This window comes from Azohydromonas sediminis (assembly GCF_003574675.1).
Classification (GTDB): Bacteria; Pseudomonadota; Gammaproteobacteria; order Burkholderiales; family Burkholderiaceae_C; genus Calidifontimicrobium; species Calidifontimicrobium sediminis.
Genome location: NZ_QOAZ01000018.1, coordinates 1 through 55,006, shown reverse-complemented (window position 1 = coordinate 55,006; position 55,006 = coordinate 1). Strand labels below are relative to the sequence as shown.

Genomic DNA, 55,006 nt, shown 5'->3' with positions numbered 1-55,006 from the left:
GCGCGTCGACGAACACGACGCGCTTGGGCACCTTGAACGGCGCCAGGTGCTCGGCGCAGTGCGCGAGCACCGCCGCCTCGTCGAGCGACTGGCCGGACTTGACGACGACGATGGCGACGACGGCCTCGACCCAGCGCGGGTGCGGCGCGCCGATCACCGCGACCTCGCTGACCGGCGCGAGCTTGTAGATCGCCTCCTCGACCTCGCGGCTGGCGACGTTCTCGCCGCCGGTCTTGATCATGTCCTTCTTGCGGTCGACGATCGTGATGTAGCCCTCGTCGTCGATCGTCGCGAGGTCGCCCGAGTGGAACCAGCCGCCTTCGAACGCGGCGGCGGTGCGCTCGTCGTCGTGGAAGTAGCCGAGCAGCAGCTGCGGGCTGCGGTGCACCACCTCACCGACCGTGCGGCCGTCGCGCGGCACGTCACGCATCGCATCGTCGACGACGCGCGTCTCGACGTTGAGGACCGCTCGCCCGCACGAGCCGGGCTTGCGCAGCTGGTCGTCGGGGCCGAGCATCGTCGCCAGCGGCGCGATCTCGGTCTGGCCGTACAGGTTCCACAGCCGCAGGCCCGGCAGCCGCCGCAGGATCTCCTTCATGACCTCGACCGGCATGATCGACGCGCCGTAGTAGCCCTTGGCGAGGCTCGACAGGTCGGTGGCGTCGAACGCCGGCGAGCGCAGCAGGCCGATCCACACCGTCGGCGGCGCGAAGAACGACGTGATGCGGTGGCGCTCGATCAGTGACAGCAGGTGGTCGGGCACCGGCTTGCCGGTGATGACGTTGCTCGCGCCGACATAGACCGCGGGGCCGAAGAACACGTCGAGCTGCGCGCAGTGGTACATCGGCAGCGCGTGCAGCATCAGGTCGCTGCCGGCGATGCTCGCGTCGACGACGCAGCTGACGTACTGCCACATCACGGCATCGTGCGTCAGCATCGCGCCCTTGGGCAAGCTCTCGGTGCCGCTGGTGTAGACGATCTGCGCGAGGTCGCTGCCCGCGAGCGCCACCTGCGGCGGCGCCGCGGTGCACGCGGCGAGTTCGTCGAACGACAGCAGCCCGGGCACCGGCGCGCTGCCGTCCTCGTCGGGCAGCCAGACCAGCCGCTCGACGACGGTGGCCAGCGTCGCGGCCTCGCGTGCCAGCGGCGCGAAGCCGGTGTCGGTGGCCAGCAGCCGCACGCCGGCGTGGCGCAGGATGTACGCCGCCTCGTCGGCCTTGAGCATGAAGTTGACCGGCACCAGCACCGCGCCGAGCCGCGCGAGCGCGAAGCGCATCGCAGCGAACGCGTGCGAGTTGCGCGCCAGCACCGCGACGCGGTCGCCACGCGCGATGCCGTGCTGCGCGAGCCCGGCGGCGAGCCGGTCGCAGAGCGCGTCGAACTCGCGGTAGGTCCAGCGCACGTCGCCGCAGGCGATCGCGAGCTTGTGCGGGTGGCGCGCGGCGCTGCGGTGCAGCAGGTCGCCGAGCGTGTGGCGGCGGATCAGGGCGGTGTCCATCGGCTGCAGCGTAGCCGCGCGGGCGCGCGAGCCGCCTCGGGACCGACCCGCACGCGAGGCGCGGCGGTGTGGGGCGGCGCGGGAGGGCACCCGCGCAGCGCGCGCCCGGGGGCGGACAGCCCCTGGACGAGATGCGGCCACAAGCGACGAGGCCCTGCGAACCGGCGCGGCTCGCAGGGCCCCTTGGCGCGATCGCGCGCCGCCTTACTTCTTGCGGAACTTGCGGATCGCGGCGATCTGCGCGGCCATCGCGGCGAATTCGCTCTGCGCCTTCGCGAAGTCGATGTCGCTCTTGGCGTTCTTCATCGCGTCCTCGGCCAGCTTCTTGGCCTCGTTGGCCTTGGCCTCGTCGAGGTCGCGGCCGCGGATCGCCGTGTCGGCGAGGACCGTCACGCGATTGGGCTGCACCTCGAGGATGCCGCCGGCGACGAAGACGAACTCCTCCTCGCCGTTGTCGGCACGCTCGATGCGCACCGCACCGGGCTTGATGCGCGTGATCAGCGGCGTGTGGCGCGGCAGGATGCCGAGTTCACCGGCCTCGCCGGGCAGCGCGACGAACTTCGCCTCGCCCGAGAAGATCTGCTCCTCGGCGCTGACGACGTCGACGTGGATCGTGTTTGCCATTCAGTTCTCCAGGCGGGCGAAAACCACGAGGGCCGCACGACGCCACCCCCATCCAGCGGCCGCCGCGGATCCGGCTTCGCCGGTCCGCTGGCGGCGCCCCCCTGGGGGGGAGGCGCCGAAGGCGCTTCGGGGGGGCGCCATCACTGCAGCTTCTTGGCTTTCTCGAACGCGTCGTCGATCGTGCCGACCATGTAGAAGGCCTGCTCGGGCAGCGCGTCGCACTCGCCGTTGACGATCATCTTGAAGCCGCGGATCGTCTCCTTCAGCGGCACGTACTTGCCCGGGCTGCCGGTGAAGACCTCGGCGACGTGGAACGGCTGCGACAGGAAGCGCTGAATCTTGCGCGCGCGCGCCACCGCGAGCTTGTCCTCGGGCGAGAGTTCGTCCATGCCCAGGATCGCGATGATGTCGCGCAGCTCCTTGTAGCGCTGCAGCACGGCCTGCACCGCGCGCGTCGTGTTGTAGTGCTCCTCACCGACGACGTTCGGGTCGACCTGGCGGCTCGTCGAGTCGAGCGGGTCGACCGCGGGGTAGATACCCAGCGCGGCGATGTCGCGGCTGAGCACGACGGTGGCGTCCAGGTGCGCGAAGGTGGTGGCCGGCGACGGGTCGGTCAGGTCGTCGGCGGGCACGTAGACGGCCTGGATCGACGTGATCGAACCGACCTTGGTCGACGTGATGCGCTCCTGCAGGCGGCCCATCTCTTCCGCGAGCGTCGGCTGGTAGCCCACCGCCGACGGCATGCGGCCGAGCAGCGCCGACACTTCCGTGCCGGCAAGCGTGTAGCGGTAGATGTTGTCGACGAAGAACAGCACGTCGCGGCCCTCGTCGCGGAACGCCTCGGCCATCGTCAGGCCCGTCAGCGCGACGCGCAGGCGGTTGCCCGGCGGCTCGTTCATCTGGCCGTAGACCATCGCGACTTTCGACTGGCTCAGGTCCTCGCTGACGACGACCTTCGACTCCATCATCTCGTGATAGAAGTCGTTGCCCTCGCGGGTGCGCTCACCGACGCCGGCGAACACCGACAGGCCCGAGTGCGCCTTCGCGATGTTGTTGATGAGCTCCATCATGTTGACGGTCTTGCCGACGCCGGCGCCGCCGAACAGGCCGACCTTGCCGCCCTTGGCGAACGGGCAGATCAGGTCGATGACCTTGATGCCGGTCTCGAGCAGCTCGGTCGACGGGCTCAGCTCGTCGTAGGCCGGCGCCTTGCGGTGGATCGAGGCCGTCTGCGTCTGGTCGACCGGCCCGCGCTCGTCGATCGGGTTGCCGAGCACGTCCATGATGCGGCCCAGCGTGGCCTTGCCCACCGGCACCGTGATCGGATGGCCGGTGTTGACGACCACCATGCCGCGGCGCAGGCCCTCGGACGAGCCCAGTGCGATGGTGCGCACGACGCCGTCGCCGAGCTGCTGCTGCACCTCGAGCGTCAGCGCCGAGCCTTCCATCTTCAGCGCATCGTAGACCTTGGGCATCTGGTCGCGCGGGAATTCGACGTCGACCACCGCGCCGATGCACTGGACGATCTTGCCTTGTGCCATGTCGTGTTCCTTCAATCAGTCAATCTGTTCGCAGCCGTGACGGTCAGCCGCTGATCGCCGCGGCCCCGCCGACGATCTCGGACAGTTCCTTCGTGATCGCCGCCTGGCGCGTCTTGTTGTAGATCAGCTTCAGCTCGTTGATCAGGTTGCCGGCGTTGTCGGTCGCGGCCTTCATCGCCACCATGCGCGCGCTCTGCTCGCTGGCCATGTTCTCGGCCACCGCCTGGTAGACGAGCGCCTCGATGTAGCGCGTCAGCAGCTCGTCGATCACGCTGGGCGCGTCGGGCTCGTAGAGGTAGTCCCAGGCGTGGTCCTTCTTCTCGGCATCGCTTTGCTGCAGCCGGTCGGCGCCCAGCGGCAGCAGCGCCTCGACCATCGGCTCCTGCTTCATCGTGTTGATGAACTTCGTGTAGCACAGGTACACCGCGTCGAGCTGCCCGGCGACGAAGGCATCGAGCATCACCTTGACCGGGCCGATCAGCTTCTCGAGGTGCGGCGCGTCGCCGAGCTGCACCGCCTGGCTGACGACCTTGGCGCCGATGCGGTTCAGGAAGCCGAGGCCCTTGTTGCCGATCGCCACCGCCTGCACGCTCGCGCCGGCGCTCTGGACCTCGCGCATCTTGGCGGTCACGGCGCGCAGGATGTTGGTGTTCAGGCCGCCGCACAGGCCCTTGTCGGTCGTGACGACGATGAAACCCACCGCCTTCGGCGCCCCCTCGACCTGCCGCATGTAGGGCGAGCGGTACTCGGGGTTGGCCTGCGACAGGTTGGTCGTGATGACGCGGATCTTGTCGCTGTACGGACGCGCCTGGCGCATGCGCTCCTGCGCCTTGCGCATCTTCGACGCGGCGACCATCTCCATCGCCTTCGTGATCTTCTTCGTGTTCTCGACCGACTTGATCTTGCCGCGGATTTCCTTACCCACCGCCATGACGGTTCTCCTTTCGCAAAGGTGTCGTCAGGGCGGGCTCAGGCAAACGACTTCTTGAACGCGACGATCGCGGCGGTCAGCTCTTCCTCGGCGGCCTTGTCCATCGCCTTCTCGGTCTCGAGCTTCTGCAGCAACGCGGCGTGGCTGGACTTCAGGTGCTGGTGCAGACCGCTCTCGAACGCGAGCACCTTCTTGACGTCGACGTCGTCGAGGAAGCCCTTGTTGACCGCGAACAGCGACGCAGCCATCAGCGAGATCGGCAGCGGCGAGTACTGCGGCTGCTTGAGCAGCTCGGTCACGCGCGCACCCCGGTCGAGCTGCTTCTTCGTCGCCGCGTCGAGGTCCGAGGCGAACTGCGCGAACGCGGCGAGCTCGCGGTACTGCGCGAGGTCGGTACGGATGCCGCCCGACAGGCTCTTGATCAGCTTGGTCTGCGCGGCGCCACCGACGCGCGACACCGAGATGCCGGCGTTGATCGCCGGGCGGATGCCGGCGTTGAACAGGTTGGTCTCGAGGAAGATCTGGCCGTCGGTGATCGAGATCACGTTGGTCGGCACGAACGCCGAGACGTCGCCGGCCTGCGTCTCGATGACCGGCAGCGCGGTCAGCGAGCCGGTCTTGCCCTTGACCGCGCCGTTGGTGAACTTCTCGACGTAGTCGGCGTTGACGCGCGCGGCGCGCTCGAGCAGGCGCGAGTGCAGGTAGAAGACGTCGCCAGGGAACGCCTCGCGGCCCGGCGGGCGGCGCAGCAGCAGCGAGACCTGGCGGTAGGCGACGGCCTGCTTGGACAGGTCGTCGTAGATGATCAGCGCATCCTGGCCGCGGTCACGGAAGTACTCGCCCATCGTGCAGCCCGAGTACGCCGAGACGTACTGCATCGCGGCCGATTCGGAGGCCGACGCGGCGACGACGATCGTGTAGTCCATCGCGCCGTGCTGCTCGAGCGCGCGCACCACGTTCTTGATCGAGCTCGCCTTCTGCCCGATCGCGACGTAGATGCAGACCATGTCCTGGCCCTTCTGGTTGATGATCGTGTCGATCGCCACCGCGGTCTTGCCGGTCTGGCGGTCGCCGATGATCAGTTCGCGCTGGCCACGGCCGATCGGCACCATCGAGTCGATCGACTTCAGGCCGGTCTGCACCGGCTGCGACACGCTCTGGCGCGCGATGACGCCCGGCGCGACCTTCTCGATGACGTCGGTCATCTTCGCGTTGATCGGGCCCTTGCCGTCGATCGGCTGGCCGAGCGCGTTGACGACGCGGCCGATCAGCTCGGGGCCGACCGGCACCTCGAGGATGCGGCCCGTGCACTTGACGGTGTCGCCTTCGGAGATGTGCTCGTACTCGCCCAGGATCACCGCGCCGACCGAGTCACGCTCGAGGTTCAGCGCCAGGCCGAAGGTCGGCGTGCCGTCCTTGGTCGGGGGGAACTCGAGCATCTCGCCTTGCATCGCCTCCGACAGGCCGTGGATGCGGCAGATGCCGTCGGTCACCGACATCACGGTGCCCTGGTTGCGGATGTCCGTCGTGGCGCCGAGGCCCTCGATGCGGCTCTTGATCAGTTCCGAGATCTCTGCGGGATTCAGTTGCATGGGGGTGCTCCCTGGGGGACCGACGCCGGAGGCGATGCCTCAGGCCGTCAGAGCCACCTTCATTTGTTCCAGACGGGCCTTCACCGAGGTGTCGAGCACCTCGTCGCCGACGACGACGCGGATGCCGCCGATCAGCGACGGGTCGAGCTCGACCTTCGGGTTGAGCTTGCGCGCGAAGCGCTTCTCGAGCGTCGCGACGACGTCGGCGAGCAGCGCCGGCTCGATCGGGTAGGCGCTGTAGATCAGCGCGTCGGACACGCCGCTGCGCGCGTTGACGAGCGCGCGGAACTGCGTGGCGATCTCGCCCATCGCGGCCAGGCGCCCGTTGTCGATCACGGTGCGCAGCAGGTTCTTCGCGGCGTCGCCGAGCCACGGCTCCTTGACCAGCGAGACGATGACGTCGAACACCTGCTCGGGACGCACCTTCGGGTCGTCGGCGAACTCGCGCAGGCGCGGGTGCGCAGCCACGGCGGCGATCGCCGCGACCTGGTCGGCCACCGCGGCGGCATCGGCCGGCGGCACCGCCTTGAACAGCGCCTCGGCGTACGGGCGGGCGATGGTAGCGAGCTCAGCCATGGCTCACAGCTCGGCCTTGAGCTGGCCCAGCAAGTCGGCGTGCACGCTGGCGTTGATCTCGCGCTTCAGGATCTGCTCGGCGCCCTTGACGGCGAGCGTCGCGACGTCCTCGCGCAGCGCCTCGCGGGCCTTGACGGCCTCCTGCTCGGCCTCGGCCTTCGCGGCAGCGATGATCTTGGCCGCTTCGGCGGACGCGCGGCTCTTGGCTTCCTCGATCATCGACTGCGCCAGACGCTCGGCGTCGGCCAGGCGCTTGGCGGCGTCGTCGCGCGCGGCGGCGAGCTGCTCCTCGACACGCTTGTTCGCGAGCGCGAGTTCGGACTTCGCCTTGTCGGCGGCGGACAGGCCTTCGGCGACTTTCTGCGCCCGCTCGTCGAGCGCCTTGACGATCGGCGGCCAGACGAACTTCATCGTGAACCAGACCAGGATCAGGAACACGATCATCTGGGCGATGAGGGTAGCGTTGATGCTCACTTCAGGGCCTCAATCGGTGATGACGGTGGCGGCGCGGCACGCACGGCGCGCCGGATCGCGGTCGGGCAATTACTTCGGCAGGTTGGCGATCTGGCCGAGGAACGGGTTGGCGGTGGCGAACCACAGCGCGATACCGGTACCGATGATGAACGCCGCGTCGATCAGGCCGGCGAGCAGGAACATCTTGGTCTGCAGTTCGCCCATCAGCTCGGGCTGGCGCGCGGCCGATTCGAGATACTTGCTGCCCATGATGCCGATGCCGATGCAGGCACCGACAGCGCCCAGACCGATGATCAGGCCGGCGGCGATGGCGACGAAGCTGATGACTTCCATGATGACTCCCAGTCAGTAGGTTTCGGGTTGGAGGGGAAACGGAAAGCGAAACGACTCAGTGCGCGTCGTGAGCCTGGCCGACGTAGACCAGCGTCAGCATCATGAACACGAACGCCTGCAGCGTGATGATCAGGATGTGGAAGATCGCCCACACGCTGCCCGCGATGATGTGGCCGATCATCAGCCCGATGCCGGTGCCCGACAGCGACCAGGCGCCACCCATCAGCGCGATGAGGATGAAGATCAGCTCGCCGGCGTAGAGGTTGCCGAACAGACGCATCCCGTGCGAGACGGTCTTCGCGACGAACTCGATGATCTGCATCGCGAAGTTGACCGGCCACAGCAGGAAATGGTTGCCGAACGGCGCCGTGAACAGCTCGTGCACCCAGCCGCCCAGCCCCTTGATCTTGACGTTGTAGTACAGGCAGATCAGCAGCACGGTGACCGACAGGCCCATCGTGATCGACAGGTCGGCCGTGGGCACGACGCGCATGTAGTCCTTCATGCCGAGCGCCGGTCCGGCGACGTGCCACATCTGCGGGATCAGGTCGACGGGGAGCAGGTCCATGAAGTTCATCATGAACACCCACAGGAACACCGTCAGCGCCAGCGGGCCGACGAACTTGCGGCTGGTGGCGTTGTGCACGATGCCCTTGGCCTGCGTGTCGACCATCTCGACAAGGAACTCGACGGCGGCCTGGAAGCGCCCCGGCACGCCCGAGGTCACCTTGCGCGCGGCCAGCCACAGCACCAGGCACACGAGCACGCCCAGCGTGACCGAGAAGAACAGCGAGTCGAGGTTGAGGTACGAGAAGTCGACCGGCGTCGACTGCGGCGGGTACTTGTTCTGCAGGTGCACCAGGTGGTGCTGAACGTATTCGCCCGGAGTGGGCGCGTTTGCGCTGGCAGCCATCGTCTAAGCCCGTTGCGTCGCGTCGTCGTCAGCGGCGGCGCCACAGCAGCGCCACCCAGTACACCTTGAGGCACACCACCAGGCCCACCAGCAACGCCGGCCAGCTCAGTGGCTGCACGATCCGAGAAGCCAGCATCAGCATGGCCACCGAGACCCCAATTTTCACGAACTCCCACAACATGAAGCTGACGGCACTGCCGCCAGGCGACATGCTGGAAAGCCGGCTGGTCATGCCGCGCGCCATCAAGGCCCCCGGCACCACCACGACGGCCGCGCCGTACAGCGCGGACCAGCCGATCGCCGCTTCACGGGTGATGGCCACGCCAAGCGCCGCCACCGCCAGCCCGATCACGATCTGCACCGCGACCACCCGCCACGGCGATACCGGCGGGTTCTTCTCCCTCAATGCCGCGGCCTGCTCCCGCGTCAAGGGCACGAAGCCGCGATCCGCCGCTTCGATCTCGTCGTCGGCCCAGACGTCTCGCCGATCGGGCCGTTTGCCTGATGGCCGCTCGGACATCGGAGCCTCTGTCGAATCCACCCTTGCGCCCTTTCTCAGGCAGCAAAGCCAATCGATTATAGGAGCAAACCCGCCGCCTTCCGCGGTGCGTGCGTGGGCGCTGTCGCGCGCGGCGGCTTTGTGCCGTCGCCGCGCACCCCGACCGCAGCCGCTGCCGATAATCCCGCGCATCGCCGGAACCCGCGGCGCCTCGCGCCTTCGAAGCCGCATGACCCTCTTGCGCCGCCTGCTGTTCGCCGCCCTCGCCGCGGTCGCGCCGGCACTGGCCATCGCGCTGACGACGCAGCCCGCCGTCGTCGTGACGGAACAGGTGCGTGCCGAACTGCTCGCGCACGCCCCCGAAGGCGTCGCGCCGGGCAAACCCCTGTGGCTCGGCCTCGCGATCGACCACGCGCCGCACTGGCACACCTACTGGAAGAACCCGGGCGACTCGGGGCTGCCGACGACACTCGAGTGGACGCTGCCGCCGGGCTTCGTCGCCGGCGACATCGAGTGGCCGACGCCCCAGAAGCTGCCGGTGGGCCCGCTGATGAATTTTGGCCACGAAGGCCGCCTGCTGCTGCCGGTGCGCGTGACGGTGCCCGACGATTTCAGCGGCGCGACGTTGCCGGTGCGGCTGCGCGCCGACTGGCTGGTGTGCAAGGACGTGTGCATCCCCGAGGGCGGGGAATTCGCGCTCGAGATCCCGGCGCAGGCCGCGACGTCGGCGCACGCGGCGCGGTTCGAGGCGGCGCTGGCGCAACGCCCGCAGCCGGTCGAGGCGCAGGCACGCGCGCGCGTCGAAGGCGGCGCGCTCGTCGTCACCGCTGCGGCGCTGCCCGAAGGGCTGCGCGGCCGCGACCTCGACTTCTTTCCCGAACTGCCGGGCGTGATCGACAACGCCGCGCGCACGTCGCAGCGCTGGGACGGCGCGACGTGGGAGGTGCGTGTGCCGCTGTCGGCGCAGCGCAGCGAGGCACCGGCACGCATGGTCGCCGTGCTCGCGGCGCCGGGCGGCGGCGCGGGCGTGCAGATCGCGTTCGAGGTCGCCGGCCCGTGGCCGCCGCCGGGCAGCGTGCCGCTGGCCGCCGCACCCACGCCGGCGCCGCAGGCCGCGCCCGCCGCGCCCCCCGCATCGAAGGCAGCGCCCGGTTTCGTGCTCGCACTGCTGCTGGCGATCGTCGGCGGCTCGCTGCTCAACATGATGCCGTGCGTGTTCCCGGTGCTGTCGCTGAAGGTCATGGGCTTCGCCGCGCACGCACACGAGCGCCGCGCGCTGCTGACCGGCGGACTGGCCTACACCGCCGGCGTCGTCGTCTCGTTCGTCGCGCTCGCCGCGCTGCTGCTCGTGCTGCGCGCCGGCGGCGAGCAGCTCGGCTGGGGATTCCAGCTGCAGTCGCCGGCCTTCGTCACCGCGCTGGCGCTGCTGTTCACGCTGATCGGGCTGAACCTGGCCGGCGTGTTCGAGTTCGGGTCGGTGCTGCCGGGCAACCTGGCGGCACTGCGTGCGCGCCACCCGATCGCCGACTCGGCGCTGACCGGTGTGCTCGCGGTGGCGGTCGCGTCGCCGTGCACGGCGCCGTTTATGGGCGCGTCGCTCGGCGTCGCGGCGACGCTGCCGGCGCCGCAGGCCCTGTCGATCTTCGCCGCGCTCGGCCTGGGCATGGCGCTGCCGTACCTCGCGGCCAGCGCCTGGCCGGCGCTGGCGCGCGCACTGCCGCGGCCGGGTCCGTGGATGGCTCGCTTCAAGGCGCTGATGGCGTTCCCGATGTTCGCCACCGTCGTGTGGCTGCTGTGGGTGCTGGGCCAGCAGGTCGGCATCGACGGCGCGGCCGGCGTGCTCGGCCTGCTGGTGGCGGTGGCGTTCGTCGCATGGGCGCTCGGCACGCCGGGGATGGGTCGCGGTGCGCGCGCCGGCTTCGGCGTGGTGTCCGTCGCGGTGCTCGCGCTGACGCTCGCGTGGGCGCTGCCGGCGCTGCGCGAGACACCGCCCGCGGCTGCCGCGGCACCGAGCGAAGAACGCTGGCAGCCGTGGAGCGCCGAGCGCGTGGCCGAGCTCAACGCGCAGGGCCGCACCGTGTTCGTCGACTTCACGGCGGCGTGGTGCGTGACCTGCCAGTTCAACAAGCGCACCGTGCTCGGCGACCCCGTCGTGCTCGCCGATTTCGAGCTCCACCGCATCGCACTGATGCGCGCCGACTGGACGCGACGCGACGCGGCGATCACCGCCGAACTCGCGCGGCTCGGCCGCAACGGCGTGCCGGTCTATGCGATCTACCGGCCGGGCGGCGCGGCGCCGCAGCTGCTCAGCGAGCTGCTGTCGGTGCAGGAGGTGCGCTCGGCGATCGCCGCCACCAAAGTCGCGGGCCCGTAGCCGACCGGTTCGCGCCGCCGTTCCCGCCTGCTGTCAAGGAGACGTCGATGATCGCGAGAACCCTCCGAGCCGCCGCCGCGGCGGTCGTGCTGGGCGCCACCGCCGCCACGGCGGCCACCGTCGGCCAGCCGGCGCCGGCCTTCACGGCGCAGGACGTGCACGGCAGGACAGTATCGCTGGCCGACTTCAAGGGCACACCGGTGGTGCTCGAGTGGATCAACCCCGGCTGCCCGTTCGTGCGCAAGCACTACGACAGCGCGAACATGCAGGCCACACAGAAAGAGGCGCTCGCCAAGGGCGCGGTGTGGCTCGCGATCAACTCGACGGCCACGACGTCGCGTGACCACCTCGCGCCCGCCGCGATGGCGCAATGGATGCAGCAGCAGGGCGCGGCCGCGACGGCGACGCTGATGGACACCGACGGGCGCATCGGCCGCGCCTACGGCGCGCGCGTGACGCCGCACATGTACGTCATCGACGCGCAGGGCACGCTCGTCTACGCCGGCGCGATCGACAGCATCCCGAGTGCGCGCGCGAGCGACATCGCCAGGGCGACGAACCTCGTCCGGCAGGCGCTCGCCGAAGTCGTCGCCGGCCAGCCGGTGTCGACGCCGACGACGCAGCCCTACGGCTGCACGATCAAGTACGCCGACGGCTGAGCGACGCGCGCGCCCGCCGGCACGCGCGCAGGCTCAGCGCCCGAACGGCGCCACGCCGATCCACGCGGCGTGCAGCCAGAACGCGAACAGCGCCCACGCCGCGACGCCCACCGCCACCGTCGCCGCGGTGCCGGCCAGCGTACCGGCGGGGTAGACGGTGCCAGCGGCGCGGTCGCGCTGGCGCGCCGCGCGAAAGTCGAGCACGGCCCAGACGAGGAAGCCGCCGAACAGCAGCACGTCGGCCAGCGTGCCGTTGGCCAGCAGGTGCGCGAACGCCCAGACCTTGACCGACAGCACCATCGGGTGCTTCAGCCGCGCCTTGATGCCGTTGCGCGGCACGTAGGCGGCCGAGAGCATCACGAACGCGATGAGCGTCAGCAGGCTCGCGACGTGGCGCATCGCCAGCGGCGGCGTCCACAGCACGACGGGCGCCTGCCGCGCGAGTGCGTAGCCCCAGACGATCGCGACGAAGCCGGCCAGCGCGACGAGCGAGTACACGCCCTTCCAGACGCCGGGGCCGACGCGTGCGATCGTCGCGGTGCGCCAGCCCTCGGCGACGATGCGCACCGAATGCGTGCCGAGGAACAGCACGAGGCCGAGGATCAGGATCGTCATGGGGTTGCCGGGTCGCGAAAGACGGGTGCGATTCTCGTCGCGATCGCGCCCGCACGGCGCACTGCGGCTATGCTCGCCGCGCACCGCCCCGAACCCCGCAGGAGCCCCGCTTGAACGCCACACCGCCACGCCCGATCCGCTACTGGTGGGAGGACTTCCCGGTCGGCAGCGTGCGCGAGTTCGGCGGCTTCGTCGTCACGCGCGAGGCGGTGATCGCGTTCGCGCGCGACTTCGACCCGCAGCCGTTCCACCTCGACGACGAAGCCGCCGCGGCATCGCTGTTCGGCCGCCTGGCGGCCAGCGGCTGGCACACCTGCGCGCTGACGATGCGCATGATGTGCGACGCCTACCTGCTCGACGCCGCGAGCCTCGGCTCGCCGGGCATCGACGAGCTGCGCTGGCTCAAGCCGGTCTACCCCGGCGACACGCTGCACGTGCGCATGGAAGTGCTCGAGGCCCGCCCGATGAACAGCCGTCCCGACGTCGGCCTCGTGCGCTGCCGCTGGGAGACGCTCAACCAGACGGGCGAGCTCGTGCTGACGATGCAGGGCTGGGGCATGTTCCGCCGTCGCCCTGCCGACGCGGCCGGCGCGGCTGCGGCTGCCTGAGCCGTCAGCGCACGTACAGCACGCGCGAGCCGAGCAGCGCGCCGCCCGGCCCATCGGTGACGCGCACCGTGACCTGCTGCGGCGCGAAGCCGGAGGGCAGCGCCGCCTCGCCGCTGACGCTGTGGTGCGTGCCGATCGACACCGCCACCGGCGGCAGCGTCACCGTCGTCTCGACACCGCGCTCGTTGCGCCCGGCCACGGCGAGCTGCATCTGCCCGGCCAGCGCACGGCCGCCCGCCGCGTCGCGCGTGAGCAGCACCTCGTAGGCCAGCGTGCCGCTGCCGGCGCGAAATCGCCCGGCGCGCACCGCCACCGCGCCGCCGCGCGGGTCGGGCGGCAGCGCCGCGACCAGCGCCGCGACGTCGGCGCGCAGCTGCTCGACGCTCTGGCGGCTCGCAGCCAGCTGGTCGGCCAGCGTCTTGCGCTCGGCCTGCGCCGCGTCGCGCTGGCGCTGCGCCTCGGCCAGCTCGGCGGCCAGACGCTGGCGTTCGGCGTCGGCCTGCTCGTAGGCCTGGCGCAGGCGCGTCGAGGCGTCGTAAGACAGCCGCGGCGGCAGCAGCTGCTCCTGCACGTAGATCACGCCGGCCACGCCGACGGCCAGGCCGAGCAGCAGCAGCACCAGCCAGCGCGGCAGGCCGCGCCGGCGGCGCCGGCCGTAACGGTCGAACTCGACCGGCTTGAACTCCCCCAGCATCGCCGTCGCTCTCCTTGCGGACAAAGGGCGAGGTTACCCCCGGACACGGGTGCCGATGCAACACGATGCTTCCGCCGGCCACCGGTGCGGACCGGCACGCCCCGGAACGGGTGCGCGGCGCCGCGGGTCGCAACGGCATGCAGCGACGCGACTGGCTCCTCGCGTGCGCCGCGGCGTCGACGCTGCCGGCGTGGGCCGCCGCCGCGCCCGACGGCGTCTGGCGCAAGACGATCCCGTCGAGCGGCGAGGCGGTGCCCGTCGTCGGGCTGGGCACCTGGCTGACCTTCGACGTCGGCGACGACCCGCTCGCGCGAGCGCGCGTGCAGCAGGTGCTGGCGCGCTTCGTCGCCGCCGGTGGCGGCGTGGTCGACTCGTCGCCGATGTACGGCAGCGCCGAGCGCGTCGTCGGCGACCTGCTGGCCACGCCCGAGCTCGCGCCGCACGCCGCGCGCGTGTTCACGGCCAGCAAGATCTGGACGCCGTTCGAGGTCACGGGCCGCGCGCAGCTGGCCGAGTCGCTGCGGCTGTGGCGCGTCGCGCGCATGGACCTGATGCAGGTGCACAACCTGCTCGCCACCGACGCGCACCTGAAGACGCTGCGCGCGGCGCGCGACGCCGGCCGCGTGCGGCTGATCGGCATCACGACCTCGCACGGCCGGCGCCACGACGAGGTCGCACGGCTGCTGCGCCGCGAGCCGCTCGACGTGCTGCAGATCACCTACAACCCCGCCGACCGCAGCGCCGAGCCGCTGCTCGATCTGGCCGCCGAACGCGGCGTCGCCGTGATCGTCAACCGCCCGTTCGACGGCGGCGACGCGCTGCGCCGGCTCGCGGGCCGGCCGCTGCCGGCGTGGGCGCGCGACGAACTCGGCGTGCAGACCTGGGCCGCGTTCGTGCTGAAGTGGGAGGTCTCGCACCCGGCCGTCACCTGCGCGATCCCGGCCACGCGCAACCCGGTGCACTGCGACGAGAACATGGCCGCGCTGCACGGGCCGCGGCCGACACCGGCGCAGCGGCGGCGCATGGGCGACGTGCTGGCACAGGCCTGCGCGCGGCGAACGACGCGCCCCCGACGTCGGCAGTGGGTCCGACGCACCGCCCGCGATGCCGGTGCCACGGGCAAACCCGCGCGCGTGCGGTGGCAGGCCTGGCGTAGGCTGCACGCCTTTGCACCACCTGCGCGCTCGCCATGTCCCTGCACCGCCAGCTCCTGCAACGCCAGGCCGAAGGCCGCCCGATCCGCGTGGGGCTGATCGGCGCCGGCAAGTTCGGCTCGATGTACCTCGCGCAGGTGCCGCGCACGCCCGGCATGCACGTCGCGGCGATCGCCAACCTGTCGCCCGAAGCCGCGTGCCGCAACCTCGCGCGCGTGGGCTGGCCGCCCGAGCGGGTGCGTGCGACGTCGATCGACGCTGCGCTGAAGGACGGCACGACGTACGTCGGCGACGACTGGAAGGCGCTCGTCGCCCACCCGGCGATCGACGTCGTCGTCGAGTGCACCGGCTCGCCGGTGCACGCCGTCGACCACTGCCTCGAGGCGTTCGCGCACGGCAAGCACGTCGTCAACGTCACCGTCGAGGCCGACGCGTTCTGCGGCCCGTGGCTCGCGCGCGAGGCCGCGCGCGCCGGCGTCGTCTACACGCTCGCCTTCGGCGACCAGCCGGCGCTGATCTGCGACCTCGTCGACTGGGCGCGCACCTGCGGCTTTCCGGTGGTGGCCGCCGGGCGCGGCCACAAGTGGCTGCCGCACTTCGCGCAGTCGACACCCGAGACGGTGTGGGGCTACTACGGGCTGACGCCCGAGCAGGCCGCGCGCGGCGGTCTGAACCCGAAGATGTTCAACAGCTTCCTCGACGGCAGCAAGCCGTCGATCGAGAGCGCCGCGGTGGCCAACGCGACCGGCCTCGAGGTGCCGTCGAGCGGCCTCACGTACCCGCCGGCGAGCATTGCCGACATCCCGTTCGTCACGCGGCCGCAGAGCGAGGGCGGGCACCTCGAGAAGAAGGGCATGGTCGAGGTCATCAGCTCGCTCGAGGCCGACGGCCGCGCGATCCCGTACGACATCCGCATGGGCGTGTGGGTCACCGTCGAGGGCGAGACCGACTACATCCGCCACTGCTTCGAGGAGTACAACGCGCACACCGACCCGAGCGGGCGCTACTTCACGCTGTACAAGCGCTGGCACCTGATCGGCCTCGAAGTGGGCTACAGCGTCGCCAGCGTCGCGCTGCGCGGCGAGGCCACCGGCGTGGCGACCTGCTGGAACGCCGACGTCGTGGCCACCGCCAAGCGCGACCTCGCGCCCGGCGAGATGCTCGACGGCGAGGGCGGCTACACCGTGTGGGGCAAGCTGCAGCCGGCGGCAGCATCGCTGGCCTACCGCGGCGAGGGCGGCCTGCCGCTCGGGCTCGCGCACCAGGTCAAGGTCGTGCGGCCCGTGGCCCAGGGCCAGATGCTGAGCTGGAACGACGTCGCGATCGACACGGCGACGCGCGCGTACCGCGTGCGGCGCGAGATGGAGGCCGCGTTCGCCGCAGCGCCTGCGGCGCGCCACTGATGCCGCCGCGGCAACGAAAAGGGCCGGCAGCGCCGGCCCTTCGTCGTGCAGCGCGCGGCAGCCGCACTACTCGATCGCCTTGACCATGTCCTCGACGACCTTCTTCGCGTCGCCGAAGACCATCATCGTCTTGTCCATGTAGAACAGCTCGTTGTCGAGGCCGGCGTAGCCGGCAGCCATCGAGCGCTTGTTGACGATCACCGTCTTGGCCTTGTAGGCCTCGAGGATCGGCATGCCGTAGATCGGGCTGCCCTTCTGCAGCGCGGCCGGGTTCACGACGTCGTTGGCGCCGAGGACGATCGCGACGTCGGTCTGGCCGAACTCGGCGTTGATGTCCTCCATCTCGAACACCTGGTCGTACGGCACCTCGGCCTCGGCGAGCAGCACGTTCATGTGCCCCGGCATGCGCCCGGCCACCGGGTGGATCGCGTACTTGACGCTGATGCCCTTGTGCGTGAGCTTCTCGGCCAGCTCCTTGACCGCGTGCTGCGCGCGCGCGACCGCCAGGCCGTAGCCCGGCACGATGATCACCGTCTCGGCGTTGCTGAGGATGAACGCCGCGTCGTCGGGGCTGCCGCTCTTGACGGTGCGCTGCGGCTGCGCGCCGCCCGCCGCCTGGCCCGCCTCGCCGCCGAAGCCGCCGAGGATGACGTTGAAGAACGAGCGGTTCATCGCCTTGCACATGATGTAGCTCAGGATCGCACCCGAGCTGCCCACCAGCGAGCCGGCGATGATCAGCATGCTGTTGTTCAGGCTGAAGCCGATGCCCGCCGCGGCCCAGCCCGAGTAGCTGTTGAGCATCGAGACGACGACCGGCATGTCGGCGCCGCCGATCGGGATGATGATCAGCACGCCGAGCACGAAGCTCAGCGCCAGCATCGCGAAGAACGCGGCCCAGTTCTCGGTCAGCGCGAACACGATGCCGAGCGCGATGGTGGCGATGCCGAGCACGAGGTTGAGCAGGTGCTGGCCGTTGAAGACCACCGGCGCGCCCTGGAACAGGCGGAACTTGTACTTGCCGCTGAGCTTGCCGAACGCGATCACCGAGCCGCTGAACGTGATCGCGCCGATCGCCGCGCCGAGGAACAGCTCGATCTTGTTGCCCACCGGGATCGGCTGGCCGTGCCCGGCGATGCCGAAGGCCCACGGCTCGGCCACCGCCGCGACGGCGATGAACACCGCCGCCAGGCCGACCATGCTGTGCATGAAAGCCACGAGCTCGGGCATCTTCGTCATCTCGACGCGCTTGGCCATGACCGCACCGGCGGTGCCGCCCACGAGCAGGCCCGCGAGCACCCACACCATGCCCTGCGCCGAGCCTTGGCCCATCTGGCCGGCGAGCTTCACGATCAGCGCCGCGGTGGTCAGGATGGCGATCGCCATCCCGGTCATGCCGAAGACGTTGCCGCGGATCGACGTCGTCGGGTGGCTCAGGCCCTTGAGCGCCTGGATGAAGCAGACGCTCGCGACGAGGTACAGCAGCGTGACGACGTTCAGGCTCATGCCTTGTCTCCCGCGGCCGGGGCCTTCTTCTCTTTCTTCTTGAACATCTCGAGCATGCGCCGCGTGACGAGGAAGCCGCCGAACACGTTGACGGCAGCCAGCGCGACCGCGAGCACGCCCATCGTCTTGCCCAGCCCGCCCTCGGTCAGCGCGGCGGCGAGCATCGCGCCGACGATGACGATCGCGCTGATCGCGTTGGTGACGGCCATCAGCGGCGTGTGCAGCGCCGGCGTCACGTTCCACACGACGTGGTAGCCGACGTAGATCGCGAGCACGAAGATGATCAGGTTCAGGATGATCGGCGAGACGGCGTCCATGCTCAGCTCCTCTTGACCTGGCCGCCCTGCGTCATCAGGCAGGCGGCGACGATGTCGTCGTCGGCGGGGATCTGGAACGTGCCGTCCTTCGACAGCACGAGCTTCAGGAAGTCGAGCACGTTGCGCGCGTACAGCGCCGATGCGTCGGCGGCCACGAGCGCAGGCAGGTTGGTTTCGCCGACGATCGTCACGCCGTGCTTGACGACCGTCTTGCCGGCCTCGGTCAGCGGGCAGTTGCCGTCGGTGCCCGCGGGCCCCTTGCCGGCGGCCATGTCGACGATCACCGAGCCCGGCTTCATCGACTTGACCATGTCTTCCGTGATCAGCACCGGCGCAGGGCGGCCGGGGATCAGCGCGGTCGAGATCACGACGTCGGCCTGCGCGACGCGCTTGGCGACTTCGACCTTCTGGCGGTCGAGCCAGCTCTGCGGCATCGGCCGCGCGTAGCCGCCGACGCCCTCGGCGGCCTCGCGCTCCTCGGCGGTCTCGTACGGCACGTCGATGAACTTGGCGCCCAGCGACTCGACCTGCTCCTTCACGCTCGGGCGCACGTCGCTCGCCTCGATCACGGCGCCCAGGCGCTTGGCGGTGGCGATCGCCTGCAGCCCGGCGACGCCGACGCCGAGGATCACGACGCGCGCGGCCTTGATCGTGCCGGCGGCGGTCATCAGCATCGGGAACAGGCGCTGGTAGGCGTTGGCGGCGATCATCACCGCCTTGTAGCCGGCGATGTTGGCCTGGCTCGACAGCACGTCCATGCTCTGCGCGCGCGTCGTGCGCGGCGCCGCCTCGAGCGCGAAGCTCGTGAGGCCGGCGGCCGCGAGCCGGGCCAGCCCGTCGCGGTCGAACGGGTTGAGCATGCCCACGAGCACCGTGCCGGGCTTCATCAGGCTCAGCTCGTCGGCGTCGGGGCCGCGTACCTTGAGCACGAGCTCGCAGCCGAACGCGCCGGCGCGGTCGACGATCTCGGCGCCCGCGGCCACATACGCGGCGTCGGTGACGCTGGCAGCGACGCCGGCGCCCGACTGCACGCGCACTGTGTGGCCCTGCGCCTTCAATTTTTTGGCCGTCTCGGCCGTGACGGACACACGGGTCTCCCCCGCTGCCGTCTCCAGCGGCACGCCGATCAACATGGAGGCCTCCTCACCCGCTGCGGGCGCTTGCGATGGCGGGCGCCGGATTCCATGACACCTCGGTGTTCGCGCCCGCGGGCGGCGAGTTTATCTGCTGGCCGACGCCGCCGGCGCGTGCTGGGCGGCCCGCTAACATCGCTGCATGGCTGCACCGCGCTGGACCCCGAGCGTCACCGTCGCGGCCGTCGTCGAGCACGGCGGCCGCTACCTGCTCGTCGAGGAGGAGACGCCCGAGGGGCTGCGGCTGAACAATCCCGCCGGCCACCTCGATCCGGCCGAATCGCCGCTCGAGGGCGTCGTGCGCGAGGTGCTCGAAGAGACGGCGCGCGCCTTCACGCCGCGCGCGCTGCTCGGCGTGTACCTGTCGCGGTTCGTGCGTCCCGCGACCGGCGAGGACGTGACGTACCTGAGGCTCGCGTTCTGCGGCGACGTCGGCGAGCCCGCGCCGGGCCGTGCGCTCGACCACGGCATCGTGCGCACGCTGTGGCTGACGCCCGACGAGGTGCGCGCAAGCGCGGCGCGCCACCGCAGCCCGCTGGTGCTGCGCTGCATGGAAGACCACCTCGCGGGACGGCGCCTGCCGCTCGACGCGATCGTCGCCGACGACTCGATCTACCGCCCGCCGGCCAAGACCTGAGGGGGCGCACCGCGGCCCGCGCGCGGGCATCATCGGGTTCTTGCCGAAGGAGGACTGCGATGACCCAACCCCACTGCGCGCAGAAGGCGCCCTACCCGGTGGCCGTCGAGGCCGGCAAGGACTACTGGTGGTGCGCCTGCGGGCTGAGCAAGAAGCAGCCGTTTTGCGACGGCTCGCACCAGGGCGGGCCGTTCACGCCGGTCAAGTACAGCGCCACCGAGTCGAAGACGGTGTACTTCTGCGGCTGCAAGGCCAGCGCCGGCAAGCCGCTGTGCGACGGCACGCACCGCACGCTCTGACCGCGCAGGCGGCGCGCGGCGGCCGCCGATAATCGGGCGCGATGTCGTCCCCCCGCACGCAGCGCGTCGTCGTCGGCCTCAGTGGCGGCGTCGATTCGGCCGTCGCCGCATGGCTGCTCAAGCAGCAGGGCTACGACGTCGTCGGCCTGTTCATGAAGAACTGGGAAGACGACGACGACAGCGAGTACTGCTCGTCGCGCCAGGACTGGCTCGACGCCGCGTCGGTGGCCGACGTGATCGGCATCGACGTCGAGCACGTCAACTTCGCCGCCGAGTACAAGGACCACGTGTTCGCCGAGTTCCTGCGCGAGTACGCGGCCGGTCGCACGCCGAACCCCGACGTGCTGTGCAACGCCGAGATCAAGTTCAAGGCGTTCCTCGACCACGCGCTGCGCCTGGGCGCCGAGAAGATCGCCACCGGCCACTACGCGCGCGTGCGCGAAGCGGGCGGGCGCTTCGAACTGCTCAAGGGCGTCGACCCGGCAAAGGACCAGAGCTACTTCCTGCACCGGCTCACGCAGGCGCAGCTGGCCAGGACGCTGTTCCCGCTCGGCGGGCTGACCAAGGTGGAGGTGCGCCGCATCGCCGCCGAGATCGGGCTGCCCAACGCGGCGAAGAAGGACTCGACCGGCATCTGCTTCATCGGCGAGCGGCCGTTTCGCGAGTTCCTGAACCGCTACCTCAGCCACGCGCCGGGCGACATCGTCGACGACCGCGGACGCACGCTCGGCCGCCACGTCGGCCTGAGCTTCTACACGCTCGGCCAGCGGCAGGGACTGGGCATCGGCGGCGTCAAGGAACGCGGCGCGCCGCGCGGCGGCGGGGCGCATGCGCCGTGGTTCGTCGCGCGCAAGGACCTCGAGCGCAACCGGCTCGTCGTCGTGCAGGGACACGACCACCCGTGGCTGCTGTCGACGGCGCTCGAGGCCACCGACGCGAGCTGGGTCGCCGGCGTGCCGCCGGCGCCCGGCCGCTATGCTGCGAAGACGCGGTACCGGCAAGCCGACGCCGCCTGTGTGTTCACGCCCGGCGGCGCCAGCGCCTTCACGCTGCGCTTCGACACGGCGCAGTGGGCGGTGACGCCGGGGCAAAGCGCGGTGCTCTACGACGGCGACGTGTGCCTCGGCGGTGGCGTGATCGAGCGCACCGGCGACGCGCGCTGAGGTGACGTCGCCGCGCCGCGCGTCACTGCATGGCGTCGGGTCGCGGGTGCACGGTGCGCCACTGGCGCTCGGCGGGTTCGTCGTGGGTGGTGGTCGGGCCCAGCCAGTCGACGAACAGGCGCGCGCACACCGTCTGCAGCGGCTCGCCGGCCTGCGGGTGGCGCGCGATCAGCGCCAGATTGCGCGCGATCTTGTCGGCCGCGGCGAGGTGCGGCGTGCGGGCGTAGAACGTCAGCAGCGCGAGCGTGCCGCCGAGGATCGGCTCGAGCGGGCCGACCGGCGACGCCGAGCACGCGTCGTCGCTGCCGTCGGTGCTGCCGCAGTCGGGCGGGGTGAGGGTCGGACGGTGTCGGGCCATGCGGATCTCCTTCGCGGGGTTGGCGCCACCGGCCCCGCCAAGCGGCGCCGGCACACCGACTATATGCGAATGAGTCGCATTTAGTGCATGGCCTTGCCAACCCCTCACAGATCGAAGTCGTAATCGATCGTCACCGGCGCGTGGTCCGAGAAGCGCTGGTCGAGGTAGATCTGCTCGCGCCGCGCCCGCGCCGCGATGCCCGGCGTCGCGAGGTGGTAGTCGAGCCGCCAGCCGACGTTCTTCGCCCACGCCTGCCCGCGGTTGCTCCACCACGTGTATTGCTCGGGCAGCGGGTTCAGGCGCCGGAACACGTCGACGAGCGCGTCGCCCTCGAGCAGCGAGGTCAGCCACGCGCGCTCTTCGGGCAGGAAACCGCTGTTCTTCTGGTTGCTGCGCCAGTTCTTCAGGTCGATTTCCTTGTGCGCGATGTTGACGTCGCCCACCAGCACGAATTCGCGCTCGGCGGCCAGCCGGCGCAGGTGCGGGCCGATCTGCGCGAGGAAGCGGTACTTGGCCTCCTGCCGCTCGGGGCCGCTCGAGCCGCTCGGAAAGTAGCAGCTGACGACGCTGAACTTGCGCCGGCGGGTGTCGAACCGCGCCTCGACGTAGCGGCCCTCGGCGTCGAACTCGTCGCTGCCGAAGCCGGTCACGACGGCGCTGGGCACCTGGCGCGTGTACAGCCCGACGCCGGAGTAGCCCTTCTTCTGCGCGAAGTGGAAATGCCCCTGAAGATCGCCGATGCGGTCGAAGCGGCCGCTCACATCGGCAGCCTGGGCCTTGACCTCCTGCACGCCGATACAATCCGCAGCCGCCTGCGCGGCCCAGTCGAGGAATCCTTTGCTCGCCGCCGAACGGATGCCGTTCAGGTTGAGCGTGACGAGCCGAAAAGCCACCGTGATCTCCGCAGCGCCCACCCCCGCCGACCCGCTCGCCCAGGACTTCGTGAAGTTCGCGGTCGAGGCCGGGGTGTTGCGCTTCGGGGAGTTCAGAACCAAGGCCGGGCGGCTGTCGCCGTACTTCTTCAACGCCGGCCTGTTCGACGACGGCGCCAAGCTGGGCCGTCTCGCACAATTCTATGCACGTCGCCTGATCGATAGCGGGCTGCAGTTCGACCTGCTGTTCGGTCCGGCCTACAAGGGCATCGCGCTGGCCGCCGCGGTGGCGATCGAGCTCGCGCGGCTCGGTCACAACAAGCCCTTCGCCTACAACCGCAAGGAGGCGAAAGACCACGGCGAGGGCGGCAGCCTGGTCGGCGCGCCGGTGCGCGGGCGCGTGCTGATCATCGACGACGTGATCTCGGCCGGCACCTCGGTGCGCGAGTCGATCGCGCTGATCGAGGCCGCCGGCGCCACGCCGTGTGGCGTCGCGATCGCGCTCGACCGCCAGGAGCGCGCCACCGCCGCCGACGGCAGCGAGCTGCCGCATTCGGCCACGCAATACGTCACGTCGGAACTGAAACTGGGCGTGACGGCGATTGCGACGCTGGGCGACCTGCTCCAGTATCTGTCGACGACCCGGGACGCGGCACTGGCAGCGCACGCCGCGGCGGTGTCGGCGTACCGCGAGCGCTATGGAGTCTGACGTGAGCACCGCCCCGACCCCCGCCGTGCGCAGCAACGGCCGCGGCGTCGCGTGGCTGCTCGCCGGCTGGCTGGCGGGCGTCGCGCACGCGCAGACGCCCGGCGCGATCTACACCTGCACGACCCCCGACGGTCAGCGCCTGACGTCGGATCGCCCGATTCCCGCGTGCCGCAGCGTCGAACAGCGCGTGCTCAACCGCGACGGCTCGCTGCGGCAGATCGTGCCGCCGACGCTGACGGCCGAAGAGCTCGTCATCAAGGAAGCCGAGGAGCGCCGGCTGGCCGCGCAGCGGCAAGCGCAGCTGGACGCGGTGCGCCGCGACCGCAACCTCAAGCAGCGCTACCCCGACGAGGCCGCGCACCAGCGCGCGCGCGAAGCCGCGCTCGACGCCGTGCGGCTGGCGCTGCGCTCGAGCGAGCAGCGGCTGCAGGAGCTGCAGCGCGAGCGCGAGCCGCTGGTGGCCGAAACCGAGTTCTACGTCGGCCGCGAACTGCCCGCGACGCTGCGCCACAAGATCGAGGCCAACGAAGCCGCGCAGCAGGCGCAGCGCAACGCCATCGCGACGCACCGCGCCGAGATCGACCGCATCAACGGCGTCTACGACGTCGAGCTCGAGCGGCTGCGCAAGCTGTGGGCCGGCGCCCAGCCCGGCTCGCTGGGGCCGATGCGCTCGACCACGGTGCCGGTGGCCGCCGGCACCCCGACCGGCTCGCCGCGCTGAGCGCGCGGCCGCGCGCTCAGCCGCCGAGGCGGCGGCGCAGCAGTTCGTTGACCTGCGACGGGTTGGCCTTGCCCTGCGTCGCCTTCATGACCTGGCCGACGAGGGCGTTGAACGCCTTCTCCTTGCCGGCGCGGAACTCCTCGACCGATTTCACGTTGGCGGCGACCACCTGCTCGACGATCGCCTCGAGCGCGCCGGCGTCGCTCATCTGGCGCAGCCCCTTGGCGTCGATCAGCGCGTCGACGTCGGCGCCCTCGCCGGCCCACAGCGCATCGAACACCTGGCGCGCGGCGTTGTTCGACACCGTGCCGTCGACGACGCGCCGGATCAGCGCTGCCAACGTCGCCGGCGCCACCGGGCTCGCGTCGATCGTGCGCCCCTCGGCATTGAGCCGCTTGCTGACCTCGCCCATCAGCCAGTTCGCGACCAGCTTCGGCTGGCCGCAGCCGTCGCGCGCGGCCTCGTAGTAGCGCGCGAACGCGAGGCTTTGCGTCATCAGCGCCGCCGCGTCGGCCGCGAGCCCGTCGTCGCGGCGGAAGCGCTCGGCCATCGCCATCGGCAGCTCGGGCATGCCGGCGCGCACGCGTTCGATCCACTCGGGCGCGATCACGAGCGGTGGCAGGTCGGGGTCGGGGAAGTAGCGGTAGTCGTGCGCCTCTTCCTTGGTGCGCATCGCGCGCGTCTCGCCGGTGGCGGGGTCGAACAGCACGGTGGCCTGCTCGATCGGCAGGCCGTCTTCGAGGCGGTCGATCTGCCACTGCACCTCGAAGTCGATCGCCTGCTGCAGGAAGCGGAAGCTGTTGAGGTTCTTGATCTCGCGCCGCGTGCCGAACGGCTGGCCCGGCTTGCGCACGCTGACGTTGGCATCGCAGCGAAAGCTCCCCTCCTGCATGTTGCCGTCGCAGATGTCGAGCCACACGACGAGCGCGTGCAGCGCGCGCGCGTACTCGGCCGCCTCGGCGCTCGAGCGCATGTCGGGCTCGGACACGATCTCGAGCAGCGGCGTGCCGGCACGGTTCAGGTCGATGCCGGTGAGGCCGTGGAAGTCCTCGTGCAGGCTCTTGCCGGCGTCTTCCTCGAGGTGCGCGCGCGTCAGCCGCACGCGGCGGGTCTGGCCGTTCAGCACGAACTCGACCTGCCCGCCCTGCACGACCGGGATCTCGTACTGGCTGATCTGGTAGCCCTTCGGCAAGTCGGGGTAGAAGTAGTTCTTGCGCGCGAAGATCGACAGCGGCGCGACCTTCGCGCCCACCGCGAGCCCGAAGCGGATCGCACGCTCGACGGCGCCGCGGTTGAGCACCGGCAGCGTGCCGGGCAGCGCGAGGTCGACCGCGCAGGCCTGCGTGTTCGGCGGCGCACCGAAACGCGTCGACGCGCCGCTGAAGATCTTGCTCGCCGTCGACAGCTGGGCGTGCGTCTCGAGGCCGATGACGACCTCGTAGCCGCGGATCAGTGCCGGCGCGGTCACTGGACCACCCTCCGGTCACTGCGTGACCACCTCCCCGAGGGAGAAACGCGCTCCCGTCGGAGCGGCCGTGCGGGAGCGCTCATCGCGTGCCCTCCTGCGGTTCGCGGGTGTGGAAGTCGGTCGCCTGCTGGAACGCGTGCGCCGCGTGCAGCAGCGTGCCCTCGGCGAAATGGTTGCCGATCAGCTGCAGCCCCACCGGCATGCCGCCCGCGCCGAAGCCGGCCGGCACGCTCATGCCGGGCAGCCCGGCCAAGCTCGCCGGCAGCGTGAAGATGTCGGCGAGGTACGCCTTGACCGGATCGTCGGCGCCTTCGCCGAGCTTCCACGCCACCGTGGGCGCCACCGGCCCGGCGATCACGTCGCACTGCGCGAAGCACTGGCGGAAATCGTCGGCGATCATGCGGCGCAGCTTCTGCGCCTGCAGGTAGTACGCGTCGTAGTAGCCGTGGCTGAGCACGTAGGTACCGATCATGATGCGGCGCTTGACCTCGGGCCCGAACCCCTCGGCGCGCGTCTTTTTGTACATGTCGAGCAGGTCGTCGTAGCGCGCGGCGCGGTGGCCGTAGCGCACGCCGTCGAAGCGCGACAGGTTCGAGCTCGCCTCGGCCGGCGCGATGATGTAGTAGACGGGGATCGACAGCTCGGTGCGCGGCAGGCTGACGTCGACGAGCGTCGCGCCGAGCTTCTCGAACTCGGCGAGCGCGGCGCGCACGGCCGTGGCGACGTCGGCCGCGAGCGCCGCGGGGAAGAACTCGCGCGGCAGCCCGATGCGCAGGCCGGCGAGCGGCTTGGCGGGCGTCGCGCCATCGCGCGGCGCGAGCATCTGTGCGTGGTAGTCCTGCGGGGGGCGCTGCGCGCTCGTGCTGTCGCGCTCGTCGAAGCCGCTCATCGCCGACAGCAGCAGCGCGCAGTCCTCGGCGCTGCGCGCCAGCGGGCCCGCCTGGTCGAGGCTGGAGGCGAACGCGATCATGCCGTAGCGCGAGCACACGCCGTAGGTCGGCTTGATGCCGGTGACGCCGCAGAAGCTCGCCGGCTGGCGGATCGAGCCGCCGGTGTCGGTCCCGGTGGCTGCGGGCAGCAGCCGCGCGGCCACCGCCGCGGCCGAGCCGCCCGACGAGCCGCCGGGCACGCGCGCCGGGTCCCACGGGTTGCGCACCGGGCCGTAGGCCGAGTTCTCGTTGGCCGACCCCATCGCGAACTCGTCGCAGTTGAGCTTGCCCAGCGTGACCGCACCGGCCGCCGCGAGGCGCGCGACGACGGTGGCGTCGAACGGGCTGCGGTAGCCGGCGAGCATCTTCGATCCGGCCGTCGTCGGCAGGCCGCGCGTGACGAAGATGTCCTTGTGCGCGATCGGCACGCCGGTCAGCGGCGTCGCGTCGCCGCGGGCGCGGCGCGCGTCGGCGGCGCGCGCAGCGGCGAGCGCGGCGTCGGCGTCGACGGCGAGGAAGGCGCCGAGTTGTTCGTGCGCGGCAACGCGCGTCAGCAAATGTTGCGTCAGTTCGGCGCTCGAGAACTCGCCGCGCGCGAGCGCGCGGTCGATCTCGGCCACGCCGAGGCGGTGCGCGTCGCCGCTCATTCGATCACCTTCGGCACGAGGTACAGCCCGTCCTCGACCGCCGGCGCGCTGCGCTGGTTGGCCTCGCGCTCGTCGCCTTCGGTGACGACGTCGTCGCGCAGCCGCAGCTCGACCGCCGCGACCGCCGACAGCGGCGTGTACAGCGGCTCGACGCCCGAGGTGTCGACCGCGCTCATGCGCTCGACGATCGAGAAGAAGCCGTTGAGCTGGGCCAGCATCGCCGCGGGCTCGTCGCCGCGCAGTTCGAGCCGCGCGAGGTGCGCGATGCGGCTCACGTCGTCAGGGGTCAGGGCCATCGGTGCTTCGGGTCGCGAGACGGCGTTCGCGCCGTCCGTCGGTGGGCATCAGGGGGTGGATCGCAGCCCTTCTCGGGCGCTGCCGGCCGGTCTGCGATCGAGAACGATCGGGTATTATCGTGCGCAGTCAGAACCCACCGGCCGGGTCCGCGTCGATCTCCAGCGGGGCCTCGCCCGGCGGGTTTTTTCGTACCCGCTGCCGCTGTGCCCACGCCGACGCCGCGGACCGTTCACGCACCGTCCCTCCACCGCACCGCGATGCCGCCCGCCCGATCGCCGCGGACCCCGTGGCCCGCCGAGTGCCTCCGAGGCGACGCACCGCCAAGCTGACATGTTCGAATCCTTTCGTCGCTACTTCTCGACGGACCTCGCCATCGACCTCGGCACCGCCAACACGCTGATCTACGTGCGCGGCAAGGGCATCGTGCTCGACGAGCCCTCCGTCGTCGCGATCCGCCACGAAGGTGGCCCGAGCGGCAAGAAGACGATCCAGGCCGTCGGCCACGAGGCCAAGGCGATGCTCGGCAAGGTGCCCGGCAACATCGAGGCGATCCGCCCGATGAAGGACGGCGTCATCGCCGACTTCACCGTCACCGAGCAGATGCTCAAGCAGTTCATCAAGATGGTGCACCCGCGCTCGATGATGAAGCCGAGCCCGCGCATCATCATCTGCGTGCCCTGCGGCTCGACGCAGGTCGAGCGCCGCGCGATCCGCGAGTCGGCGCTCGGTGCCGGCGCGAGCGAGGTCTACCTGATCGAGGAGCCGATGGCCGCGGCGATCGGCGCCGGACTGCCGGTGTCGGAGGCGTCGGGCTCGATGGTCGTCGACATCGGCGGCGGCACGACCGAGGTCGGCGTGATCTCGCTCGGCGGCATGGTCTACAAGGGCAGTGTGCGCGTCGGCGGCGACAAGTTCGACGAGGCGATCATCAACTACATCCGCCGCAACTACGGCATGCTGATCGGCGAGCCCACCGCCGAGGCGATCAAGAAGCAGATCGGCAGCGCGTTCCCCGGCTCCGAGGTCAAGGAGATGGAGGTCAAGGGGCGCAACCTCAGCGAGGGCGTGCCGCGCAGCTTCACGATCAGCTCCAACGAGATCCTCGAGGCGCTGACGGACCCGCTCAACCAGATCGTCTCGGCGGTCAAGAACGCGCTCGAACAGACGCCGCCCGAGCTCGGCGCCGACATCGCCGAGCGCGGCATGATGCTCACCGGCGGCGGCGCGCTGCTGCGCGACCTCGACCGGCTGCTCGCCGAGGAGACCGGGCTGCCGGTGCTGGTGGCCGAGGACCCGCTGACCTGCGTCGTGCGCGGCTGCGGCATGGCGCTCGAGCGCATGGAGCGCCTCGGCTCGATCTTCACCTACGAGTAACACCGGGCCAAGGGCGCCGGGGCGCCGCGCACCATGCCGCTGGGCACGCTCGACCGCACCCCCCCGCCGTTCTTCCGCCAGGGCCCCTCGGCCCTGACACGACTCGTGTTCTTCTCGTCGCTGGCGGTGTTCCTGATGGTCGCCGACACGCGCTTCGAGATCGTGCGCCACGCGCGCGCAGCGATCGCCACCGTGCTGCACCCGGTGCAGGTCGCGCTGCGCGTGCCGGTGGAGATGGCCGTGGGCGGCAGCGAGTACCTGCGCGGGCTGACCCGCGCGCTGGCGGCCGAGCGCCACGCGCAGGAACAGCTCGCCGCGCAGGCGGTGCGGCTCGCGCGCGCCGACCGCCTCGAGGCCGAGAACGCGGCGTTGCGCGACCTGCTCGGGCTGCGCCCGGCGCTGGCGACGCGCTCGATCGCCGCCGAGGTGCTGTACGAGGCGGCCGACCCGTTCTCGCGCAAACTGTTCGTCGACCGCGGCGCGACGCACGGCGTCGTCGCCGGCGCGCCGGTGGTCGCGCCGCAAGGCGTCGTCGGCCAGGTCACGCGCGTGTACCCGCTGTCGAGCGAGGTGACGCTGCTGGTCGACAAGGACGCCGCGATCCCCGTGCTCAACGCGCGCACCGGGCAGCGCAGCCTGGCCTACGGCGGCGCGCTGCGCGGCACCGCGATGGAACTGCGCTTCCTGCCCGGCAACGCCGATGTCGCCGAGGGCGACGCGCTGCTGACATCGGGCGTCGACGGCGTCTACCCGAGTGGCCTGCCGGTCGCGCACGTGACCCGCGTCGAGCGTCAGGCCGACGGCGGCTTCGCCCGCGTGCTGCTGCGGCCGGCCGCGGTGCCCGACACGGTGCGCCACGTGCTGGTGCTCGAACCGCTGACGGTGCAGATGCCGCAGCGGCCGCCGACGACCGAGCGCGACGAGGTGCCGCCGCGGGAGCAGCGGCCATGAGCCACCGTGACGCGCGCCGCATCGCCCGCCGGGCGTCCCCGCAGGAGGCGGCGCCATGATCATGCCGCGCACCGGCGACGCGCTGCTGCTGCCGGTCAACCCGTGGTTCATCGCGCTGTCGCTGGCCGTCGCCCTGGCGCTGAACCTGGTGCCGGTGGGTCGCGTCGCGGCGATGCCCGACCTGCTCGCGCTGGCGCTGGTGTTCTGGAACGTGCACCAGCCGCGGCGCGTGGGCATCGGCGTGGCCTTCGCGCTCGGGCTGGCGATGGACGTGCACGAAGGCGCGCTGCTCGGCCAGCACGCGCTGGCCTATACGCTGCTGTCGTACTTCGCGATCACGATCCACCGCCGGCTGCTGTGGTTCGGCCTGTGGTCGCAGAGCCTGCAGCTGATCCCGCTGTTCGCCGCAGCCACCGCGGTGTCGCTGCTGGTGCGCATGGCCGGCGGCGCGCCGTTCCCGGGCTGGAGCCTGTTCGCCGCGCCTGTGATCCAGGCGCTGCTGTGGCCGCTGGCGACCTGGGTGCTGCTCGCGCCGCAGCGCCGTCCGCCCGATCCGGACGAGAATCGCCCTTTGTGACCGTGTCCGATGGCTGAGCTGAAGAACGTCGAGCTCGAGCTGCACCGCTTCCGCGGCCGCGTTCTGGCGGCCGCCGCGTTCGTGCTGCTGGGTCTGGCGCTGCTGGCCGCGCGCATGGTCTACCTGCAGGTGATCCGGCACGACGAGCTGGCCACACGCGCCGAGACCAACCGCATCGCCGTGCTGCCGGTGGTGCCCAACCGCGGGCTGATCGTCGACCGCCACGGCGTCGTGCTGGCGAGCAACTACTCGGCGTACACGCTGGAGATCACGCCGTCGAAGGTCAGCGACGTCGAGGCGACGATCGACGCGCTGGCGCAGATCGTCGAGATCCGCCCGAGCGACCGCCGCCGCTTCAAGCGGCTGCGCGAGGAGGGCAAGAGCTTCGACTCGATCCCGATCCGCACCAAGCTCAGCGACGAGGAGGTCGCGCGCTTCACCGCGCAGCGCTGGCGCTTCCCCGGCGTCGAGGTCAACGCGCGGCTGTTCCGCAGCTACCCGCTGGGCGAGACCGGCTCGCACATGATCGGCTACATCGGGCGCATCAACGCCGCCGAGAAGAAGGCGATGGAGGACTGGGACGAGGAGACCCAGGCCAACTACCGCGGCACCGAGTACATCGGCAAGCTCGGCCTCGAGCAGAGCTACGAGGCCGAGCTGCACGGCACCACCGGCTACGCCGAGGTCGAGACGACCGCCGGCGGGCGCGCGGTGCGCCAGCTGCGCAGCCACCCGCCGACGCCGGGCAACACGCTGGTGCTGTCGGTCGACATCCGGCTGCAGTGGCTCGTCGAGCAGCTGTTCGGCGACCGCCGCGGCGCGCTGGTGGCGATCGACCCGCGCAACGGCGAGGTGCTGGCCTTCGTCAGCAAGCCCACGTTCGACCCGAACCTGTTCGTCGACGGCATCGACCACGACAGCTGGCGCGAACTCAACGAGAGCATCGACAAGCCGCTGCTCAACCGCGCGCTGCGCGGCACCTACCCGCCGGGCTCGACGTTCAAGCCGTTCATGGCGATGGCCGCGCTGACCAGCGGCAAGCGCTCGCCGAACACCGTGATCCACGACGGCGGCACGTTCAACTTCGGCGGCCACCTGTTCCGCAGCCACGGCGACACCGGGCTCGGCCCGGTCGACATGCGGCGCTCGATCGTCAAGTCGAGCAACGTCTACTACTACTCGCTGGCCAACGAGATGGGCGTCGACCTGATGCACGAGCACCTGTCGCCGTTCGGCTTCGGCGCGCGCACCGGCATCGACCTGCACGGCGAGGTGACGGGCGTGCTGCCGTCGACGCAGTGGAAGCGCCGCACGTACAAGCGCCCCGAGCAGCAGCGCTGGTACGCCGGCGAGACGATCTCGCTGGGCATCGGCCAGGGCTACAACAGCTTCACGATGCTGCAGATCGCGCAGGCGATGGCCACGCTGGCTTCGGGCGGCCAGCGCTTCGAGCCGCGGCTGGTGCGCGAGATCGAGGACGTCGTCAGCGGCACGCGCCGCCCCGTCGAGCGCCCGGCGCGCCCGCCGCTGGCGCTGAACCCGGCGCACGTGCAGCTCGTGCTCGACGCGATGTACGGCGTGACGCAGGAAGGCACGTCGACGCGCGTGTTCGCCGGCGCACCGTACAAGAGCGGCGGCAAGACAGGCACCGCGCAGGCGGTGGGCATCCGCCAGAACGAGAAGTACAACGCTGCCAAGCTGGCCGAGCACCAGCGCGACCACTCGCTGTACGTGGCCTTCGCGCCGCTCGAGGCGCCGACGATCGCGCTGGCGGTGATCGTCGAGAACGCCGGCTTCGGCGCGGCCGCGGCCGCGCCGATCGCGCGGCGCGTGTTCGACTACTGGCTGCTCGGGCTCTTCCCGAGCGAGGAAGACATCGCGCTCACGCGCGAGGGCCGCTCGACGGCGCCGGTGGGCACGCCGCGGCGCGCCGACGAGGTGCCGCTGCCCGGCTTGACGACGGCGCCGGTGGCGGCGGCGCCGGCCGCGCACGAGCCGCGGCACGTGGCGATGCAGGCCACCGGCGCCGGGGTGGGCCGATGAACGGGGCGCACGCCGTCTTCGAGCGCCCGTCGCTGTGGCAGCGCGTGCGCCCGCTGCTGATCGGCTTCGACGCGTGGCTGATGCTGGCGGTGCTGCTGCTGGCCGCCGCGGGCCTCGTCGTGATGTACTCGGCCGGCTACGACCACGGGGCGCGCTTCTCGGGCCACGTGCGCAACATGCTGCTCGGCCTGGCGGTGCTGCTGCTGGTGTCGCAGGTGCCGCCGCAGCGGCTGATGGCGCTCGCGGTGCCGCTGTACACACTCGGCATCGCGCTGCTGGTGGCCACGGCGCTGTTCGGCATCACGAAGAAGGGCGCGACGCGCTGGCTCGACATCGGCGTGGCCGTGATCCAGCCCAGCGAGATCATGAAGCTGGCGCTGCCGATGACGCTGGCGTGGTGGTTCGACAAACGCGAGGGCCAGCTACGCGCGGCCGACTTCGCCGTCGCCGCAGGGCTGCTGCTGCTGCCGTTTGCGCTGATCGTCAAGCAGCCCGACCTCGGCACCTCGCTGCTGGTGCTGTCGGCGGGGCTGTTCGTGATCTTCTTCGCCGGGCTGCCGTGGCGGCTGATCGTGCCCGTGCTGGCGCTGGGCGCGGCGGGCGTCGTCGCGCTGATCGCCTTCGGCGACGCGATGTGCCAGCCCGGCGTCGACTGGGTCGTGCTCAAGGAGTACCAGAAGCACCGCGTGTGCACGCTGCTCGACCCGATGTCGGACCCGCTGGGCAAGGGCTTCCACGTGATCCAGGGGATGATCGCGATCGGCTCGGGCGGCCTGTGGGGCAAGGGCTTCATGAACGGCACGCAGACGCACCTGGAGTTCATCCCCGAGCGCACGAGCGACTTCATCTTCGCCGCGCTGGCCGAGGAGTTCGGGCTGGCCGGCGTCGTCGCGCTGCTGATCGGTTTCGCGTTCCTGATCGTGCGCGGCCTGGCGATCGCCGCCGAGGCGCCGACGGTGTTCTCGCGCCTGCTGGCCGGCGCGATCTCGCTGATGCTGTTCACCTACGTGTTCGTCAACATGGGCATGGTCAGCGGCATCCTGCCGGTGGTCGGCGTGCCGCTGCCGTTCGTGAGCTACGGCGGCACCGCGATGGTCACGCTCGGACTGAGCCTGGGCATGCTGCTGTCGATCGCCAAGAGCCGGCGCCTGATGCAGAGCTGACGCGATGGCACGGCCGCGCATCGGGGTGATCGGCATCGGCCTGATGGGGCTGCCGATCGCGCAGCGGCTGGCCGCGCAGGGCTACGCTGTGGGGGTGCGCGACGTCGACCCGCAGCGCGTCGCGCTGGCCGCACCGCTGCCGGCGGCCGACGACGCCGCGGCGCTGGCCGCGGCGTGCGACGTGCTGATCGTCGTCGTCGTCGACGCGCGCCAGACCGACGACGTCCTGTTCGGGCCCCGCGGCGCCGCCGACGCGCTGCGCCCGGGCCAGGCCGTGCTGCTGTGCCCGACGATCGGCCCCGACGACACCGAGCGCATCGCCGCGGCGCTGCAGGCGCGCGGTGTCGACGCGATCGACGCGCCGATGTCGGGCGGCCCGGCGCGCGCGCGCGACGGCACGATGAGCCTGATGGTGGCCTGCCCCGACGACGTGTTCGCGCGCCACGAGCCGCTGCTGCGCACGATGGCGTCGCGGCTGTTTCGCGTCGGCACGCGCGCCGGCGACGGTGCGCGCACGAAGCTCGTCAACAATCTGCTGGCGGCCGTCAACCTCGCCGGTGCGGCCGAGGCGCTCGCGCTGGCCGTGCAGCTCGGGCTCGATGCGGCACGCACGCTCGAGGTGATCGAGCAGTCCAGCAGTCAGAGCTGGATCGCCAGCGACCGGCTGCGCCGCGCGCTGGCCGGCGACGACACGCCGAGGGCCGCAACGGCGCTGCTCGCCAAGGATGCGGCGCTGGCGCTGGCCGCCGCACGCGCCGTCGGGCCCGAGCCGGTGCTCGGCGCCGCCGCGGCCGCGGTGTTCGCGCAGGCCTGCGCCGATGGCGATGCCGCGCGCGACGACGCGTGCCTCTTCGAGCGCGCGCTCGCACGGCGCCGCTGACGCGGGTGCGATCACGCCGTGCGCACACCACCGAGCGGGAAGCGCACCGTGAAGCGCGTGCCGGTGCCGCCGCCGGCGCGCGGGTGAGCGTCTTCGACGTCGATCTCGGCGCCGTGCTGCGTCGCGATCTCGCGCACGATCGCCAGCCCGAGCCCACTGCCGTCGACGTTGGTGCCCAGCGCGCGGTAGAAGGGCTGGAACACGAGTTCGCGCTCGGCCGCCGGGATGCCGGGGCCGGTGTCCTCGACCTGCAGCACGGCGACCTGGCCGAAGGGGTCGACGAGCACGCGCACCGTCACCGCGCCGCCGGCCGGGGTGTACTGCAGCGCGTTGTCGACGAGGTTGCGGATCAGCTCGCGCACCAGCACCGGCTGGCCCTGCAGCGTCGGGCGTGCGTCGGACAGCGAGGGCCCCTCGTAGCCGAGGTCGATGCGCTTGTCGATCGCCCGCGGCACGAAGTCCTCGACGGTCTCGATCGCCAGCTGGACGAGATCAACGTCCTGCTGGCGCAGCGCCTGCTCGCGGTCCTCGGCGCGCGCCAGCGCGAGCAGCTGGTTGACCATGTGCGCGGCGCGCTGGCTCGACAGCGCGATCTGCTCGAGCGAGCGCCGCACCGAGCGCGCGTCGCCGCCGGCGTCGATCTCGCGCTGCGCCAGCTCGGCCTGCATGCGCAGGCCCGCCAGCGGGGTCTTCATCTGGTGCGCCGCATCGGCGAGGAAGTGCTTCTGCGCGCTCATCGAGTGGTCCAGGCGCGCGAGCAGCTCGTTGATCGCGCGCACCAGCGGCGTGACCTCCTCGGGCGCCTCGCGCTCGGCGATCGGGCTCAGGTCGTGCGCCTCGCGCTGGCGGATGCGGTTCTGCAGCGCGTTCAGCGGCGCCAGCCCGCGCGCGAGCGCCAGCCACACGAGCACCACGGCCAGCGGCAGGATCACGAACTGCGGCAGGATCACGCCCTTGATGATCTCGGTGGCCAGCCGCGAGCGCCGGTCCAGCGTCTCGGCGACCTGCACCAGCGGCGGCATCTCGCGCCCCTCGAGCGGCACCGCGAGCCACAGGTAGGCCACGCGCACCGGCTCCTCGAGCATCGTGTCGTCGCGGAACTTGAGCACGCCGGGCTCGATGCGCTCGTCGACCGGCACGCGCAGGTTGCGGTCACCGGCCACCAGCTCGCCGCGCAGGCCGAGCACCTGGTAATACATCGCGCCGGCGTCCTCGCCGCGCAGCACGTCGGCCACCAGCACCGACACGCCCGGCGGCAGCCGCACCTCGCGCACGACGTCGGTGTGCACGACGACGCGCTGCGCGACGGTGCGCGCGAGCTCGCCGAGGTCGCGGTCGTAGGGCCGGTTCGCGATGCCCTGCGCGACGACCCACGTCAGCCCCATGCTCATCGGCCACAGCAGCAGCAGCGGGGCGAGCATCCAGTCGAGGATCTCGCCGAGCAGCGAACGCTGTTCAGGCCGGCGGGCGAACATCGTGCGCGCGAGGATACCGTCGCCGCGTCCTCGCGCCGGGCGCCGCCGGGCTTAGGGGGCGATCTTCTCGAGGCAGTAGCCCAGGCCGCGCACGGTCGCGATGCGGATCGGCCCCTGCTCGATCTTCTTGCGCAGGCGGTGGATGTAGACCTCGATCGCGTTGTTGCTGACCTCTTCGCCCCACTCGCACAGGCGCTCGACGAGCTGGTCCTTGCTGACCAGCCGCCCGGTGCGCTGCAGCAGCACCTCGAGCAGGCTGAGCTCGCGCGCCGACAGCTCGACCATCTGGTCGTTGATGTAGCACACGCGGCCGGTCGCGTCGAAGCTCAGCGGCCCGTGGCGGATCACGTTCGACGCGGTGCCCAGCCCGCGGCGCGTCAGCGCGCGCACGCGCGCCTCGAGCTCCTGCAGCGAGAACGGCTTGGCCATGTAGTCGTCGGCGCCGAGATCCAGCCCCTTGACGCGCTGCTCGACGCTGTCGGCAGCGGTCAGGATCAGCACCGGCACCGTGCTGCCGCGAGCGCGCAGCCGGCGCAGCACGTCCAGCCCGTGCATCTTCGGCAGGCCGAGGTCGAGGATCACGCAGTCGAACTCGTGCGAGGCCAGCGCCGCATCGGCCTCGCTGCCGCTGCACACCTGGTCGACCGCGTAGCCCGAACTGCGCAGCGAGCGCAACAGGCCATCGGCGAGCACCTGGTCGTCCTCGGCTATCAGAATGCGCATCGCTTCGTCTCCTTCGCCATCGGCCGCGCTCTTGCCGGGCGCGTTGTCGGCGGATTCTAGGGATTCGCGCCTGCCGGAGCGCCCGCGGGTACTGGATGCCCATCCAGTTGTGCCACAATCGCCGCATGCCACCGGAGGACCGCATGGACGCGCCCGTCAAAGCCCTGAACACCGAGAAAGCCAAGGCCCTGCAGGCCGCCCTCGCGCAGATCGAGAAGCAGTTCGGCAAGGGCTCGATCATGCGCCTGGGCGAGGGCGAGAAGATCGAGGACATCCAGGTCGTCTCGACCGGCTCGCTCGGGCTGGACATCGCGCTGGGCGTCGGCGGTCTGCCGCGCGGGCGCGTCGTCGAGATCTACGGCCCCGAGAGCTCGGGCAAGACGACGCTGACGCTGCAAGTCATCGCCGAGATGCAAAAGCAAGGCGGCGTGTGCGCCTTCATCGACGCCGAGCACGCGCTGGACGTGCAGTACGCGCAGAAGCTCGGCGTCAACCTCGCCGACCTGCTGATCAGCCAGCCCGACACCGGCGAGCAGGCGCTCGAGATCGTCGACGCGCTGGTGCGCTCGGGCTCGGTCGACCTGATCGTCGTCGACTCGGTCGCCGCGCTGACGCCCAAGGCCGAGCTCGAGGGCGAGATGGGCGACGCGCTGCCGGGCCTGCAGGCGCGGCTGATGAGCCAGGCGCTGCGCAAGCTCACCGCCACGATCAAGAAGACCAACTGCATGGTGGTCTTCATCAACCAGATCCGCATGAAGATCGGCGTCATGTTCGGCAACCCCGAGACGACGACCGGCGGCAACGCGCTGAAGTTCTATGCCTCGGTGCGCCTGGACATCCGCCGCACCGGCAGCATCAAGCGCGGCGAGGAAGTCATCGGCAGCGAGACCAAGGTCAAGGTCGTCAAGAACAAGGTCGCCCCCCCTTTCAAGACCGCCGAGTTCGACATCCTCTACGGCGAGGGCATCAGCCGCGAGGGCGAGATCGTCGACCTGGGCGTGGCCGCCAAGGTGCTCGACAAGTCGGGGGCCTGGTACGCCTACAACGGCGAGAAGATCGGCCAGGGCAAGGACAACGCGCGCGAGTTCCTGCGCGAGAACCCCGAGCTGGCACGCGAGATCGAGAACAAGATCCGCGAGTCGCTCGGCGTGGCGCCGCTCGCCGCGCCAGCCGACGGGGCGTGAGTCCCATCACTGCCGGCACGGGCGGCAGCGGAGCGCACGCGTGCCGGTGGCCCCGTCGCTGAAGGCGCGCGCGCTGAAGCTGCTGGCCCAGCGCGAGCACAGCCGCAGCGAACTGCGGCGCAAGCTCCTGCGGCGCCGCAGGGGCGACGAATCCCGCGCCTCCGATCCAGACCCCACCGAGGTCGATCACCTGCTCGACTGGCTGCAGCAGCAGGGCTGGCTCAGCGACGAGCGCTTTGCGGCGCTGCGCGTGCAAAGCCGTGCGGCGCGCTTCGGCACGCGGCGCATCCGCGACGAACTGGCGCAGCACGGCATCGAGCTCGCGGCCGACGCCGACGCGGCGCTGCGCGCCAGCGAGCTCGATCGCGCGTGCGCGCTGTGGGCACGCAAGTTCGGCAGCCCCCCCGCCGACGCCACGGAGCGCGCGCGCCAGATGCGCTTCCTCGCTGCGCGCGGCTTCGCGCACGACGTCGTGCGCCGCGCCGTGCCGGGCGTGCAGGGCCGGTCGAACGACGACTGAACAGTGACGGCGCCACGCGCGCCGCGCCCGCCGGCGCGCCTGCGGGTGCGTGCTACATTTCGCCGCGCTTCGCGGCGCGCCGGTGTTCGTGACAGCCGGCGTCGCGGCGATGCGTCGGCCACCCGCATCGGCGACGTCAGCCCGATGCCAACATCGGCGGCCACAATCGCGGTGTCGCGCGGCGCGACGCCGCGACGGCACCCCGTCCACTCTCCGACCCGCCCGAGCCCATGAAGATCCACGAATATCAAGGCAAGGACATCCTGCGCCAGTTCGGCGTGCCCGTCCCGCGCGGTTTCCCCGCCTTCACCGTCCAGGAAGCCGTCGAGGCCGCGCAGAAGCTCGGCGGCAGCGTGTGGGTCGTCAAAGCGCAGATCCACGCCGGTGGCCGCGGCAAGGGCGGCGGCGTCAAGCTCGCGCGTTCGATCGACGAGGTCCGCACGCTGGCCGGCCAGATCCTCGGCATGCAGCTCGTCACGCACCAGACCGGCCCGCAGGGACAGAAGGTGCGCCGCCTGCTGATCGAGGAAGCCGCCGACATCAAGAAGGAGTACTACGTCGCCGCGCTGACCGACCGCGCGACGCAGAAGGTCGCGATGATGGCCAGCTCCGAAGGCGGCATGGACATCGAGGAGGTCGCGCACAAGACGCCCGAGAAGATCATCAAGGTCTTCGTCGACCCGCTCGTGGGTCTGACCGACGCGCAGGCGCTCGAGCTCGCGCGCGGCATCGGCGTGCCCGAGGCGAGCCAGGCCGAGGCGGTGCAGTTGTTCAAGAACCTGTACCGCTGCTACATGGAAACCGACGCGTCGCTGGCCGAGATCAACCCGCTGATCCTCGAGGGCAACGGGCACCTGAAGGCGCTCGACGCGAAGTTCAACTTCGACAGCAACGCCCTCTTCCGCCACCCCGAGATCGTCGCCTGCCGCGACCTCGACGAGGAGGACCCGGCCGAGATCGAGGCGAGCAAGTTCGACCTCAGCTACATCAGCCTCGACGGCAACATCGGCTGCCTCGTCAATGGCGCGGGCCTGGCGATGGCGACGATGGACACGATCAAGCTCTTCGGCGGCGAGCCGGCGAACTTCCTCGACGTCGGCGGCGGCGCCACGGCCGAGAAGGTCACCGAGGCGTTCAAGATCATGCTGCGCAACCCGAAGGTCAAGGGCATCCTCGTCAACATCTTCGGCGGCATCATGCGCTGCGACACGATCGCCGAGGGCGTGATCGCCGCGTGCAAGGCGGTCAACCTGAACGTCCCGCTGGTTGTGCGCATGAAAGGCACCAACGAGGACATCGGCAAGAAGATGCTCGCCGAGTCGGGCCTGCCGATCATCAGCGCCGACACGATGGCCGAAGCCGCGACGAAGATCGTCGCCGCCGTCAAGTAAGCCCGGAGCCGCACCCCATGAGCATCCTGATCAACAAGGACACCCGCGTCATCACCCAGGGCATCACCGGCAAGACGGGTCAGTTCCACACCCGCGGCTGTCAGGCCTACGCCAATGGCAAGGCCTGCTTCGTCGCCGGCGTCAACCCGAAGAAGGCCGGCGAGAGCTTCGAGGGCATCCCGATCTACGCGTCGGTCAAGGACGCGAAAGCGGCCACCGGGGCCAACGTCAGCGTGATCTACGTGCCGCCGGCCGGTGCCGCCGACGCGATCTGGGAGGCCGTCGAGGCGGACCTCGACCTCGTCGTGTGCATCACCGAGGGCATCCCGATCCGCGACATGCTGATCGTGCGCAACAAGATGAAGGCCAAGGAGGCCGCCGGCGGCAAGAAGACGCTGCTGCTGGGGCCGAACTGCCCCGGCGTGATCACGCCCGACGAGATCAAGATCGGCATCATGCCGGGCCACATCCACAAGAAAGGCCGGGTGGGCGTCGTCAGCCGCTCGGGCACGCTGACTTATGAAGCCGTCGCGCAGCTGACCGAGCTGGGCATCGGCCAGAGCACCGCGGTGGGCATCGGCGGCGACCCGATCAACGGGCTCAAGCACATCCACGTGATGAAGATGTTCAACGACGACCCCGAGACCGACGCCGTCATCATGATCGGCGAGATCGGCGGCCCCGACGAGGCCGACGCGGCGCGCTGGTGCAAGGACCACATGACGAAGCCCGTGGTCGGCTTCATCGCCGGCGTCACGGCGCCGCCGGGCAAGCGCATGGGCCACGCCGGCGCGCTGATCAGTGGCGGCGCCGACACCGCCGACGCCAAGCTCGCGATCATGGAGGAGTGCGGCTTCAAGGTCACGCGCAACCCGTCGGAGATGGGCCGGCTGCTCAAGTCGCTGCTGTGAGCGCGCGGCGCGGCCCACGGGCCGCGCCGGCACGGCAACGCTGCGCGGGCCGCTTCGAGGCGGCCCGTTCGCTTGGTGGGGCCGCCTGCGCAGGCGCCGCCGACGCTCGACGCGCCGCCCACCGGACGTTCGCGGTGCCGCGCGATCTGTAGTTCTACGCAAGGCGCGCGCCGCGGCGGCGCCTACACTGGCGCCCGAGGCTAGGGAGACCCGGATGGAAGAGTTCCTGACCCCCGCGTTCTGGATCGCGGTCGGCCAGATCATCATGATCGACATCCTGCTCGGTGGCGACAATGCCGTCGTCATCGCGCTGGCCTGCCGGCGCCTGCCGCCGCGCATGCGCATGAAGGGCATCCTGTGGGGGACCGCGGGCGCGATCGGGCTGCGCGTCGTGCTGATCTTCTTCGCGCTGACGCTGCTGGCGATCCCGTTCCTCAAGCTCGTCGGCGCCGCGCTGCTGGTGTGGATCGGCATCAAGCTGCTGGTGCCCGAGGACGACGACGGCCACGCGAACATCGAAGCCAGCGACAAGCTGTGGGCCGCCGTCAAGACGATCATCGTCGCCGACCTCGTGATGAGCGTCGACAACGTGATCGCGATCGCCGGCGCGGCGCACGGCGCGCACGCCGACCACCAGCTCGCGCTCGTGATCTTCGGCCTGCTGGTCAGCATCCCGATCATCGTCTGGGGCAGCCAGCTCGTCATCAAGCTGATGGACCGCTTCCCGCTCATCATCACCGCCGGCGGCATGCTGCTGGGCTGGATCGCCGGGACGATGGCCGTCGGCGATCCGGCGGTCGCGCAGCCGGGCGAATGGACGTGGATGCCGAAGGTGCCGCAGACCGATGCCGTCAAGTACGCCGCCGGCGTCGCCGGCGCCTTGATGGTGCTCGTGTGGGGCAAGTGGATCGCGTCGCGCCGCGCCGCGGCGGCGCCGGCGGCCTGATCGCGGCTGCTCGCCGCATCGCGTCACCGGGCGATGAACGCCAGCGGCCCTGGTGACGGCAGCACCGGCCGGCCCCCGCGCGCCGCGGCACTCGCGCCCGGCGCGGCATTCGCCGGTGTGCGCATCGAACGCCTGCTCGCGCGCGGCAGCAGCGCCACGCTGTACGTCGCCGTCGAGCCACGCTCGACGCAGCGCGTGGCGCTCAAAGTGCTCGACGCCTGCGACGCCGACGCCGACGCCGACGCCGACGCTGCGTGCGACGACGCGGTGATGTCGTCGTTCGCGCGCGAGGCGCAGGCGCTGCAGCGGCTGCGGCACCCCTCGATCGTCGAGGTGCTCGGCGGCGGCATCGAAGGCGCGCATCCGTACCTCGTGATGGCGCTGCTGCCCGGCACCGACCTGCGCCGCTACGCCGCCCCCGCACGCAGGCTGCCGGAGCCGCTCGTGCTCAAGCTCGGCGCCGACGTGGCCGACGCGCTCGCGCACGCGCACGCGATGGGCTTCGTGCACCGCGACCTCAAGCCGGCGAACCTGGTGTTCGACGCGGCCACGCGCCGCGTGTGGATCACCGACTTCGGCGTCGCGCGCGCGCTCGACGCCGCACGCACCCGCACCGGCGTGTTGCTGGGCACGCCGGCGTTCATGGCGCCCGAGCAACTGGCCGGCGGCGCGCCGTCGGCCGCCGGCGACGTCTATGCGCTCGGTGTGACGCTGTTCCAGCTGCTCGCCGGCACGCTGCCATACGCCGGCGAGACGATGGGCGCGCTGCTGCGCGCGATGGCCCAGGGCGCGACGCGCGCGCTGGCCGAGCTGCGCCCCGACCTGCCACCGGCGCTCGCCGACCTGCTCGCCCGGGCCCTGAGCCGCGAGGCGTCGCAGCGCCCGACCGCCGCCGAGTTCGCGCTGCACCTGCGCCGCCTGCCGGGAACCGTCGTGTGAACCCGCCGCCGCCCTGCTGCCCGCGTGTGCCCGCGGGCAGTCGGTGCACAATCGTCGGCCGTCGCGGCCTCGTGCCTCCACCGTTTCCAGCGCGCCCCTCATGACCCTCGAGTTCTTCGCTGCCATCGACAAGGGGCGCGCGCGCGACAACAACGAGGACTCCGTCGCCCTCGACGAGGGTTGTGCACTGGCGGTGCTGGCCGACGGCATGGGCGGCTACAACGCCGGCGAGGTCGCCAGCGGCATGGCCACCTCGTTCATCCGCGCCGAGCTCGGCCGCTGGCTGCACCAGGCCGGCGCCGAGGCGGCCGACGCCGATGTGCGGCGGGCGATGGACATCTGCGTCGACAACGCCAACCGCGCGATCTTCAACGCCGCCAACGCCGACCCGAAGTACGCCGGCATGGGCACGACGCTGGTGGTGGCGGTGTTCCGCGGCCCGCACCTGCTGATCGGCCACGTCGGCGACTCGCGCGCGTACCGCCTGCGCGGCGGCAAGCTCGTGCAGATCACGCGCGACCACTCGCTGCTGCAGGAGCAGATCGACGCCGGCCTGATCTCGCCCGAGCAGGCGGCCTTCGCGGCGCACAAGAACCTCGTCACGCGCGCGGTCGGCGTCGAGGACACGGTGATGCTCGAGACGCACCTGCACGACGTGCTGCCGGGCGACCTGTACCTGCTGTGCTCCGACGGCCTGTCGGACATGGTCGACGACGCCGCGCTGGCGCAGTTGCTCAAATCTCACGCGACACTGGCCGACGCGGGCCGCGCGCTGATCGACGCCGCCAACGACGCGGGTGGAAGGGATAATATTTCCCTTGTCTTGGCAAGGGTCGGCGGCAACGCGTCGGCCGGCGGCCGGTCCTGGTGGCCGTTCAAGCGCTGAGACCCGCCTGTGGCGCGCGGCGCGCCGGGCGGTCCGCACACTACTGAGGTCCTGCGCATGGGCAAGCTGGTCGTCTCTCTCGACGGTGTCGTGATCAAGGAAGTCCAGATCACGAAGGACAAGACGACGCTCGGGCGGCGACCTTACAACGACATCGTGATCGACAACCTCGCTGTCAGCGGCGAGCACGCCGTGCTGCAGATGGCCGGGCAGGACGTCTTCATCGAGGATCTGAACTCGACCAACGGCACCTACATCAACGGCAAGGCGGTCAAGCGCCAGCTGCTGCAGCACAACGACACGATCGAGATCGGCAAGTACAAGATCAAGTACCTCGTCAACGACGGCGGCGCCGACTACGAGCACACGATGATCATCCGCCCGGGCGCCGCGGCACCGGCGCCGGGCTTCGTCGCGTCGCGCACGGCCGCGATGTCGGGCTTCGGCTCGCTCGCCTCGCCGGTGGGCCCGGCGTCGATCCGTGTGCTCAACGGCGCCGCGGCGGGCCGTGAAGTCGCACTGACCAAGGTCGTCACGACCGTCGGCAAGCCGGGCGTGCAGGTGGCGTCGATCACCAAACGGCCGGCCGGCTACGTGCTCGCCCACGTCGAGGGCAGCTCGCGGCCGACCGTCAACGGTACGCCGCTGGTCGGCGACGCGATCCAGCTGAAGAACGGCGACGTCATCGAGCTGGCCGGCACGCAGATGCAGTTCGTGCAGGCCTGAGCCCGTCACCGCCCGCGCGCCGGCGCGGCGGTCGGCGGGGAAGGGGGCGCGTGCCGGGTGTCGCGCCACGCATCGGCGAAGTCCGCTGCCGCGTGCCGCGGCGCGTGAAGTTCTCACACGCGCGCCACCGCGATGGATCGACGGCACATGCATTGCGGCGCGGTGCGGCATCGCCCGCTTGCGGATCCCGCAGGGCCACCGCACCATCGCGGCCATGCTGCTCGTTCCACCCGCCGACGCTCGCGTCGCCCCGCGGCCCGCCGCGACGCAGATCCCCGCCGCGACGACGATGACGATTCGGGTGCTCGGCTGCTCCGGGTCGATCGCCGCGGGCAGCCGCACGACGGCGTTCCTCGTCGACGACGACCTGCTCGTCGATGCGGGCACCGGCGTCGGCGACCTCTCGCTCGACGAGCTGCTGCGCATCGACCACGTCGTCGTCAGCCACTCGCACCTCGATCACGTGCTGGCGATCGGGCTGCTGGCCGACACCGTCTCGCGCCGGCGCATCGCCACCGGGCGCGGGCCGATCGCGGTGCACGCGCTGCCGGCCACGATCGCGGCGCTGCGCACCCACGTCTTCAACGACGTCATCTGGCCCGACTTCAGCCGCCTGCCCAGCGTCGAGCAGCCGCTGCTGCGGTTCGTGCCGTTCGCCGTCGGCGACGTGCTGTGCTTCGGCGCGCGCCGCGTCGAAGTGCTGCCGGCCGCGCACACGGTGCCGGCCGTCGGCTTCGCGGTGCAGCCGCGCGAAGGCGCCCCGGCGTGGGTCTTCAGCGGCGACACCGGACCGAACCCCGCGCTGTGGCAGCGGCTGCGTGCGCTGCCGGTCGCGCACGTCGTGATCGAGACGGCGTTCGGCGACGAGGATGCCGCGCTGGCGGCGATCAGCGGACACCTCAGTCCGTCGTCGCTGGCGGGTGAACTCTCGCGGCTGGCCCCGGGCGTCGACGTGCACGTCACGCACGTCAAGCCGGGCGAGGTCGACACCGTGATGCGACAGGTCGCGGCGCTGGGCCTGTCGCACCGCATCCACACGCTGGCCAGCGGTCAGCGGCTCACGCTCGACGCGACCGGCTGACGGCCGTCAGTCGCCGGCGTGGCGGGCGCCACGCGCCGAGCCGGCGACGAGGTCGAAGCGGTACAGCCGGCACTCGATCGGGCCGTTCCACAACGGCACGCGCCGGCTCTCCTTGAGCCGCAGCCGCCGCGGCAGCTGCGCGTCGGGGCTGAGCACCCAGGCCGTCCAGCCGCCGTAGTGGCGCTTCCAGTGCGCGGCCAGCGCAGCGAAGAAGTCGTCGCCACCGCCGGCGTCGGTAAAGCCCTCACGCGCGTTCGCGCCGCGCCCCTTCGGCGCGATGCGCTCGCCGTAGGGGGGGTTGAGCATCAGCACGCCGCGCGGCGCCGGCGGCGGACGCTGCAGCGCGTCGGCCGTCTTGAACGCGATCGCCGTGGCGACGCCGGCGCGCTCGGCGTTGCGCGCAGCGAAATCGGTCATGCGAAACGACACGTCGCCGGCGAACACCGCCACCGCCGGCGCGTGCACGCGCTCGCGCGCGTCGCGCCGCAACGCCTGCCAGGCCGCCGCGTGGTCGCGAAACGGCGCCAGACGCTCGAACGCGAAGCGGCGCTGCGCGCCCGGCGCGATGCCGCACGCGAGCTGCGCGGCCTCGATCGCGATCGTGCCGGCGCCGCAGCACGGGTCGAGCAGCGGCAGGTCTTCGGCGCGGCCCTGCCAGCCGGCGGCGGCGAGCATCGCGGCGGCCAGTGTCTCTTTCAGCGGCGCCTCGCCCTTGACTTCGCGGCCCGCAGCGGCGGCGTCGCGCCAGCCGCGCTTGAACAGCGGCTCGCCCGAAGTGTCGACGTACAGCGTCGCGTGCGCCGCGCCCAGGTGCAGCAGCAGCGGCAGGTCGGGGTCGCGCGTGTCGACGCTCGGGCGTGCGCCGGTGGCATCGCGCAGCGCGTCGCATACGGCATCCTTGATGCGCAGCGCCGCGAAGTGCAGGCTGCGCAGCGGCGACGCGCGCGCGCTCGTGTCCACGCGCAGCGTCTGCCGCGGCGTGATCCAGTCGGGCCAGCGCACCGTGCGCGCGAGCGCATACAGGTCGTGCTCGTCGCGGTAGGGGCCATCGGCCAGCGGCCACAGCACACGCTGCGCGAGGCGGCTCTCGAGGTTCAGCGTCATCGCCGCCACCGCGTCGCCGTGCACCGTGACGCCACCGCGGCCGGGCTCGATACGCACCGCGCCGCCGAGCAGGCGGCGGCACTCGTCGGCCAGCAGCGTCTCGGTGCCGCCAGCGGCCGAAAGGAACAGCGCCACGCCGCGCGGCGCGGGCGCAGACGCGCTCGGCGCCGGCGTCACAGCGCCTTGCGCAGGTTGGCCGGCGCGATCTTCAGCGCCTCGCGGTACTTGGCCACCGTGCGGCGCGCGACCTGGATGCCCTGCTCCTCGAGCATCTGGCTGAGCTGGCTGTCCGACAGCGGCTTGGCCGGGTCCTCGGCGGCGACGAACTGCTTGATCAGCGCGCGCACCGCGGTGCTCGACGCGTTGCCGCCGGCCTCGGTGTTCAGCGACGAGCCGAAGAAGTACTTCAGCTCGAAGGTGCCGAACGGCGTGGCCATGTACTTGGCGGTGGTCACGCGCGAGATCGTGCTCTCGTGCAGGCCGAGTTCGTCGGCGATCTCGCGCAGCACCAGCGGCTTCATCGCGATCTCGCCGTGGCTGAAGAAAGCCTTCTGCCGCTCGACGATCGCGCTCGAGACGCGCAGGATGGTGTCGAAGCGCTGCTGGATGTTCTTCATGAACCAGCGCGCTTCCTGCAGCCGCGACGACAGACCCGCCGCCGAGCCGTTGCGCTGGCCGCGGATCGCCTGCGCGTACAGGTCGTTGATGCGCAGCCTGGGCATCACGTCGGGGTTGAGCACGCACTTCCAGCCGCGCCCGCTGCGCACGACGATGACGTCGGGGACGACGACGTTGGCCTCGGCGCGCGCGAACGGCCGCCCGGGCTTAGGCTCGCAGGCCACGATCAGCGCCTGCGCCTGCCGGATCACGTCCTCGTCGGCGCCGGTCACCGCCATCAGCCGCTTGATGTCACGCTTGGCCAGCAGCTCGAGGTGCTGTTCGCAGATCGCCAGCGCCACGTCGCGCGCCGGCGACGCGGGCCGCGTGCGCAGTTGCAGCGCCAGGCACTCGCGCAGGTCGCGCGCGCCGACGCCGCAGGGGTCGAGGCTTTGCAGCCAACCGAGCGCGCAGCGCAGCCGCGACAGCAGCTCGTCGCGCGCCTCCTCGTCGTCGGGGGCGAGCTGCTGCGCGATCTCGTCGAGCGTGTCGGCGAGGTAGCCGTCGTCGTCGAGCGAGTCGATCAGCACCTCGACGGCGGCCGCGTCCTCGGGCGCGAGCCGCATGCCGAGCACCTGGCGGCGCAGGTGGTCGGCGAGCGTGTCGCCGGGGCCGCGCTCCTGCGGCTCGAAGTCGTCGTCGGTCGCCGCCGCCGCGGGCGTCTCGCGGATGCCGTCGAAGTCGTCGCCTTCGGTGCCGTTGGCCCAGTCGTCGCGTTCGGTCGTGCCGAGTTCGGTGCCGTCGAGGCCGGCCGGCTCCGCGTCGTCGAGGCGGCCGTCGGTGTCGTCGGGCTCGGCCATGCGATCGGCCGGCAGTGCGCGCTCGGCCGCGGCGTCGAGCGAAGCCTCGAACGGCGAGGCGGCCTCGTCGTCGAGTTCGATGAACGGGTTCTGCTCGAGCATCTGCTCGACTTCCTGGTGCAGCTCGAGCGTCGACAGCTGCAGCAGCCGGATCGACTGCTGCAGCTGCGGCGTCAGCGCCAGGTGCTGCGACAGCCGGACCTGCAGTGACGGCTTCATGCTCATGCCGGCTACATGCGGAAGTGCTCGCCGAGGTAGACCTTGCGCACGTCGGCGTTGTCGACGATGTCGGCGGGCGTGCCCTCGGCCAGCACCTGGCCGTCGCTGATGATGTAGGCGCGGTCGCAGATGCCCAGCGTCTCGCGCACGTTGTGGTCGGTGATCAGCACGCCGATGCCGCGCGCCTTCAGGAAGCCGATGATGCGCTGGATCTCGATCACGGCGATCGGGTCGACGCCGGCGAACGGCTCGTCGAGCAGGATGAAGCGCGGCTGCGTGGCCAGCGCGCGCGCGATCTCGACGCGCCGTCGTTCGCCGCCCGACAGCGCCGGCGCCGGGCTGGTGCGCAGCTTGTCGATGCTCAGCTCGAGCAGCAGGTCGTTGAGCTGGCGCTCGATCTCGGCCGGCTTCAGCGGCCGGCCGTCGGCGCCGCGCTGCAGCTCGAGCACGGCGCGCACGTTTTCCTCGACCGTGAGCTTGCGGAAGATCGATGCCTCCTGCGGCAGGTAGCTCAGCCCCAGTCGCGAGCGCTGGTGGATCGGCCGGTGATGCACCGGCTGGCCGTCGATGCGGATCTCGCCGGCGTCGGCGCGGATCAGCCCGACGACCATGTAGAAGATCGTCGTCTTGCCGGCGCCGTTGGGGCCGAGCAGGCCGACCACCTCGCCGGCACTGACCGCCAGCCCGACACCCTTGACGACGCGGCGCGCGCCGTAGCGCTTCTCGAGACCGGCGGCTTCGAGGCGGCTGACGGCCGTCGTGGCCGGCAGCGACACCGGCGTGGAGGGCGCGGGCTCGCGCAGCGCGTTCACGGCCGCGAACCCGCCGGCGCCGACTCGCGCGGCGTCAGGATGGCGCGCACGCGGCCACCGCCGTCGCCGGCGCTGACGCTGAAGGTCTCGTTGACGTTGTCGTAGGTGATCAGCGCGCCGGTGACTTCGTCGGCCGGCGCGCCGCCACGCAGACGCCGCAGCAGCGCATTGCCGGCGAGCCGCACGGTGTCGGCGCGGCCGTCGTAGTCGATGCGGTCGGCGCGCCCCTCGATGACCTCGTCGACGCCGTCGCGCTTTTGCCGGAACGTGGCCGGGCGACCGGCCTCGCCGAGGGCCACCGCGCTGCGCCAGCCCTCCGGAGTCTCGCGCACCTCGACGCGCTCGGCCGTGATGCGCAGCGAACCCTGCGTGATCACGACGTTGCCGACGAAGACGACGACCCGCTTGGCCAGGTCGACCGTGCTCTGGCGGTCGGCCTCGATCGTCATCGGCTGGGTGCGGTCGCTGCGCTGCGCGACGGCCGGCGCGGCGGCCGACAGCGCGACGGTGAACGCGACCAGCAGCGGCGGCAGCGGGGCAGTCAGGCGGCAGCGCATAGCGGCATGGAAATTGCAGGCCATTCTAGCCCCTTCGCGTCGGCACGCCGCCGGTGGTTTGTGAAATTTCGGCGCGGGTGGCGCGTCGCCACCGCACCGGCGCGCCGGCTCAGCCGCCCTTGCGGATGCGCTCGACGAGGAAGCTCGCCACCTGCAGCGAACGCTCGTTGCTGCCGGCGAGGCTGCCCGACGTGAAGAAGCGCCCACCGACGCCGATCGACGGCGTGCCGTCGATCTTGTACGCGTCGGCCAGTGCCTTGGCCTGGCGCGCCTTGGTGGCGACACCGAACGAGCGCAGCGCGTCGAGGAACTTGTCGCGGTCGAGCCCCTGCTCGGCAGCGAACGCGGCCATGTCGGCTTCCTTGTCGAGGCGGCGGCGCTGCACGTGCATCGCGGCGAAGACGCGGCGGTGCATCTTCTCGATCTCGCCCATCGCCTCGAGTGCGTAGTAGAGCTTGGCGTGCGTCTCGTGCAGCGCGCTGAAGCCCACCGGCACGCGCCGGAACGCGACGTAGTCGGGCTGCCGCGCCGCCCATGCCTCGATGGCCGGCTGGAACGCGTTGCAGTGCGGGCAGCCGTACCAGAAGAACTCGAGGACGTCGATCTTGCCGCCGCCCGACGTCGCCACCGGTGTGGCCAGGCGCACGAAGTCACGGCCCTCGACGAAGGCAGCAGGCTGCGCGTGGGCCGCGCCGGCCCACGGCAGCGTGGCGACGGCGGCGGCGCGGAGCGTGAACTGGCGGCGATTCATGGTCGTGGTCCTCATTGGGGCGGCCGCACCCGCAGGGCGGCGGCACGGGGTGACGGGAAAGCGCAACGCGCGCGGCGATGCGTGCAGGTGTCGTGATCTTCAACGCTCCACGCGCACCAACGCTGACTCGACCGCGTTGCCCTTCAATCGTTCCTGCACGGCGTCGGCCTCGTCCTTGCGTTCGAACGGCCCCAGCCGCACGCGGTACACGGTGCGGCCGGCCTGTTCGCGCTCGCTCACGCGCGCCGTGAAGCCGAGCATCGCCAGTCGGGCCCGCTGCTGCTCGGCATCCTCGGCGCGTGAGTATGTGCCCACCTGCACGAAGTAGCGGAAAGGGTCCGCAGATGGCGCTGTGGCGGCCGGGGTTTGCGGCGGGGTGGCGGCGGCCGGCGGCGCGGTCGCGGCACCGGGGGCGGCCGGGCGGTTGGCCAGCGCAGGCGGCGCTGCCGCCGACGCCGCCGGTGGCGGTACCGCCGGCGTCGAGGCCGACTCGCCGCGCTGCGCCGGCCGCCCGCTGAGCGGGCCGTTCGGATCCCAGCGCTTCAGGCGCTCGGCCTCGGCGGCCTCGTTCTGCGGCGGGCGCGGCACCTTGTCGACGAAAGGCACCGGCACCTTGGTCACGTACAGCGCCACCGCGAGCGACAGCCCCAGCCCGACCAGCAGCCCGACGATCAGGCCGAGCACGAACCCGCCACGCTGCGCCTTCATGCGTCCTCCAGCGCCTCTTCGGCGCGCGCCATCGACTCCGGCGCCGACACGCCGATCAGCGCCAGCGCGTTGCGCAGCACCTGCCGCACCGCCGCCAGCAGCGCGAGCCGCGCGCGCGCGAGTTCGCGGTCGTCGACGAGGAAGCGCTCGGCGGTGTAGTAACTGTGCAGCGCCGCGGCCAGATCGCGCAGGTAGAACGCGACGTCGTGCGGCGCGAGCTCGGCCGCCGCACGCTCGACCATCGCCGGATAGTCGGCGAGCTTGAGCATCAGTGCGACCTCGGTCGGCGCCGTCAGGCGCGAGAGGTCGGCGCTGGCGAGCGTGGCCAGGTCGCCGCCGTGCTGCTGCACCCACTGCGCGATCACCGAGCAGATGCGCGCGTGCGCGTACTGCACGTAGAACACCGGGTTCTCGTCGTTGCGCTTGAGCGCGAGGTCGACGTCGAAGACGAACTCGGTGTCGGCCTTGCGGCTGATGAGGAAGAAACGCACCGCGTCGCGGCTGGTCCACTCGATCAGGTCGCGCAGCGTCACGTAGCTGCCGGCGCGTTTGGAGATCTTGACCTCCTCGCCGCCGCGCATCACGGTGACCATCTTGTGCAGCACGTAGTCGGGGTAGCCGGGCGGGATGCCGGCGCCGATGGCCTGCAGGCCGGCGCGCACGCGCGCGATCGTGCCGTGGTGGTCGCTGCCCTGGATGTTGACCGCCTTCGTGAAGCCGCGCTCGAACTTGACTAGGTGGTACGCGACGTCGGGCACGAAGTACGTGTAGCTGCCGTCGGACTTGCGCATCACGCGGTCCTTGTCGTCGCCGTACTCGGTCGTGCGCAACCACAGCGCACCGCCTTCCTCGTAGGTCTTGCCGGCGGCCACCAGCGCGCGCACGACGGCGTCGACGCGGCCGCTGGCGTACAGGCTCGACTCGAGGAAGTAGTGGTCGAAGCGCACGCCGAAGGCCTTCAGATCGAGGTCCTGCTCGTGGCGCAGGTAGGCCACCGCGAACTGGCGGATGCCGTCGAGGTCGTCGACGTCGCCGCTGGCGGTGAAGACGCGGTCGTCGGCGCGCACCGTCTTGCGCGCCGCGAAGTCGGCCGCGATGTCGGCGATGTAGTCGCCGTTGTAGGCCGCCTCGGGCCACCCGTCGTCACCCGGCTTCAGGCCACGCAGCCGCGCCTGCACCGACAGCGCGAGGTTGCCGATCTGCACGCCGGCATCGTTGTAATAGAACTCGCGCGTGACGTCCCAGCCCTGCGCGGCCAGCAGGTGGCAGATCGCGTCGCCGAGCGCACCCTGCCGGCCGTGACCGACGTGCAGGGGACCGGTCGGGTTGGCCGAGACGAATTCGACGAGCACGCGGCGGCCATTGCGTTCGCGGCGCCCGAAAGCGTCACCGGCGGCGAGCACCTCGGCGACGACGGCCTGGCGCGCGGCATCGGCCAGGCGCAGATTGACGAAGCCGGGGCCGGCGACCTCGATCGCGGCAACCCAGCGCTGGACCTCGGGTTGGCGCCGAAGCGCCTCGACCAAGCCCTGAGCGACCTCGCGCGGGTTCTTACGCAGCGTGCGCGCCAGCGCCATCGCCGCGGTGACCGCCAAGTCGCCGTGCGCGGCCTGCTTCGGCGACTCGAACGCGAGCGTGGCCGGCGGCTCGACACCGAGCTCGCCCACCGCCCGGCGCAACGCTGCGAGCAGCTCGAGCTTGGCTTGGATCATGCAGTCGATTCTACGGGCGCCCCCTGAGGCTCCCGGTGGGCCACGCCGCGCCGTCGGCGCGAATTGCCGCACCATCGCCGCATTGTTCGGGGCATCGCGCGCGCGTCGCGCCGCGACGATGGCGCCACCACGCGCCGCGCAAGCGGCACTGCCACGCCATGTCCGCCGTCGTCCCGCCGTCTTCCACGCCGATTCCCACGCCGATTCGGCCCGCTGCCGTGGCCGCGACGCCGTTCGTCACCGACCCCGAGCTGCCGGCGCGCATCGGCAAGTACCGCGTCCTCAAGCGACTCGGCGAAGGCGCCACGAGCGAGGTGCTGCTCGCGCACGACGAGTTCAACGACCGTCCGGTGGCGATCAAGCGCGTGCGCGTGCCGGCCCCCGGCGAGGGCTCGGACCCGCAGATCTACCAGCGCTTCTTCGCCGCCGAGGCCGCGCTCGTCGGCCGGCTGCAGCACCCGAACGTCGTGCAGATCTACGACGCCGTGGCCGACCCGCAGGCGCCTTACCTCGTGATGGAGTACGTGCACGGCGTGACGCTGCGGCGCTTCTGCCGCCCCGACGCGCTGCTGTCGCTCGAGCAGATCGTCGAGATCGGCTTCAAGTGCGCGATGGCGCTGGGCTACATGGCGCGCCAGGGGCTGATCCACCGCGACGTCAAGCCGGCCAACCTGCTCGCCGTCGTCGAACACGACCACGTCATCGACGTCAAGGTCACCGACTTCGGCAGCGTGCTGAACCTGACCTCGGAGCACACGCAGATCTTTCGCGTCGGCTCGCTGGCGTACATGTCGCCCGAACAGCTCGACGGCGCGCCGCTCGACGCGCGTGCCGACATCTACTCGCTGGCCGCCGTGCTGTACCACCTGATCGCCGGGCGACCGCCGTTCGAGGCGCCATCGCAGACGGCGATGATGAGCCAGATCTTCACCGCCGAGCCGCCGCCGCTGACCGAGCTGCGCGCCGGCGTGCCGCCGTCGCTCGACGCGCTGGTGCGCCGCGCGCTGGCCAAGACGGCCGACGAGCGTCCCCCCGACTGGGATGCCTTCGCGCAGGGGCTGTCGGCGCTGGTGGCCAACCGCGAGATCCCGCGCGGCAAGCTGCAGGGCGTGCTCGACTCGGAGCGCTTCAACCTGCTGCGCGGGCTCGAGTTCTTCGCCGGCTTCGGCGACGTCGAACTGTGGGAGGTCGTGCACCGCGCCAAGTGGCAGCGTCTCAAAGTCGGCCACGCGATCTACCGCAAGGGCCAGCAGGGCCAGACCTTCCACATCATCGCGCAAGGGGAGATCGAGGTGCTGCGCGACGGCGTCAAGGTGGCCACGCTCGGGCGCGGCACCTCGGTGGGCGAGATGGCGTACCTCGCGCCGAGCGAGGAGCTGCGCACGCACCGCGCCGATGTCATCGTCACCGCGCCTTGCGTGACGATCTCGTTCACGCCGCAGACCTACACGCAGCTCGCGCTGGGCACGCGCCACCTGTTCGACCAGGCTTTCATCGGCGTGCTGGTGCGCCGGCTGCACGCGGCGCACGAGGCGCTGCACCACCCGCGGCGCATCCTGTAGCACGGCGCACACCCCCGTGCGGCTTGCCGCGCCCAGGCGCCTCTGCTCCAATCGCGCCGGGACCGGGCCGGTGCCCATTCGAGGAGACGAGGAATGAAGGTTTCCATCTGGCTGGCCGGCGCGCTGCTGCTGGGCGCAGCGGGCGCTCATGCCGACGAGCCGAAGCAGCTGAACACGCAGCAAAACCGCATGGCGCAGTGCAATCAGCAGGCCGGTGATCTGAAGGGCGACGAGCGCAAGCAGTTCATGTCGCAATGCCTCGCCGGCAAGGCGAAGATGACGCCACAGGAGCGCATGAGCTACTGCAACAAGCAAGCGGGCGATCGCAAGGGCGACGAACGCAAGGAGTTCATGAGCCGCTGCCTCAAGGGCTGAGAGCGTGAGAGTTTTTCGTCCGCTGCCCTCGTGCTGGCATGTCTCTGGCTTGCTGTTGGGCATGAGCGATCCGAAGCACCAAGACAGCGTGGCCGGGGTTTTGTTCGAGGACTTGGCGCCCGTCGATGAGCAAGCAGCGCAGGCCGCCGCGCAAGCGCGAGCCGTTGCGCTGCGCGCGCAGCCGCCGCGGCTGCTGCAGCCCAACCGCAAGCAGATCGAACTGCGAGCATCGGACCTGGAGTCGCTGCTGGGCGAGGATCACCGAGCGCGGCTGGTATGGGGCTACGTCGAGCGGCAGGACCTGAGCCGGCTGACCGATGCGATCAAGGCGCGCGGCAGCAACGCCGGACGCGCGGCGATCGACCCGCGCATCCTGTTTGCGCTGTGGCTGTACGCCACGCTCGAAGGCGTGGGCAGTGGACGCGAGCTGGCGCGGCT

General features: G+C 71.3%; 57 protein-coding genes (1 of these 57 cut by a window edge). 28 read left to right on the top strand and 29 right to left on the bottom strand.

Annotated features, from left to right (window positions below; translation table 11 throughout):
* The 10 genes from DRV96_RS10985 to DRV96_RS10940 form a co-directional block, all read right to left on the bottom strand.
* Positions 1–1,498, bottom strand: partial view of an acyl-CoA synthetase gene (locus DRV96_RS10985; RefSeq protein WP_119290916.1) — the 5' portion only. Its footprint begins 92 nt before the window's first position; the window shows 1,498 of its 1,590 coding nt (coding positions 1–1,498); the start codon lies at positions 1,496–1,498; its stop codon lies off the left edge, out of view.
* Between the two features lie 204 nt (positions 1,499–1,702).
* Positions 1,703–2,122, bottom strand: a complete 420-nt coding sequence (locus DRV96_RS10980) for a F0F1 ATP synthase subunit epsilon (protein WP_119290914.1) — start codon at positions 2,120–2,122, stop codon at positions 1,703–1,705.
* 140 nt (positions 2,123–2,262) lie between these two features.
* Positions 2,263–3,663, bottom strand: a complete 1,401-nt coding sequence (gene atpD, locus DRV96_RS10975) for a F0F1 ATP synthase subunit beta (protein WP_119290912.1) — start codon at positions 3,661–3,663, stop codon at positions 2,263–2,265.
* Positions 3,664–3,706: 43 nt separating this feature from the next.
* A complete protein-coding gene (atpG, locus tag DRV96_RS10970; protein WP_119290910.1) occupies positions 3,707–4,594 on the bottom strand; it encodes a F0F1 ATP synthase subunit gamma in 888 nt (295 codons plus the stop codon).
* 38 nt (positions 4,595–4,632) lie between these two features.
* Positions 4,633–6,186 carry a F0F1 ATP synthase subunit alpha gene (gene atpA / locus DRV96_RS10965; RefSeq protein ID WP_119290908.1) on the bottom strand — a complete coding sequence of 518 codons (1,554 nt, stop codon included), beginning with the start codon at positions 6,184–6,186 and terminating at the stop codon, positions 4,633–4,635.
* 39 nt (positions 6,187–6,225) lie between these two features.
* The gene (locus DRV96_RS10960) at positions 6,226–6,762 is read right to left on the bottom strand and encodes a F0F1 ATP synthase subunit delta (RefSeq protein WP_119290906.1); all 537 of its coding nucleotides are present in this window, start codon (positions 6,760–6,762) and stop codon (positions 6,226–6,228) included.
* A 3-nt stretch (positions 6,763–6,765) separates the two neighbouring features.
* Positions 6,766–7,236 carry a F0F1 ATP synthase subunit B gene (locus DRV96_RS10955; protein WP_119290904.1) on the bottom strand — a complete coding sequence of 157 codons (471 nt, stop codon included), beginning with the start codon at positions 7,234–7,236 and terminating at the stop codon, positions 6,766–6,768.
* Positions 7,237–7,305: 69 nt separating this feature from the next.
* Positions 7,306–7,569 (bottom strand): F0F1 ATP synthase subunit C, encoded by a 264-nt coding sequence (atpE, locus tag DRV96_RS10950; protein ID WP_119290902.1) that lies wholly within the window; start codon positions 7,567–7,569, stop codon positions 7,306–7,308.
* Between the two features lie 55 nt (positions 7,570–7,624).
* Positions 7,625–8,482: a F0F1 ATP synthase subunit A gene (gene atpB, locus DRV96_RS10945; RefSeq protein WP_119290899.1), complete on the bottom strand. Its 858-nt coding sequence runs from the start codon at positions 8,480–8,482 to the stop codon at positions 7,625–7,627.
* A 28-nt stretch (positions 8,483–8,510) separates the two neighbouring features.
* Complete coding sequence (locus DRV96_RS10940) at positions 8,511–9,002, bottom strand: ATP synthase subunit I (protein ID WP_119290897.1); 492 nt, start codon at positions 9,000–9,002, stop codon at positions 8,511–8,513.
* A gap of 208 nt (positions 9,003–9,210) precedes the next feature.
* On the opposite strand from DRV96_RS10940, the gene DRV96_RS10935 reads away from it, so the two are divergent.
* Positions 9,211–11,355, top strand: coding sequence for a protein-disulfide reductase DsbD family protein (locus tag DRV96_RS10935; protein ID WP_119290895.1), 2,145 nt, complete (start codon positions 9,211–9,213; stop codon positions 11,353–11,355).
* A gap of 47 nt (positions 11,356–11,402) precedes the next feature.
* Positions 11,403–12,014, top strand: coding sequence for a thioredoxin family protein (locus tag DRV96_RS10930; RefSeq protein WP_119290893.1), 612 nt, complete (start codon positions 11,403–11,405; stop codon positions 12,012–12,014).
* A 33-nt stretch (positions 12,015–12,047) separates the two neighbouring features.
* On the opposite strand, the gene DRV96_RS10925 is transcribed toward DRV96_RS10930, so the two are convergent.
* Positions 12,048–12,629 carry an NnrU family protein gene (locus tag DRV96_RS10925; RefSeq protein ID WP_119290891.1) on the bottom strand — a complete coding sequence of 194 codons (582 nt, stop codon included), beginning with the start codon at positions 12,627–12,629 and terminating at the stop codon, positions 12,048–12,050.
* A gap of 110 nt (positions 12,630–12,739) precedes the next feature.
* On the opposite strand from DRV96_RS10925, the gene DRV96_RS10920 reads away from it, so the two are divergent.
* Positions 12,740–13,237: a MaoC family dehydratase gene (locus tag DRV96_RS10920; RefSeq protein WP_119290889.1), complete on the top strand. Its 498-nt coding sequence runs from the start codon at positions 12,740–12,742 to the stop codon at positions 13,235–13,237.
* Positions 13,238–13,241: 4 nt separating this feature from the next.
* Here the strand turns inward: DRV96_RS10920 and DRV96_RS10915 are convergent, their stop codons facing one another.
* The gene (locus DRV96_RS10915; protein ID WP_119290887.1) at positions 13,242–13,931 is read right to left on the bottom strand and encodes a DUF6776 family protein; all 690 of its coding nucleotides are present in this window, start codon (positions 13,929–13,931) and stop codon (positions 13,242–13,244) included.
* A 137-nt stretch (positions 13,932–14,068) separates the two neighbouring features.
* Between DRV96_RS10915 and DRV96_RS10910 the strand changes: the two genes are divergently transcribed.
* Together DRV96_RS10910 and DRV96_RS10905 are read left to right on the top strand one after the other, a co-directional pair.
* Positions 14,069–15,184 carry an aldo/keto reductase gene (locus DRV96_RS10910; protein ID WP_119290956.1) on the top strand — a complete coding sequence of 372 codons (1,116 nt, stop codon included), beginning with the start codon at positions 14,069–14,071 and terminating at the stop codon, positions 15,182–15,184.
* Complete coding sequence (locus DRV96_RS10905) at positions 15,121–16,488, top strand: NAD(P)H-dependent oxidoreductase (RefSeq protein WP_119290884.1); 1,368 nt, start codon at positions 15,121–15,123, stop codon at positions 16,486–16,488. Before DRV96_RS10910 ends, DRV96_RS10905 begins: the two co-directional genes overlap by 64 nt.
* A gap of 66 nt (positions 16,489–16,554) precedes the next feature.
* On the opposite strand, the gene DRV96_RS10900 is transcribed toward DRV96_RS10905, so the two are convergent.
* The 3 genes from DRV96_RS10900 to DRV96_RS10890 are packed head-to-tail and all read right to left on the bottom strand — an operon-like array spanning position 16,555 to position 19,441.
* On the bottom strand, positions 16,555–17,991 hold the full coding sequence (locus DRV96_RS10900; RefSeq protein WP_119290883.1) for an NAD(P)(+) transhydrogenase (Re/Si-specific) subunit beta: 1,437 nt from the start codon (positions 17,989–17,991) through the stop codon (positions 16,555–16,557).
* Positions 17,988–18,308 carry an NAD(P) transhydrogenase subunit alpha part 2 gene (locus DRV96_RS10895; RefSeq protein WP_119290881.1) on the bottom strand — a complete coding sequence of 107 codons (321 nt, stop codon included), beginning with the start codon at positions 18,306–18,308 and terminating at the stop codon, positions 17,988–17,990. Before DRV96_RS10895 ends, DRV96_RS10900 begins: the two co-directional genes overlap by 4 nt.
* A gap of 2 nt (positions 18,309–18,310) precedes the next feature.
* Positions 18,311–19,441 (bottom strand): Re/Si-specific NAD(P)(+) transhydrogenase subunit alpha, encoded by a 1,131-nt coding sequence (locus tag DRV96_RS10890; protein WP_119290879.1) that lies wholly within the window; start codon positions 19,439–19,441, stop codon positions 18,311–18,313.
* 142 nt (positions 19,442–19,583) lie between these two features.
* Between DRV96_RS10890 and DRV96_RS10885 the strand changes: the two genes are divergently transcribed.
* The 3 genes from DRV96_RS10885 to mnmA are packed head-to-tail and all read left to right on the top strand — an operon-like array spanning position 19,584 to position 21,540.
* Complete coding sequence (locus tag DRV96_RS10885; protein ID WP_119290876.1) at positions 19,584–20,078, top strand: NUDIX hydrolase; 495 nt, start codon at positions 19,584–19,586, stop codon at positions 20,076–20,078.
* 59 nt (positions 20,079–20,137) lie between these two features.
* On the top strand, positions 20,138–20,377 hold the full coding sequence (locus tag DRV96_RS10880; RefSeq protein ID WP_119290874.1) for a CDGSH iron-sulfur domain-containing protein: 240 nt from the start codon (positions 20,138–20,140) through the stop codon (positions 20,375–20,377).
* 41 nt (positions 20,378–20,418) lie between these two features.
* Positions 20,419–21,540 (top strand): tRNA 2-thiouridine(34) synthase MnmA, encoded by a 1,122-nt coding sequence (gene mnmA, locus DRV96_RS10875; protein WP_119290872.1) that lies wholly within the window; start codon positions 20,419–20,421, stop codon positions 21,538–21,540.
* A 22-nt stretch (positions 21,541–21,562) separates the two neighbouring features.
* Here mnmA and DRV96_RS10870 read toward each other — a convergent pair whose 3' ends face one another.
* Complete coding sequence (locus tag DRV96_RS10870; RefSeq protein ID WP_119290870.1) at positions 21,563–21,898, bottom strand: hypothetical protein; 336 nt, start codon at positions 21,896–21,898, stop codon at positions 21,563–21,565.
* 104 nt (positions 21,899–22,002) lie between these two features.
* Positions 22,003–22,791, bottom strand: a complete 789-nt coding sequence (locus DRV96_RS10865; RefSeq protein ID WP_119290954.1) for an exodeoxyribonuclease III — start codon at positions 22,789–22,791, stop codon at positions 22,003–22,005.
* On the opposite strand from DRV96_RS10865, the gene pyrE reads away from it, so the two are divergent.
* A complete protein-coding gene (pyrE, locus tag DRV96_RS10860) occupies positions 22,772–23,479 on the top strand; it encodes an orotate phosphoribosyltransferase (protein ID WP_235823368.1) in 708 nt (235 codons plus the stop codon). The genes DRV96_RS10865 and pyrE overlap by 20 nt on opposite strands.
* 1 nt (position 23,480) lies before the next feature.
* On the top strand, positions 23,481–24,200 hold the full coding sequence (locus DRV96_RS10855; protein ID WP_235823367.1) for a hypothetical protein: 720 nt from the start codon (positions 23,481–23,483) through the stop codon (positions 24,198–24,200).
* A 16-nt stretch (positions 24,201–24,216) separates the two neighbouring features.
* Here the strand turns inward: DRV96_RS10855 and gatB are convergent, their stop codons facing one another.
* The 3 genes from gatB to gatC all read right to left on the bottom strand — a co-directional run bounded on the left by gatB (position 24,217) and on the right by gatC (position 27,540).
* Positions 24,217–25,668, bottom strand: a complete 1,452-nt coding sequence (gatB, locus tag DRV96_RS10850; protein WP_119290867.1) for an Asp-tRNA(Asn)/Glu-tRNA(Gln) amidotransferase subunit GatB — start codon at positions 25,666–25,668, stop codon at positions 24,217–24,219.
* 79 nt (positions 25,669–25,747) lie between these two features.
* Positions 25,748–27,244, bottom strand: coding sequence for an Asp-tRNA(Asn)/Glu-tRNA(Gln) amidotransferase subunit GatA (gene gatA / locus DRV96_RS10845; protein WP_119290864.1), 1,497 nt, complete (start codon positions 27,242–27,244; stop codon positions 25,748–25,750).
* Positions 27,241–27,540, bottom strand: a complete 300-nt coding sequence (gene gatC / locus DRV96_RS10840) for an Asp-tRNA(Asn)/Glu-tRNA(Gln) amidotransferase subunit GatC (protein ID WP_119290861.1) — start codon at positions 27,538–27,540, stop codon at positions 27,241–27,243. The genes gatA and gatC overlap by 4 nt, the downstream gene beginning before the upstream one ends.
* A 331-nt stretch (positions 27,541–27,871) precedes the next feature.
* On the opposite strand from gatC, the gene DRV96_RS10835 reads away from it, so the two are divergent.
* The 6 genes from DRV96_RS10835 to DRV96_RS10810 are packed head-to-tail and all read left to right on the top strand — an operon-like array spanning position 27,872 to position 34,529.
* Entirely contained in the window at positions 27,872–28,915 is a 1,044-nt protein-coding gene (locus DRV96_RS10835; protein ID WP_119290859.1) for a rod shape-determining protein, read from the top strand.
* Between the two features lie 33 nt (positions 28,916–28,948).
* Entirely contained in the window at positions 28,949–29,866 is a 918-nt protein-coding gene (gene mreC, locus DRV96_RS10830; protein WP_119290857.1) for a rod shape-determining protein MreC, read from the top strand.
* A 55-nt stretch (positions 29,867–29,921) separates the two neighbouring features.
* Positions 29,922–30,443 carry a rod shape-determining protein MreD gene (gene mreD / locus DRV96_RS10825; protein WP_119290855.1) on the top strand — a complete coding sequence of 174 codons (522 nt, stop codon included), beginning with the start codon at positions 29,922–29,924 and terminating at the stop codon, positions 30,441–30,443.
* Between the two features lie 9 nt (positions 30,444–30,452).
* Positions 30,453–32,486, top strand: a complete 2,034-nt coding sequence (mrdA, locus tag DRV96_RS10820) for a penicillin-binding protein 2 (RefSeq protein ID WP_119290853.1) — start codon at positions 30,453–30,455, stop codon at positions 32,484–32,486.
* Positions 32,483–33,649 carry a rod shape-determining protein RodA gene (gene rodA / locus DRV96_RS10815; protein WP_119290851.1) on the top strand — a complete coding sequence of 389 codons (1,167 nt, stop codon included), beginning with the start codon at positions 32,483–32,485 and terminating at the stop codon, positions 33,647–33,649. Before mrdA ends, rodA begins: the two co-directional genes overlap by 4 nt.
* A 4-nt stretch (positions 33,650–33,653) precedes the next feature.
* Positions 33,654–34,529, top strand: coding sequence for an NAD(P)-dependent oxidoreductase (locus tag DRV96_RS10810; protein WP_119290849.1), 876 nt, complete (start codon positions 33,654–33,656; stop codon positions 34,527–34,529).
* 11 nt (positions 34,530–34,540) lie between these two features.
* Here DRV96_RS10810 and DRV96_RS10805 read toward each other — a convergent pair whose 3' ends face one another.
* Together DRV96_RS10805 and DRV96_RS10800 are read right to left on the bottom strand one after the other, a co-directional pair.
* Entirely contained in the window at positions 34,541–36,004 is a 1,464-nt protein-coding gene (locus DRV96_RS10805) for a sensor histidine kinase (RefSeq protein WP_119290846.1), read from the bottom strand.
* A 51-nt stretch (positions 36,005–36,055) separates the two neighbouring features.
* Positions 36,056–36,727, bottom strand: coding sequence for a response regulator (locus DRV96_RS10800; protein WP_119290844.1), 672 nt, complete (start codon positions 36,725–36,727; stop codon positions 36,056–36,058).
* 143 nt (positions 36,728–36,870) lie between these two features.
* Here DRV96_RS10800 and recA point away from each other — a divergent pair, with 143 nt between their 5' ends.
* The 9 genes from recA to DRV96_RS10755 all read left to right on the top strand — a co-directional run bounded on the left by recA (position 36,871) and on the right by DRV96_RS10755 (position 45,311).
* Positions 36,871–37,911, top strand: coding sequence for a recombinase RecA (gene recA / locus DRV96_RS10795; RefSeq protein WP_119290842.1), 1,041 nt, complete (start codon positions 36,871–36,873; stop codon positions 37,909–37,911).
* A gap of 40 nt (positions 37,912–37,951) precedes the next feature.
* Positions 37,952–38,431, top strand: a complete 480-nt coding sequence (gene recX / locus DRV96_RS10790) for a recombination regulator RecX (protein ID WP_119290840.1) — start codon at positions 37,952–37,954, stop codon at positions 38,429–38,431.
* A gap of 230 nt (positions 38,432–38,661) precedes the next feature.
* Positions 38,662–39,822: an ADP-forming succinate--CoA ligase subunit beta gene (gene sucC, locus DRV96_RS10785; RefSeq protein WP_119290838.1), complete on the top strand. Its 1,161-nt coding sequence runs from the start codon at positions 38,662–38,664 to the stop codon at positions 39,820–39,822.
* Between the two features lie 17 nt (positions 39,823–39,839).
* Positions 39,840–40,733, top strand: coding sequence for a succinate--CoA ligase subunit alpha (gene sucD / locus DRV96_RS10780; RefSeq protein ID WP_119290836.1), 894 nt, complete (start codon positions 39,840–39,842; stop codon positions 40,731–40,733).
* Positions 40,734–40,947: 214 nt separating this feature from the next.
* A complete protein-coding gene (locus DRV96_RS10775; RefSeq protein WP_119290834.1) occupies positions 40,948–41,679 on the top strand; it encodes a TerC family protein in 732 nt (243 codons plus the stop codon).
* Positions 41,680–41,712: 33 nt separating this feature from the next.
* Positions 41,713–42,618 (top strand): serine/threonine-protein kinase, encoded by a 906-nt coding sequence (locus tag DRV96_RS10770; RefSeq protein ID WP_119290829.1) that lies wholly within the window; start codon positions 41,713–41,715, stop codon positions 42,616–42,618.
* A gap of 100 nt (positions 42,619–42,718) precedes the next feature.
* The gene (locus DRV96_RS10765) at positions 42,719–43,504 is read left to right on the top strand and encodes a Stp1/IreP family PP2C-type Ser/Thr phosphatase (RefSeq protein WP_119290827.1); all 786 of its coding nucleotides are present in this window, start codon (positions 42,719–42,721) and stop codon (positions 43,502–43,504) included.
* Between the two features lie 57 nt (positions 43,505–43,561).
* Entirely contained in the window at positions 43,562–44,230 is a 669-nt protein-coding gene (locus DRV96_RS10760) for an FHA domain-containing protein (protein ID WP_119290824.1), read from the top strand.
* A gap of 289 nt (positions 44,231–44,519) precedes the next feature.
* Complete coding sequence (locus DRV96_RS10755) at positions 44,520–45,311, top strand: MBL fold metallo-hydrolase (protein WP_119290950.1); 792 nt, start codon at positions 44,520–44,522, stop codon at positions 45,309–45,311.
* 6 nt (positions 45,312–45,317) lie between these two features.
* Here the strand turns inward: DRV96_RS10755 and DRV96_RS10750 are convergent, their stop codons facing one another.
* From DRV96_RS10750 to argS, 7 genes are all read right to left on the bottom strand, one after another.
* The gene (locus DRV96_RS10750) at positions 45,318–46,550 is read right to left on the bottom strand and encodes a THUMP domain-containing class I SAM-dependent RNA methyltransferase (RefSeq protein ID WP_119290946.1); all 1,233 of its coding nucleotides are present in this window, start codon (positions 46,548–46,550) and stop codon (positions 45,318–45,320) included.
* Between the two features lie 38 nt (positions 46,551–46,588).
* Entirely contained in the window at positions 46,589–48,091 is a 1,503-nt protein-coding gene (locus tag DRV96_RS10745; RefSeq protein ID WP_119290944.1) for an RNA polymerase factor sigma-54, read from the bottom strand.
* An 11-nt stretch (positions 48,092–48,102) separates the two neighbouring features.
* Complete coding sequence (lptB, locus tag DRV96_RS10740) at positions 48,103–48,894, bottom strand: LPS export ABC transporter ATP-binding protein (RefSeq protein ID WP_119290942.1); 792 nt, start codon at positions 48,892–48,894, stop codon at positions 48,103–48,105.
* Positions 48,895–48,899: 5 nt separating this feature from the next.
* Complete coding sequence (lptA, locus tag DRV96_RS10735) at positions 48,900–49,460, bottom strand: lipopolysaccharide transport periplasmic protein LptA (protein WP_119290821.1); 561 nt, start codon at positions 49,458–49,460, stop codon at positions 48,900–48,902.
* A gap of 109 nt (positions 49,461–49,569) precedes the next feature.
* Positions 49,570–50,211, bottom strand: a complete 642-nt coding sequence (locus DRV96_RS10730) for a thiol:disulfide interchange protein DsbA/DsbL (protein WP_119290819.1) — start codon at positions 50,209–50,211, stop codon at positions 49,570–49,572.
* Positions 50,212–50,310: 99 nt separating this feature from the next.
* Positions 50,311–50,919 (bottom strand): SPOR domain-containing protein, encoded by a 609-nt coding sequence (locus DRV96_RS10725; RefSeq protein ID WP_119290817.1) that lies wholly within the window; start codon positions 50,917–50,919, stop codon positions 50,311–50,313.
* Positions 50,916–52,631, bottom strand: coding sequence for an arginine--tRNA ligase (gene argS / locus DRV96_RS10720; protein WP_119290815.1), 1,716 nt, complete (start codon positions 52,629–52,631; stop codon positions 50,916–50,918). The genes DRV96_RS10725 and argS overlap by 4 nt, the downstream gene beginning before the upstream one ends.
* A gap of 158 nt (positions 52,632–52,789) precedes the next feature.
* Between argS and DRV96_RS10715 the strand changes: the two genes are divergently transcribed.
* From DRV96_RS10715 to DRV96_RS10705, 3 genes are all read left to right on the top strand, one after another.
* Positions 52,790–54,193 (top strand): serine/threonine-protein kinase, encoded by a 1,404-nt coding sequence (locus tag DRV96_RS10715; RefSeq protein WP_119290813.1) that lies wholly within the window; start codon positions 52,790–52,792, stop codon positions 54,191–54,193.
* Positions 54,194–54,286: 93 nt separating this feature from the next.
* The gene (locus DRV96_RS10710) at positions 54,287–54,568 is read left to right on the top strand and encodes a PsiF family protein (protein WP_119290810.1); all 282 of its coding nucleotides are present in this window, start codon (positions 54,287–54,289) and stop codon (positions 54,566–54,568) included.
* Between the two features lie 61 nt (positions 54,569–54,629).
* Positions 54,630–55,006, top strand: a 377-nt coding sequence (locus DRV96_RS10705; RefSeq protein ID WP_473199541.1) for a transposase, incomplete at its 3' end; no start/stop codon positions are given.

Coding starts and splice junctions, on each gene's coding strand:
- gatC (WP_119290861.1), bottom strand. CDS start 27,540: ATGGCCCTGACCCCTGACGACGTGAGCCGCATCGCGCACCTCGCGCGG.
- DRV96_RS10770 (WP_119290829.1), top strand. CDS start 41,713: ATGAACGCCAGCGGCCCTGGTGACGGCAGCACCGGCCGGCCCCCGCGC.
- lptA (WP_119290821.1), bottom strand. CDS start 49,460: ATGCGCTGCCGCCTGACTGCCCCGCTGCCGCCGCTGCTGGTCGCGTTC.
- DRV96_RS10725 (WP_119290817.1), bottom strand. CDS start 50,919: ATGAAGGCGCAGCGTGGCGGGTTCGTGCTCGGCCTGATCGTCGGGCTG.
- DRV96_RS10905 (WP_119290884.1), top strand. CDS start 15,121: ATGTCCCTGCACCGCCAGCTCCTGCAACGCCAGGCCGAAGGCCGCCCG.
- atpA (WP_119290908.1), bottom strand. CDS start 6,186: ATGCAACTGAATCCCGCAGAGATCTCGGAACTGATCAAGAGCCGCATC.
- DRV96_RS10935 (WP_119290895.1), top strand. CDS start 9,211: ATGACCCTCTTGCGCCGCCTGCTGTTCGCCGCCCTCGCCGCGGTCGCG.
- DRV96_RS10835 (WP_119290859.1), top strand. CDS start 27,872: ATGTTCGAATCCTTTCGTCGCTACTTCTCGACGGACCTCGCCATCGAC.
- sucC (WP_119290838.1), top strand. CDS start 38,662: ATGAAGATCCACGAATATCAAGGCAAGGACATCCTGCGCCAGTTCGGC.
- atpG (WP_119290910.1), bottom strand. CDS start 4,594: ATGGCGGTGGGTAAGGAAATCCGCGGCAAGATCAAGTCGGTCGAGAAC.
- sucD (WP_119290836.1), top strand. CDS start 39,840: ATGAGCATCCTGATCAACAAGGACACCCGCGTCATCACCCAGGGCATC.
- DRV96_RS10980 (WP_119290914.1), bottom strand. CDS start 2,122: ATGGCAAACACGATCCACGTCGACGTCGTCAGCGCCGAGGAGCAGATC.
- DRV96_RS10805 (WP_119290846.1), bottom strand. CDS start 36,004: ATGTTCGCCCGCCGGCCTGAACAGCGTTCGCTGCTCGGCGAGATCCTC.
- atpE (WP_119290902.1), bottom strand. CDS start 7,569: ATGGAAGTCATCAGCTTCGTCGCCATCGCCGCCGGCCTGATCATCGGT.
- DRV96_RS10755 (WP_119290950.1), top strand. CDS start 44,520: ATGACGATTCGGGTGCTCGGCTGCTCCGGGTCGATCGCCGCGGGCAGC.
- mnmA (WP_119290872.1), top strand. CDS start 20,419: ATGTCGTCCCCCCGCACGCAGCGCGTCGTCGTCGGCCTCAGTGGCGGC.
- DRV96_RS10910 (WP_119290956.1), top strand. CDS start 14,069: ATGCAGCGACGCGACTGGCTCCTCGCGTGCGCCGCGGCGTCGACGCTG.
- DRV96_RS10885 (WP_119290876.1), top strand. CDS start 19,584: ATGGCTGCACCGCGCTGGACCCCGAGCGTCACCGTCGCGGCCGTCGTC.
- recA (WP_119290842.1), top strand. CDS start 36,871: ATGGACGCGCCCGTCAAAGCCCTGAACACCGAGAAAGCCAAGGCCCTG.
- DRV96_RS10960 (WP_119290906.1), bottom strand. CDS start 6,762: ATGGCTGAGCTCGCTACCATCGCCCGCCCGTACGCCGAGGCGCTGTTC.
- rodA (WP_119290851.1), top strand. CDS start 32,483: ATGAACGGGGCGCACGCCGTCTTCGAGCGCCCGTCGCTGTGGCAGCGC.
- mreC (WP_119290857.1), top strand. CDS start 28,949: ATGCCGCTGGGCACGCTCGACCGCACCCCCCCGCCGTTCTTCCGCCAG.
- atpB (WP_119290899.1), bottom strand. CDS start 8,482: ATGGCTGCCAGCGCAAACGCGCCCACTCCGGGCGAATACGTTCAGCAC.
- DRV96_RS10710 (WP_119290810.1), top strand. CDS start 54,287: ATGAAGGTTTCCATCTGGCTGGCCGGCGCGCTGCTGCTGGGCGCAGCG.
- DRV96_RS10730 (WP_119290819.1), bottom strand. CDS start 50,211: ATGAATCGCCGCCAGTTCACGCTCCGCGCCGCCGCCGTCGCCACGCTG.
- mreD (WP_119290855.1), top strand. CDS start 29,922: ATGATCATGCCGCGCACCGGCGACGCGCTGCTGCTGCCGGTCAACCCG.
- DRV96_RS10940 (WP_119290897.1), bottom strand. CDS start 9,002: ATGTCCGAGCGGCCATCAGGCAAACGGCCCGATCGGCGAGACGTCTGG.
- DRV96_RS10895 (WP_119290881.1), bottom strand. CDS start 18,308: ATGGACGCCGTCTCGCCGATCATCCTGAACCTGATCATCTTCGTGCTC.
- DRV96_RS10775 (WP_119290834.1), top strand. CDS start 40,948: ATGGAAGAGTTCCTGACCCCCGCGTTCTGGATCGCGGTCGGCCAGATC.
- DRV96_RS10765 (WP_119290827.1), top strand. CDS start 42,719: ATGACCCTCGAGTTCTTCGCTGCCATCGACAAGGGGCGCGCGCGCGAC.
- gatA (WP_119290864.1), bottom strand. CDS start 27,244: ATGAGCGGCGACGCGCACCGCCTCGGCGTGGCCGAGATCGACCGCGCG.
- DRV96_RS10900 (WP_119290883.1), bottom strand. CDS start 17,991: ATGAGCCTGAACGTCGTCACGCTGCTGTACCTCGTCGCGAGCGTCTGC.
- atpD (WP_119290912.1), bottom strand. CDS start 3,663: ATGGCACAAGGCAAGATCGTCCAGTGCATCGGCGCGGTGGTCGACGTC.
- DRV96_RS10715 (WP_119290813.1), top strand. CDS start 52,790: ATGTCCGCCGTCGTCCCGCCGTCTTCCACGCCGATTCCCACGCCGATT.
- DRV96_RS10915 (WP_119290887.1), bottom strand. CDS start 13,931: ATGCTGGGGGAGTTCAAGCCGGTCGAGTTCGACCGTTACGGCCGGCGC.
- DRV96_RS10870 (WP_119290870.1), bottom strand. CDS start 21,898: ATGGCCCGACACCGTCCGACCCTCACCCCGCCCGACTGCGGCAGCACC.
- DRV96_RS10925 (WP_119290891.1), bottom strand. CDS start 12,629: ATGACGATCCTGATCCTCGGCCTCGTGCTGTTCCTCGGCACGCATTCG.
- DRV96_RS10880 (WP_119290874.1), top strand. CDS start 20,138: ATGACCCAACCCCACTGCGCGCAGAAGGCGCCCTACCCGGTGGCCGTC.
- DRV96_RS10800 (WP_119290844.1), bottom strand. CDS start 36,727: ATGCGCATTCTGATAGCCGAGGACGACCAGGTGCTCGCCGATGGCCTG.
- DRV96_RS10760 (WP_119290824.1), top strand. CDS start 43,562: ATGGGCAAGCTGGTCGTCTCTCTCGACGGTGTCGTGATCAAGGAAGTC.
- mrdA (WP_119290853.1), top strand. CDS start 30,453: ATGGCTGAGCTGAAGAACGTCGAGCTCGAGCTGCACCGCTTCCGCGGC.
- DRV96_RS10890 (WP_119290879.1), bottom strand. CDS start 19,441: ATGTTGATCGGCGTGCCGCTGGAGACGGCAGCGGGGGAGACCCGTGTG.
- DRV96_RS10810 (WP_119290849.1), top strand. CDS start 33,654: ATGGCACGGCCGCGCATCGGGGTGATCGGCATCGGCCTGATGGGGCTG.
- argS (WP_119290815.1), bottom strand. CDS start 52,631: ATGATCCAAGCCAAGCTCGAGCTGCTCGCAGCGTTGCGCCGGGCGGTG.
- DRV96_RS10930 (WP_119290893.1), top strand. CDS start 11,403: ATGATCGCGAGAACCCTCCGAGCCGCCGCCGCGGCGGTCGTGCTGGGC.
- DRV96_RS10745 (WP_119290944.1), bottom strand. CDS start 48,091: ATGAAGCCGTCACTGCAGGTCCGGCTGTCGCAGCACCTGGCGCTGACG.